General features: G+C 71.4%; 46 protein-coding genes, 3 pseudogenes and 1 riboswitch. Of the genes and pseudogenes, 28 read left to right on the top strand and 21 right to left on the bottom strand.

All coding sequences use genetic code 11. The features are described 5' to 3' along the window. Positions 1-632: 632 nt before the first annotated feature. The gene (locus ACH4N1_RS23895; RefSeq protein ID WP_398099910.1) at positions 633-800 is read right to left on the bottom strand and encodes a hypothetical protein; all 168 of its coding nucleotides are present in this window, start codon (positions 798-800) and stop codon (positions 633-635) included. A 189-nt stretch (positions 801-989) separates the two neighbouring features. Between ACH4N1_RS23895 and ACH4N1_RS23890 the strand changes: the two genes are divergently transcribed. Then, a complete protein-coding gene (locus tag ACH4N1_RS23890) occupies positions 990-4,847 on the top strand; it encodes a HEAT repeat domain-containing protein (protein ID WP_398099909.1) in 3,858 nt (1,285 codons plus the stop codon). A gap of 207 nt (positions 4,848-5,054) precedes the next feature. Here the strand turns inward: ACH4N1_RS23890 and ACH4N1_RS23885 are convergent, their stop codons facing one another. Beyond that, the gene (locus ACH4N1_RS23885; RefSeq protein ID WP_398099908.1) at positions 5,055-5,471 is read right to left on the bottom strand and encodes a hypothetical protein; all 417 of its coding nucleotides are present in this window, start codon (positions 5,469-5,471) and stop codon (positions 5,055-5,057) included. Between the two features lie 156 nt (positions 5,472-5,627). Continuing rightward, on the bottom strand, positions 5,628-6,485 hold the full coding sequence (locus ACH4N1_RS23880) for a thioesterase family protein (protein ID WP_398099907.1): 858 nt from the start codon (positions 6,483-6,485) through the stop codon (positions 5,628-5,630). Positions 6,486-6,629: 144 nt separating this feature from the next. Here ACH4N1_RS23880 and ACH4N1_RS23875 point away from each other — a divergent pair, with 144 nt between their 5' ends. Further along, entirely contained in the window at positions 6,630-7,859 is a 1,230-nt protein-coding gene (locus ACH4N1_RS23875) for an alpha/beta hydrolase (RefSeq protein ID WP_398099905.1), read from the top strand. On the opposite strand, the gene ACH4N1_RS23870 is transcribed toward ACH4N1_RS23875, so the two are convergent. The 9 genes from ACH4N1_RS23870 to ACH4N1_RS23830 all read right to left on the bottom strand — a co-directional run bounded on the left by ACH4N1_RS23870 (position 7,768) and on the right by ACH4N1_RS23830 (position 18,252). Then, on the bottom strand, positions 7,768-8,424 hold the full coding sequence (locus ACH4N1_RS23870; RefSeq protein WP_398099904.1) for a trimeric intracellular cation channel family protein: 657 nt from the start codon (positions 8,422-8,424) through the stop codon (positions 7,768-7,770). The two genes, ACH4N1_RS23875 and ACH4N1_RS23870, sit on opposite strands and share 92 nt — an antisense overlap. A 64-nt stretch (positions 8,425-8,488) precedes the next feature. After that, on the bottom strand, positions 8,489-9,901 hold the full coding sequence (locus tag ACH4N1_RS23865) for an ABC transporter ATP-binding protein (protein WP_398099903.1): 1,413 nt from the start codon (positions 9,899-9,901) through the stop codon (positions 8,489-8,491). Further along, positions 9,898-10,995, bottom strand: coding sequence for an ABC transporter ATP-binding protein (locus tag ACH4N1_RS23860; protein WP_382786791.1), 1,098 nt, complete (start codon positions 10,993-10,995; stop codon positions 9,898-9,900). The genes ACH4N1_RS23865 and ACH4N1_RS23860 overlap by 4 nt, the downstream gene beginning before the upstream one ends. Then, positions 10,992-11,990, bottom strand: a complete 999-nt coding sequence (locus ACH4N1_RS23855; RefSeq protein WP_398099901.1) for an ABC transporter permease — start codon at positions 11,988-11,990, stop codon at positions 10,992-10,994. The genes ACH4N1_RS23860 and ACH4N1_RS23855 overlap by 4 nt, the downstream gene beginning before the upstream one ends. Before the next feature lie 110 nt (positions 11,991-12,100). After that, on the bottom strand, positions 12,101-13,900 hold the full coding sequence (locus tag ACH4N1_RS23850; RefSeq protein ID WP_398099900.1) for an ABC transporter substrate-binding protein: 1,800 nt from the start codon (positions 13,898-13,900) through the stop codon (positions 12,101-12,103). 68 nt (positions 13,901-13,968) lie between these two features. Next, positions 13,969-14,976, bottom strand: a complete 1,008-nt coding sequence (locus ACH4N1_RS23845) for an ABC transporter permease (RefSeq protein WP_366058180.1) — start codon at positions 14,974-14,976, stop codon at positions 13,969-13,971. 315 nt (positions 14,977-15,291) lie between these two features. Further along, complete coding sequence (locus ACH4N1_RS23840; RefSeq protein WP_366058181.1) at positions 15,292-16,092, bottom strand: enhanced serine sensitivity protein SseB C-terminal domain-containing protein; 801 nt, start codon at positions 16,090-16,092, stop codon at positions 15,292-15,294. A gap of 179 nt (positions 16,093-16,271) precedes the next feature. Next, positions 16,272-17,066, bottom strand: coding sequence for an enhanced serine sensitivity protein SseB (locus ACH4N1_RS23835; protein WP_398099898.1), 795 nt, complete (start codon positions 17,064-17,066; stop codon positions 16,272-16,274). A 499-nt stretch (positions 17,067-17,565) separates the two neighbouring features. Next, a complete protein-coding gene (locus ACH4N1_RS23830; RefSeq protein WP_398099896.1) occupies positions 17,566-18,252 on the bottom strand; it encodes an AAA family ATPase in 687 nt (228 codons plus the stop codon). 176 nt (positions 18,253-18,428) lie between these two features. Further along, positions 18,429-18,528: riboswitch (glycine riboswitch) on the top strand. 190 nt (positions 18,529-18,718) lie between these two features. On the opposite strand from ACH4N1_RS23830, the gene gcvT reads away from it, so the two are divergent. The 7 genes from gcvT to ACH4N1_RS23795 all read left to right on the top strand — a co-directional run bounded on the left by gcvT (position 18,719) and on the right by ACH4N1_RS23795 (position 24,697). Next, positions 18,719-19,837 (top strand): glycine cleavage system aminomethyltransferase GcvT, encoded by a 1,119-nt coding sequence (gene gcvT, locus ACH4N1_RS23825; protein WP_398099895.1) that lies wholly within the window; start codon positions 18,719-18,721, stop codon positions 19,835-19,837. 133 nt (positions 19,838-19,970) lie between these two features. Next, positions 19,971-20,348: a glycine cleavage system protein GcvH gene (gcvH, locus tag ACH4N1_RS23820; protein WP_366058184.1), complete on the top strand. Its 378-nt coding sequence runs from the start codon at positions 19,971-19,973 to the stop codon at positions 20,346-20,348. Between the two features lie 15 nt (positions 20,349-20,363). Then, entirely contained in the window at positions 20,364-21,626 is a 1,263-nt protein-coding gene (glyA, locus tag ACH4N1_RS23815; RefSeq protein ID WP_398099894.1) for a serine hydroxymethyltransferase, read from the top strand. 104 nt (positions 21,627-21,730) lie between these two features. Then, positions 21,731-23,098, top strand: coding sequence for an L-serine ammonia-lyase (locus tag ACH4N1_RS23810; RefSeq protein WP_398099893.1), 1,368 nt, complete (start codon positions 21,731-21,733; stop codon positions 23,096-23,098). A 230-nt stretch (positions 23,099-23,328) separates the two neighbouring features. Further along, a complete protein-coding gene (locus ACH4N1_RS23805; RefSeq protein WP_398099891.1) occupies positions 23,329-23,601 on the top strand; it encodes a hypothetical protein in 273 nt (90 codons plus the stop codon). Further along, positions 23,598-23,990 (top strand): type II toxin-antitoxin system VapC family toxin, encoded by a 393-nt coding sequence (locus tag ACH4N1_RS23800; RefSeq protein WP_398099890.1) that lies wholly within the window; start codon positions 23,598-23,600, stop codon positions 23,988-23,990. Before ACH4N1_RS23805 ends, ACH4N1_RS23800 begins: the two co-directional genes overlap by 4 nt. Before the next feature lie 149 nt (positions 23,991-24,139). Beyond that, entirely contained in the window at positions 24,140-24,697 is a 558-nt protein-coding gene (locus ACH4N1_RS23795; RefSeq protein WP_398099889.1) for a glycoside hydrolase family 25 protein, read from the top strand. Positions 24,698-24,703: 6 nt separating this feature from the next. On the opposite strand, the gene ACH4N1_RS23790 is transcribed toward ACH4N1_RS23795, so the two are convergent. After that, positions 24,704-25,366 (bottom strand): NADPH-dependent F420 reductase, encoded by a 663-nt coding sequence (locus tag ACH4N1_RS23790; protein WP_398099887.1) that lies wholly within the window; start codon positions 25,364-25,366, stop codon positions 24,704-24,706. 166 nt (positions 25,367-25,532) lie between these two features. Further along, entirely contained in the window at positions 25,533-25,745 is a 213-nt protein-coding gene (locus ACH4N1_RS23785; protein WP_398099886.1) for an EF-hand domain-containing protein, read from the bottom strand. Between the two features lie 311 nt (positions 25,746-26,056). Between ACH4N1_RS23785 and ACH4N1_RS23780 the strand changes: the two genes are divergently transcribed. After that, complete coding sequence (locus ACH4N1_RS23780) at positions 26,057-26,692, top strand: GNAT family N-acetyltransferase (RefSeq protein ID WP_398099885.1); 636 nt, start codon at positions 26,057-26,059, stop codon at positions 26,690-26,692. Between the two features lie 20 nt (positions 26,693-26,712). Here the strand turns inward: ACH4N1_RS23780 and glgX are convergent, their stop codons facing one another. Further along, on the bottom strand, positions 26,713-28,947 hold the full coding sequence (gene glgX / locus ACH4N1_RS23775) for a glycogen debranching protein GlgX (protein ID WP_398099883.1): 2,235 nt from the start codon (positions 28,945-28,947) through the stop codon (positions 26,713-26,715). Between the two features lie 152 nt (positions 28,948-29,099). Between glgX and ACH4N1_RS23770 the strand changes: the two genes are divergently transcribed. The 11 genes from ACH4N1_RS23770 to ACH4N1_RS23720 all read left to right on the top strand — a co-directional run bounded on the left by ACH4N1_RS23770 (position 29,100) and on the right by ACH4N1_RS23720 (position 46,068). Further along, positions 29,100-30,344, top strand: coding sequence for an Ig-like domain-containing protein (locus ACH4N1_RS23770; RefSeq protein WP_398099881.1), 1,245 nt, complete (start codon positions 29,100-29,102; stop codon positions 30,342-30,344). A 167-nt stretch (positions 30,345-30,511) separates the two neighbouring features. Continuing rightward, positions 30,512-31,753: an Ig-like domain-containing protein gene (locus ACH4N1_RS23765; protein ID WP_398099879.1), complete on the top strand. Its 1,242-nt coding sequence runs from the start codon at positions 30,512-30,514 to the stop codon at positions 31,751-31,753. Positions 31,754-31,842: 89 nt separating this feature from the next. Continuing rightward, positions 31,843-32,610 carry an enoyl-CoA hydratase/isomerase family protein gene (locus ACH4N1_RS23760; protein ID WP_382787396.1) on the top strand — a complete coding sequence of 256 codons (768 nt, stop codon included), beginning with the start codon at positions 31,843-31,845 and terminating at the stop codon, positions 32,608-32,610. A 370-nt stretch (positions 32,611-32,980) separates the two neighbouring features. Next, positions 32,981-33,484, top strand: coding sequence for an ATP-binding protein (locus ACH4N1_RS23755; protein ID WP_398099878.1), 504 nt, complete (start codon positions 32,981-32,983; stop codon positions 33,482-33,484). Between the two features lie 190 nt (positions 33,485-33,674). Then, positions 33,675-35,558: an ABC transporter ATP-binding protein gene (locus ACH4N1_RS23750; RefSeq protein ID WP_398099876.1), complete on the top strand. Its 1,884-nt coding sequence runs from the start codon at positions 33,675-33,677 to the stop codon at positions 35,556-35,558. Beyond that, on the top strand, positions 35,555-37,417 hold the full coding sequence (locus tag ACH4N1_RS23745; RefSeq protein ID WP_398099875.1) for an ABC transporter ATP-binding protein: 1,863 nt from the start codon (positions 35,555-35,557) through the stop codon (positions 37,415-37,417). Before ACH4N1_RS23750 ends, ACH4N1_RS23745 begins: the two co-directional genes overlap by 4 nt. Further along, positions 37,414-39,210: an ABC transporter ATP-binding protein gene (locus ACH4N1_RS23740; RefSeq protein WP_398099873.1), complete on the top strand. Its 1,797-nt coding sequence runs from the start codon at positions 37,414-37,416 to the stop codon at positions 39,208-39,210. Before ACH4N1_RS23745 ends, ACH4N1_RS23740 begins: the two co-directional genes overlap by 4 nt. A gap of 161 nt (positions 39,211-39,371) precedes the next feature. Further along, positions 39,372-41,108, top strand: a complete 1,737-nt coding sequence (locus ACH4N1_RS23735; RefSeq protein WP_398099871.1) for an ABC transporter ATP-binding protein — start codon at positions 39,372-39,374, stop codon at positions 41,106-41,108. 330 nt (positions 41,109-41,438) lie between these two features. Continuing rightward, positions 41,439-43,484 carry a M4 family metallopeptidase gene (locus tag ACH4N1_RS23730; protein WP_398099869.1) on the top strand — a complete coding sequence of 682 codons (2,046 nt, stop codon included), beginning with the start codon at positions 41,439-41,441 and terminating at the stop codon, positions 43,482-43,484. A gap of 321 nt (positions 43,485-43,805) precedes the next feature. Continuing rightward, a complete protein-coding gene (locus tag ACH4N1_RS23725; protein ID WP_398099867.1) occupies positions 43,806-45,470 on the top strand; it encodes a M4 family metallopeptidase in 1,665 nt (554 codons plus the stop codon). An 82-nt stretch (positions 45,471-45,552) separates the two neighbouring features. Further along, entirely contained in the window at positions 45,553-46,068 is a 516-nt protein-coding gene (locus tag ACH4N1_RS23720) for a DUF1990 family protein (protein ID WP_398099865.1), read from the top strand. 78 nt (positions 46,069-46,146) lie between these two features. Here the strand turns inward: ACH4N1_RS23720 and ACH4N1_RS23715 are convergent, their stop codons facing one another. After that, on the bottom strand, positions 46,147-47,004 hold the full coding sequence (locus ACH4N1_RS23715) for a DUF2637 domain-containing protein (protein WP_398099863.1): 858 nt from the start codon (positions 47,002-47,004) through the stop codon (positions 46,147-46,149). A 669-nt stretch (positions 47,005-47,673) separates the two neighbouring features. Here ACH4N1_RS23715 and ACH4N1_RS23710 point away from each other — a divergent pair. Both ACH4N1_RS23710 and ACH4N1_RS23705 read left to right on the top strand, forming a co-directional pair. After that, complete coding sequence (locus ACH4N1_RS23710; RefSeq protein WP_398099862.1) at positions 47,674-47,901, top strand: type II toxin-antitoxin system VapB family antitoxin; 228 nt, start codon at positions 47,674-47,676, stop codon at positions 47,899-47,901. Continuing rightward, positions 47,898-48,305 (top strand): PIN domain nuclease, encoded by a 408-nt coding sequence (locus ACH4N1_RS23705; protein ID WP_398099860.1) that lies wholly within the window; start codon positions 47,898-47,900, stop codon positions 48,303-48,305. Before ACH4N1_RS23710 ends, ACH4N1_RS23705 begins: the two co-directional genes overlap by 4 nt. 129 nt (positions 48,306-48,434) lie before the next feature. On the opposite strand, the gene ACH4N1_RS23700 is transcribed toward ACH4N1_RS23705, so the two are convergent. Together ACH4N1_RS23700 and ACH4N1_RS23695 are read right to left on the bottom strand one after the other, a co-directional pair. Then, positions 48,435-50,033 (bottom strand): alpha-1,2-mannosidase, encoded by a 1,599-nt coding sequence (locus tag ACH4N1_RS23700; RefSeq protein ID WP_398099859.1) that lies wholly within the window; start codon positions 50,031-50,033, stop codon positions 48,435-48,437. Between the two features lie 165 nt (positions 50,034-50,198). Further along, on the bottom strand, positions 50,199-50,666 hold the full coding sequence (locus ACH4N1_RS23695; RefSeq protein ID WP_398099858.1) for an ATP-binding protein: 468 nt from the start codon (positions 50,664-50,666) through the stop codon (positions 50,199-50,201). A 228-nt stretch (positions 50,667-50,894) separates the two neighbouring features. Between ACH4N1_RS23695 and ACH4N1_RS23690 the strand changes: the two genes are divergently transcribed. The 5 genes and pseudogenes from ACH4N1_RS23690 to ACH4N1_RS23670 all read left to right on the top strand — a co-directional run bounded on the left by ACH4N1_RS23690 (position 50,895) and on the right by ACH4N1_RS23670 (position 53,553). Further along, positions 50,895-51,749, top strand: a complete 855-nt coding sequence (locus tag ACH4N1_RS23690; RefSeq protein WP_398100074.1) for a helix-turn-helix domain-containing protein — start codon at positions 50,895-50,897, stop codon at positions 51,747-51,749. An 11-nt stretch (positions 51,750-51,760) separates the two neighbouring features. Beyond that, the gene (locus ACH4N1_RS23685; RefSeq protein WP_398099857.1) at positions 51,761-51,952 is read left to right on the top strand and encodes a DUF397 domain-containing protein; all 192 of its coding nucleotides are present in this window, start codon (positions 51,761-51,763) and stop codon (positions 51,950-51,952) included. Continuing rightward, complete coding sequence (locus tag ACH4N1_RS23680; protein ID WP_398099856.1) at positions 51,942-52,370, top strand: hypothetical protein; 429 nt, start codon at positions 51,942-51,944, stop codon at positions 52,368-52,370. Before ACH4N1_RS23685 ends, ACH4N1_RS23680 begins: the two co-directional genes overlap by 11 nt. 98 nt (positions 52,371-52,468) lie before the next feature. Beyond that, positions 52,469-52,723, top strand: a complete 255-nt coding sequence (locus ACH4N1_RS23675) for a MafI family immunity protein (protein ID WP_398099854.1) — start codon at positions 52,469-52,471, stop codon at positions 52,721-52,723. Positions 52,724-52,762: 39 nt separating this feature from the next. Beyond that, positions 52,763-53,553: pseudogene (locus ACH4N1_RS23670) on the top strand (transposase). 22 nt (positions 53,554-53,575) lie between these two features. On the opposite strand, the pseudogene ACH4N1_RS23665 reads toward ACH4N1_RS23670, so the two are convergent. The 3 genes and pseudogenes from ACH4N1_RS23665 to ACH4N1_RS23655 form a co-directional block, all read right to left on the bottom strand. Continuing rightward, positions 53,576-55,091, bottom strand: a pseudogene (locus tag ACH4N1_RS23665) (ISL3 family transposase). 229 nt (positions 55,092-55,320) lie between these two features. Continuing rightward, positions 55,321-55,989, bottom strand: coding sequence for a hypothetical protein (locus ACH4N1_RS23660; RefSeq protein ID WP_398099853.1), 669 nt, complete (start codon positions 55,987-55,989; stop codon positions 55,321-55,323). Between the two features lie 336 nt (positions 55,990-56,325). Beyond that, positions 56,326-56,769, bottom strand: a pseudogene (locus tag ACH4N1_RS23655) (polymorphic toxin-type HINT domain-containing protein); the annotation flags it as partial. Positions 56,770-57,325 lie beyond the last annotated feature (556 nt).

Raw genomic sequence — 57,325 nt, 5'->3', positions numbered from 1 at the left:
GCTCCCCCACCCCCCCCCCCGCCCCCCCCCCCCCCCCGGGCGCGCCCCCCCCCCGCCCCCCCCGGCCGGCCCCCCCGGGGGGGGGGGGCCCCCCCCCCCCCCCGGCCCCCCCCCCCCCCCCCGCTTCCGTTCACCCCCTCCACCCCGGGTGCGGTTGACGAACGTGTCACGATCCGCAGACTCCGTCGATCGTTTACGCCTTTCGGCGGCACAGGTCCCGACCGTCCGGCAACATGCGTGTCCGTGGGACGACTTCCGGTGATTACGGATGAGTCGGCCGAGCACCGGACGGTGCTCGACCAACTACCAGGCCGCGCTGGGGACAGGCCGCGCCCAGCGCGCCTGCTTCGTACCCGCTGCCTGCGTGACCGTGACCTCCGGCGAGAGATCGAGGAGGGCCCGAACGTGGTGGAGTCCTGGAACACGGCCCACCCGGCCCACCCAGCCGACCCGACCAACACAGCCAACACAGCCAACACAGCCAACACGGCCAACACGGCCATCGACTACGGCAAGGGCGGCGAGATCCGCCTCGCCCTGGCCGCACGGCGGTCCCCCGGTGTCACCGTGTCCGGCGCGCAGTCGCGGCGTGCGTCGATGGCAGCCCCTCATCACGAACGGTCTCAACGGCGTCAACGGCGTCCGCGTGCCGCGCGGATCACCTCGGCAACGGCCTTGAGGACCGTGGCGCGGTCACGTGAGGCGGTCCCCCTCAACGCGACCGTCACGATCGACACGGCCGTGGCGGCCGTGACCAGCATGCCGGCCACGGGCACCAGCGCCCAGGCAGTGACATCCATGGCAGTCCCTCCGTCCGCGCGGCCGTCCGTCGAACCGCGCAGGGCCCATCCCACAAGACCGCCCCGGGATGAGGAACCTTTACCGGAGCGGACGGAGAGCGGCGGGGAAGGCCCAGTTCAAAGGCCTGACGCGTCGGCCGTCGGCAGGAGCCGCCGGATCCGGGGCGCACGCGCACGGGGGAGGACACGATGAGCACCACGGAGAGCCTGCGCGCCGAACGGCAGAGGCTTCGCGAGGAACTGCGGGATCTGGAGGAGGAAGCGCTCAAGGGCAGGGACCGGAAGGCCGCGGTCGACGAGGCCAGTGGCCGCCGGGAGGAGGAGGGGCTTCCGCCGCTGCGGGAGACCACCGTCGGCGGCTGGTTCGAGAAGGGCACGCCGGCCAAGGACTTCGAGGACCTGTGGGCCCTGGTCGTGGTGCTGCTGGAGTGGTCCGGGCATCGCCGGCCCGACGACCTCGGCGGTGCGGACCGCCTCAAGGCGTCGGCCTGGTGGAAAAGTACCAGGGAGGTGTGGCGGACCCGGTACCGGCAGGCCAGGGATTCCCGTCCCCCGCGCCGGGCCCGTACCGAACCGCACGGCTTCGACGCCGCGCGCCAGGCGTACTGCGCGGCGCTGCGCAGGTGGTACGCGCGGGTCGACGTCCTGGCCCCCGGGAGCGGTCCGGTCGGCCGTCCGCGCCTTCGGCTGAGTGACGTGTTCGTCGCCCCGTCGGTTCGAACGGACCCGTCGGCGGGGGCACTGCCGTACGACCTGATGCGCCGCCCGGTCGCCGCGGGCGGGACCGGCCGGGTCCCGCGGGTGCCGGCCGAGGAGTCCGCCCGGCCGGTCCTGCGGGTGCTGGCCGAGGAGTCCGCTCAGCGGACCGTGCTCCTCGGCAACCCGGGCGCGGGCAAGTCGACGCTCGCCCGGTACCTCGCGCTCGCGCTCGCGGAGGCGATGGACGCCGGCCCCGACGCCGGCCCGGACGCCGGCATCGACCCGGACCTGGCCCCGCTCGCCGGGTCGCTGCCCCTCCTGGTGGAACTGCGCGCGTACGCCGACCCGCGGTGGCGCACGCGCACCCTCCTCGATCTCGTCGCCCGGCTGCACGACACCAACGGGCGGGGCCTGCCGAGGGACCTGCTCGAGGCGTACCTGCGCGCCGGCGGCCGCGCGGTGGTGATCTTCGACGGGCTCGACGAGCTGCTGGACCCACGGCTGCGCGAGGAGGTCTCCGGCGAGATCGCCGGCTTCGCGTGGCGCCACCCGGGCGTCCGTGTCGTGGTGACGTCCCGGGTGATCGAGTACCAGCGGGCGGTGCTCGAACGTGAGGGCTTCCGCACCTGCGTGCTGCAGGACTTCGACCGCGCACGGATCGACGCGTTCGTGACCGGCTGGTACCGGCTGGCCTTCCCGGCGGACCCGGCCGGGGCGGCCCGCCTGCGCGACCGGCTGCTGGCGGCGATCGACGGTTCGCCGGCGGCGGCCGAACTGGCCGGCAACCCGATGATGCTCACCATGCTGGCCCTTCGCGGCGAGCACCAGGACCTGCCGCGGGACAGGCGCCGGGTGTACGCGCATGCCGTGGGCGCCTTCATCGCACAGTGGGATCCGAGCCGGTACTCGGACGACCAGCGGGTGGCCGAGGACGCCGGCCGCCTCCGTGAGCACGACCGGCTCGAGCTGCTGCGCCGCGTGGCCCATCGGATACAGGACGGCCAGGTCGCGACGGGCGGGACCTTTCTGCACGAACGGGAGTTGGTGGCGGAGCTCGACGGCTTCCTGCGCGAACGCTACCCACCCGATCGCGCCATGGCGCTCGCCTGCGCGATGCTCGACGAGTTCCGCGCGCGCAACAGCGTCCTGAGCCACTTCGGTGAGCGGATGTACGGCTTTCCCCACCGCGCGCTCCTCGAGTACCTCGCCGCGGCGGAGATCCAGCACCGGCTCACCGTCGAGCACAGCCTGACCTGGGACGCCCTCATCCACCAGGAGTACGGCGAGCACTGGGCCGACCCCGCCCGGCACGAGACCCTCGTCCTTGTCGCGGGAATGGTCGAACCGCGCCTCGCGGGCCGGATCGTCGACCATCTCCTCGCAGCCGATCCGCTGTGGTTCGTCCGGCGGCCCGGGTCGCCGTCGGGCGGGACGCCGCACCACATCGTGCTCGCCGCCCGGTGCCTGGGCGAGGTCCGTGACCCCGGCGAGCTGCCCGACCAGTGTTCCGCCGTCGTCAACGCGGTGATCGCGCTGATCGAGCACATGGCCGAGGAGCGGGTGTTCCCCGGTTCCCCGGTCACCCGCACGGTCGTGGAGACGCTACCGCCCGTGCTGGGCCGGCTCGGCGCGCGCGACTTTGCCGTCCGTCGGCGGTACCACGACTGGTACCTGGCGCGCGGCCAGTTCCTGAGCGTCGTACGGGAGGGGGAGAACTTCGCCTGGTCCGAGGTGCCCCCGGCCGCGCGGGTCGGCGCCGCGCTGCTGCGCGACGACGACGAGTTCCGCGAGGGCCTGGTCGCTCAGGCGGTCTTCGGCTCCGCGCCCGCCGGCAGGGAGGAGGCGCTGCGCGCGCTCATCCAGGAATGGCCCGACGATCCGCGGGTCGCCGCACTGGTGCGCGAGTTCGCCGAGACGGACCCCGACGGAAACGTGAGGCGCGGCTCGGTGCAGCTGTCCGCGACGATCGGCCGCCCGGACCGGTCCACCCGGGACTGGCTGCGGACGTGCCTCACCGACGACGACCGGTACCTCCGGCAGGGGGCGCTGGCCGCGCTCACCGACGGCTGGCGCGACGAACCCGAGACGTTCGCCGAGGTACGCCGATGCGCGAACGGTGACCGGGACCGGTGGGTCCGCCTCACCGCGGTGAGATGCGTCGCGGCCGGCTGGCCGGGCGACCCGGACGCCGCGGCCGTGGTGCGCGAGCGGGCCGCCCGCGATCCGGACCCGGACCTGCGGACCTCCGTGTTCGGCGTCCTCGTCGAGGGCTGGCCCGAGGATCCGCAGACCGTGGAGCTGTTGCGTGCGGTCGCCGCCGATCCGGGTGGCGAGACGTGGGTGCGGGAGTCCGCGCGGCGGGCGCTCGGCCGCGCCGGGACCCGCGCCGTCGGTCCCGGCGCCCCCCGGACGACGCTCCCGCCTCCCGCGGAGGACCCGCGGCACGCCGCGCTGGAACCCCTCGTCGTGGACCGGCGCACCGAGGCGAAGACCCCCATGCTGCTGCGTGAACGGGCCGAGACCCACTCCGACGACAGGGTCCGGGTGGCCGCGGTGCGGGCGCTGGCCGCGGGATGGCCCACCGATCGGCGAACGCTGCCGTGGCTGTGCGAGCTCGCCACCTCCGGGGCGAGCGAGCCGGTGCGGCAGGCCGCGCTGTGGGCCGCCTGCTCCGGCTGGCCGGGCCGTCCCGACGCCGGGGCGCTGCTCCGTGGCGTCGCCGGCGGCAAGGGTGATCCGCGGACCCGCGCGGTGGCCGTCCTGGCCCTCGCCGCCGGATGGCGCGACGCCCCGGAAACCGGGTCGCTGCTGCGCGGACTCGCCGTCGCGGTCGCCGACGACGCCGAGTTCGTACGCGCGACGACGGTACGGACGCTCGGAGCCGGCTGGCGCGACCACCCCGACACCGTCACGCTGTTGCACGACAGGGCCGAGAACGACCCCGAACCCTACGTCCGCGGGGCCGCCGTCCAGTCCCTCGTCACGAACTTCCGCACCCCGCGGACCGCCGTCCTGCTGCGCCGGCTCGCCGTCGAGGACCCCGACGAACACCTGCGCGCGGACGCCGTGCACCACCTGGCGGCGGGCTGGCGCACCGACCCGGAGACCGGTGCGCTGCTCAGGCGGATCGTCACCGGTCGGACCGACGCGATCAGCCGCAGCGCGGCGATCCGGGCCCTCGCGGGCGGCTGGCGCGACGACCCCGTCACCGAGGCGCTGCTGCGCGAGCGGGCCGCCGACGACTCCGACTGGGGCCCGCAGCAGGCGGCCGTGGAGGCACTCGCCGAACGCTGGCCCCACGACCCGGGGATCCAGGCGCTCGCCGACCGCTTCTCCGACGAGTGGTAGCGGCCGGGACCCGGCGGGCCGTCGGTCCGGCACGGTGCCGGGCAACGGGGTACCGGGTCCTCGAACGCGCCCGTACCGCCACCCGGATCCGCGGACCGGCCGAGTCGGCAGGCGCCGTTCGCGGCTCGTGACACGTTCGTCGACGGCAGCCGTGCTCACCCTGCCCGCACGGGCGCGAACACACCCACGTCCGCGCCTTCAGCCCGGTCACCGCGCCTGCTGCGCCGACTCCCCCTGGGCGCCGCCGTTCTGCGCCCCGTCCCGACCGCCGCCCGGCCCGCCGCAGTCGCCGCCCTGTCCCCCACCGGGACCGCCCTGTCCGCCCCCGCCGGGCCCGCCGCTCGGCATGCCGGAGGGAACGCCGGTCGGCACGCCCGTCGGGGTGCCGGTGGGGGCACCCGTCGGAGCCCCCGAGGCGGCGGCCCCCGTGGGCGCGCCCGACGGTGCCCCCGACGGCGCTCCGCTCGGCATCCCGCTCGGCCGCCGACACGCCTCCTGCCCGGACGTGCCGTCGCCGGAGGAGGCCGAGTCGCCCGATCCGCAGGCCACCAGGGCGAGCGGCATGAGCGCCAGCAGGGCGGCCGCGGGGAGGAGACGTACCGGCGTCGTCGGCACACGCTTCATGAGAGACAGCTCCAGAAAGGATGAGGAAGGCCTGAGACCGCCACTCAACCAACGGCGTTTGGGCCTTCCTTGGGACCCCTCTGTCCGTCTCCTGTCAATCGGGCAAAGCCCGGCTCAAGACATTCACCCCGGGTCCGTGGTCGACCGGGAGCGGCGTCACGCGAGGCGTACGCGGGCCAGTTGCCGGGACTGCGCCACCAACCGGTCCTCGCTGTCCCAGACTTCGCCGTCCTCCTCCAGGAACCCGCCCGCGAGGTTGCGGGTGGTGAGGGAGACGCGCAGGGGGCCGGGGGCCGGACGGCAGCGGACGTGGACGGTCAGCTCGATCGTCGGGACCCAGCCGGCGATGCCGAGGTCGAAGGCGGTGGGCGGCAGGGCGTCCACCGCGAGCAGCAGGGAGAGCGGGTCGGCGTCCCGGCCGTCGGCGAGCCCGAACCAGGCCCGCATCTCGCCCTTGCCGGAGGGCTGTCCGAGCGCCCAGCCGACGGTCGACGGGTCGAGCTTGAGCATCAGCCGCTCGGCGATGGGCTGCTGGTCGGCGTCGGGAGCGGGGGCGGGCCCGTCCTCGGGGCCGAAGCACTGGCCGATCGGGGGGAAGGCGGGCGGCCGGGCGGAGGTGCGGACGTCGTCGGGGAGGGCGCCGAGGTCGCCGTAGGAGGCGAGGACGCGGATCCGTTCGACTTCGCGGCCCTCCTCGTCGTACTGGAAGAGGGAGGCCTGGCCGGTGGAGACGGTGCGGCCGGCGCGGACCGTCTCGGTGCGGACGACCGCCGGGCCGGGGCGGGAGGCGCTCAGGTAGTGGGCGGTGACCGTGAACGGGTCGCCGTGCGGCAGCGCGTCGGCGAGCGCGCGGCCGAGGACGGCGAGCAGGTAGCCGCCGTTGACGGCGCCGAAGATGGTCCAGCCGGCCGAGAGTTCCGTGTCGTACACGCCGGGCTCGCGGAGGGTGACGGCGGTGTCGCGGTCGAACTCGCTGTCGCCGAGGGCGGCGGGGGCGATGGCTGCTTCAGACATGCGTGAACGGTACAACAGCCAAATACTAAGCGGTAGCTTTTCCCTTGCGCCCGCCCCGCCCCCCGTAGGCCGGGCGGGCGGTTTCCCGGCAAGTGTCCGCACTCGTCCGTAAACCTCGGGGCGCTGTTTCCCCTCTCCACAGACATGAGCCTGACCGGGACCCCGTTCCTCGCCACCCTGATCGCGCTGTCCGTCGTCGCTCTCGCCGTGCCGCTGCTGCTGTGGTCGCGGCTGCCCGGACCCCGGGTCCTGCGGGTGGCGGCGCGGACGCTGATGCTGCTGTTCGCCCAGGGCACGGCCGTCGCGCTGGTCTTCACGCTGGTCAACAACGCCAACAACCTCTACGACGACTGGGCCGACCTGCTCGGCACCGGCAGCTACGTGCAGCGGGCCGCCGACCTCGGCCCCGACGGCACCGGCGGCACCGCCGTGGAGCGGCTGCCCCGGATCCGGCAGACGTTCGCCCGGGCCGACGGGCCCGGCATGCGCGCGGCGGGCGGGGTGCGCGTCACCGAGCTGGAGGGCCGCGTCTCCGGCGTGAACGCCGAGGTCTACGTGTGGCTGCCCCCGCAGTACGACGACCCCGCCTACCGGCACCGCACGTTCCCCGTCGTGGAGCTGCTGCCGGGGTACCCGGGGTCGCCGAAGTCGTGGTTCGGGGCGCTGGGCGTGCACGAGCAGCTGCTGCCGCTGATGCGGGAGGGCGAGGTGGCGCCGTTCATCCTGGTCGCGCCGCGCACCACCCTGCTGCCCGGCGTGGACACGGGCTGCGCCAACGTGCCCGGCACGGTCAACGCCGACTCCTGGCTGAGCGTGGACGTGCCGAAGATGGTGCGGGACAACTTCCGCGCCGATCCCGCCCCGCGGGGCTGGGCGGTCGCCGGCTACTCGGCGGGGGCGCACTGCGCGGCCAAGCTGGCCGTCGCCCATCCCGACCGCTACCGGGCGGCGGTCAGCCTGTCCGGCTACAACGACCCGATCGGCGAGCGCGACTCGCTCACCGCGCAGGATCCGGCCCTGCGCCGGGCGAACGACCCCTTCCTGCTGCTGCGCGGCGCCGTCGCCCCGCCCCCGGTCGCCCTCTACGTCTCCGGCCAGCCGCACGACGGCTACGAGGCGGGCCTGGCGCTGCGGCGGGCGGCCAAGGCCCCGACGGCCGTGCACGTCGTGTACGTCCCCAGGAACGCGGGCGGTCACAACATGGCGCTGTGGCGGCCGCAGGCGGTGCCCGCCTTCCGCTGGCTGACGGCGCAGCTCGGCCGGCGGGACGTGGCCGGCGGCACTACTCCTCCCGGACCGTCGAGCGACGGTTCCACGCACGCGGCGCCCGCCAGTGGAACCGCATCGCGAGCAGCCGCAGGACGAAGGCCGTGAGCGCGGCCGTCCCGCCGGCGGCCGGGGTGAGGACGTCGTAGTGGAGGCAGACCGCCACCATGGTGGCGCCGACGATCGCCGGGACCGCGTAGAGGTCGCGGTCCCAGCGCAGCAGTGAGGGCACCTCGTTGGCGAGGACGTCGCGCAGCACACCGCCGCCGACGGCGGTGGCCAGCCCGAGAGCCGCGGACGCGGTGAGGCCCAGGCCGTGGTCGTACGCCTTCACGGTGCCCGAGACGCAGAACAGGCCGAGGCCGGCCGCGTCGAAGACGTTCACGCCGGACTGGATGCGCTCCACGTGCGGGTGCAGGAAGAAGACGAGGAGGGCCGCGAGCAACGGGGTGAGGAAGTAGCCCAGGTCCGTGAAGGCGGCGGGCGGCACCGCTCCGATGATCACGTCCCGGAAGATGCCGCCGCCGAGCGCGGTCACCTCGGCGAGCACGGCGATGCCGAAGACGTCGAAGTTCTTGCGCACGGCCAGCAGCGCGCCCGAGATCGCGAAGACGAAGATGCCGATCAGGTCGAGCGTGTGCTGGACGGATGGGCTGAAAAGTTGGTGGAGCACCCTACTATTCTCACCCAGCACAGAGACCCTGCCTTACATTGCAAGGCAGGGGCTCGTGCTCTGCTTACTTCTCCTTGGCAGGAGGCTCCTCTTCGGAGGCAGCGGCCTCGGGGGCGGCAGCCTCGGGAGCGTCCGGCTCGGGAACCTCGGCGGGCTCAGGCACCTCGGTGGGCTCAGGCGCTTCGGTGGCAGCAGCCTCGGCCTCCGCCGTGGCCTTCGCCTCCGCCGCAACCTCTGCCACGGCCGCGGCCTCCGCCACCGCCTCGGCCTCCGCCGCGGCTTCTGCCTCGACCTCCGCCGCCACGGCCGCCGACGTCAGGGCCGACTCCGCGAGCACCTCGTCGGCCACCAGCTCCGCCGCTTCCTTCGCGGCCGTCAGCAGGACGGTGTCCTGCGGCGCCTGGTCCTCGAAGTTCTCGGGGTGGTGGCAGGCCACCTGCTGGCCCGGCCGCAGCTCGACGAGCTTCGGCTCGGTCGTCCTGCAGATCTCCGTCGCCTTCCAGCACCGGGTGTGGAACCGGCAGCCGGTGGGCGGGGAGATCGGCGAGGGCACGTCGCCCTTGAGCAGGATGCGCTCGCTCTTGGTGTTCTTGCGGCTCGGGTCCGGGATCGGCACCGCCGACATGAGCGCCTTGGTGTACGGGTGCATCGGCGTCTTGTACAGCAGGTCGCGGTCCGCCAGCTCGACGATCTTGCCGAGGTACATCACCGCGATCCGGTCCGAGACGTGCCGGACGACCGAGAGGTCGTGCGCGATGATCACGTACGTCAGACCCAGTTCCTGCTGGAGGTCGTCGAGCAGGTTCACCACCTGGGCCTGGATCGACACGTCGAGCGCCGAGACCGGCTCGTCCGCCACCACGAGCTTCGGGTTCAGCGCGAGCGCGCGGGCGATGCCGATGCGCTGGCGCTGACCGCCGGAGAACTCGTGCGGGTAGCGGTTGTAGTGCTCGGGGTTGAGACCCACGACCGACAGCAGCCGCTGCACTTCCTTCTTGATGCCGCCCTCGGGCGTGACGCCCTGGAGCTTGAAGGGAGCGCCGATGATCGTGCCGATGGTGTGCCGCGGGTTCAGCGACGAGTACGGGTCCTGGAAGATCATCTGCACGTCGCGGCGCAGCGGACGCATGCCGCCGACACCGAGGTGCGTGATGTCCTTGCCCTCGAACTCGATCGTGCCGCCGGTCGGTTCGAGCAGCCGGGTGATCAGCCGGCCCATCGTCGACTTGCCGCAGCCGGACTCGCCCACCACGCCGAGGGTCTCGCCGGAGCGGACCTCGAAGTCCAGGCCGTCCACCGCGTGCACGGCGCCGACCTGCCGCTGGAGCAGGCCCTTCTTGATCGGGAAGTGCTTCTGCAGCCCCGTCACCTTCAGCAGGACCTCGCCGCGGGCGGCGTCCTCGGTGAGGGTGGCGGCGCCGCCGCTCGGCTCACCGTCGGTCTGCGCGGGGATCTTCACCGCTTTCTCGTCACTCACAGCTTCGGCGCAATCTCTTCGGTCCAGATACGCTCCCGCTGCTCCTTGCCCAGGTGGCAGGCGGCCCAGTGCCGGCTGCCGACCTCGGCCAGCTCCGGGCGGACGGTGCGGGTGACGTTGTCCTTCGGGAGGTCCGCGTACGGGCAGCGCGGGTTGAAGGCGCAGCCGGACGGGACGTTGATCAGGGAGGGCGGGGAGCCCTTGACCGGGATCAGGCGCTCCTGCTGGTCGCGGTCGAGTCGCGGCATCGAGCCGAGCAGGCCCCAGGTGTAGGGGTGGCGGGGCTCGTAGAACACCTTCTCGGCCGGGCCGCGCTCGACGCACCGGCCGCCGTACATCACCAGGAGGTCGTCGGCCAGTTCGGCGACGACGCCCAGGTCGTGGGTGATGACGATGACCGCGGAGCCGAACTCCTTCTGGAGATCGCGGATCAGGTCGAGGATCTGCGCCTGGACGGTCACGTCCAGGGCGGTCGTCGGCTCGTCCGCGATGAGCAGCTCGGGGTTGTTCACCAGCGACATCGCGATCATCGCGCGCTGGCGCATACCGCCGGAGAACTCGTGCGGGTAGTTGTCCACCCGCTTGTCCGGCTGCGGGATGCCGACCCGGTCGAGCATCTCGACCGCGCGGCGCTTGGCGGTCTTCTTGTCGACGTCGTGGTGGATGCGGTACGCCTCCACGATCTGCTGACCGATCGTGTAGTACGGGTGCAGCGCCGACAGCGGGTCCTGGAAGATCATCGCCATGTGACGGCCGCGCAGCTTGCGCACGTGGTCGGGGTCGGCGGAGAGCAGCTCGGTGCCGTCCAGCCAGATCTCGCCGGAGATCTGGGCCTTGCGCTTGCCGTACTGGCCGGCGGTGTGCAGGCCCATGATGCCCAGCGAGGTCACCGACTTGCCGGAGCCCGACTCGCCCACGATGCCGAGGGTCTTGCCCTTCTCCAGCTGGAAGCTGAGCCCGTCGACGGACTTCACCAGACCGTCGTCGGTGGGGAAGTGCACCTTCAGGTCGCGCACTTCGAGGAAGGCGCTCGGCGCGGGCGAGGCGGCGGTGGGTTCGCCCACGGCCGCTCCGCTCTTGCTGAGGTCGGTCATGTGAGCCTCACTCGGGGGTCGATCACGGCGTACAGGATGTCCACCACGAGGTTGGCGACGAGCACCGCGAGGGAAGTGATCAGGGTGACACCCAGGATGACGGGCAGGTCCTGGTTCTTGATGGCGTTGAGGACCGCCTGGCCGAGGCCGGGCAGGTTGAACGCCGTCTCGGTCAGGATCGCACCGCCGATGAGGGCGCCGAGGTCCATGCCCAGCATGGTGAGCAGCGGCGTCATCGTGGAGCGCATGGCGTGCTTGCCGATGACGACCCGCTCCTTGAGGCCCTTGGCGCGGGCGGTGCGGATGTAGTCCTCGCCGAGGATCTCCAGCATGGTGGCCCTGGTGATGCGCGCGTACATCGCCGCGTACAGGAACGCCAGGGTGACCCAGGGCAGGATCATTCCGCCGAACCAGCCGGTGAAGCTCTCGTCCAGCGGGACGAACTGGCCGTCGAACAGGTCCAGTCCGTACACGAAGATCGACAGCGCGACCATGCCGGTGAAGTAGATCGGGAGGGAGACGCCCGACAGCGCGATCACCATCGCGCCGCGGTCCCACAGGCTGCCCCGCTTGAGCGCGGAGAGCACACCCGCCGAGACGCCGAGGATCAGCCACAGCACGGCGGCGCCGAGCGCGAGGGCCAGCGTCACCGGGAAGCGGTCGGTCAGCACCGGCCACACGGCCTGCTCACTGCGGAAGGAGTAGCCGAAGCACGGCGCGGCGCAGTTGATGGAGTCGCCGCCGCCCGTGTAGGTGCGTCCGGCGAAGATCCCCTTGAAGAACTCCCAGACCTGGGCGTAGATCGGGTCGCCCAGACCCAGCTTCTCGCGCACACCCTCGACCGCGGCCGGGTCGGCCTGCTTGCCCACGAAGCTCAAGGCGATGTCGACGCCGGCCCACTTGGGGATGAGGAAGAAGATGCCGAAGACCACCATGACGATGACCACAAGCATCACTGCGGCGGCGAACAACCGCCTGATGAGGTAAGCGAGCACAGCTCTCGGCCCGCCGCGGACCGCGGGCCACCGGAGGTCTTCCGGTGGCCCGCGCTCACGCTGCGCCGGCCTTCACCTGCCTTTCGTGCCGTTCGGCGGGTGTGCCGGGACTACTTCTTCGGGTTCTTCAGACCGAGGTTCACGAAGTCGTACTGACCGCTGTAACCGTCGGTGGTGTAGACGTTCGCCAGGTTGTCCGAGCGCCAGTTGATGAACTTCTCGAAGACGAAGGGCAGGTAGTACGCGCCCTCCATCACCTTGTGGTTGATCTCCGTGGCGATCTTGGTCTTGCCGGCGTCGTCCAGGGTGGTGACGTACTGGGCGAACAGACCGTCGATGGTCTTGTCGTTGATGAGCGCGTAGTTGTTGTTACCGCTCTCCGCGATGTACTTGCTGTTCCACAGCGGCAGACCGAAGCCCTGGACGGACGGGAAGTCCGGACCCCAGCCCATGATGATGATGCCGTAGCCCTTCTTCTTCACGTTCGAGGGGCTACCGATGATGCCGGCGGTCTGCGAGCCGTCGTACTGGTCGATCTCGGCGGTGATGCCGATCTTCTTCAGCGAGGCCTGGAGGGACTGGGCCGTGGCCACCTCGACCGGCTTGTTGTTGCGGACCGCGATGGTGGTCTTGAAGCCGTTCGGCTGACCGCAGGCCTTCAGGGCCGCCTTGGCCTCGGCGACGTTGCCGCTCTTGTTGTCACCGGCGAGCTTGTACGGGTCGTACTTCTGACCCTCGGCGCCCGGGACGGACGGCGGCAGCATGTTGGTGCCGATGTCGCCACCGGCGATCGGGCCACCGCGCGCGGTCTGGAGCGACACGTGGTCGGCGCCGAGGATGACGGCCTTGCGGCACTCGAGCTTGTCGAACGGCGCGACGCTCTGCGGGAAGACCGCGTAACGGACGTAGCCGGAGACCGGGTTGTCCAGGTTGGCCTTGTGCTGCTTCAGGGCGGTGGTGCGGCCCTGCGGCGACATGCCGGTCTGGTTCAGGTCGAGGTCCAGGTCACCGCTCAGCAGACGCTGGTCGAGCTGGTTGGCGTCCGAGAAGAACTTGATGGTGATCTCGTCCGGGTAGGCCTTGCGGACCGGGTCCGAGGCCTGCTTCCAGTTGGTGTTGCGGACCAGCTTGAGGTCCTTGCCCGGGCTGTAGGACGCGAACTTGTACGGGCCCGAGGAGAACGGCTTCAGGCCGTACTTGGCCTTGGTGTCCATGTCCTGGCGGACCGGCGAGGCCGAGACCAGGGCCAGCATCTCCTCGAAGTCCGAGTTGGCCACGGGGAGCTTGAAGACGATGGTCTTGTCGTCCGGCGTCTCGATGGCCTTCAGACCGAGCTTGTCGGCGGAGGTGTCCTTGTAGGGACCCTTGTACTCGCCCTTGGGGTCGAGCACGTCCTTCAGGTACGTCGGACCGCCGGACAGGACGTCCTGCGCCCACACGCGCTCGATGCCGTACTTCACGTCCTTGGACGTGATCGGCTTGCCGTCCTCCCACGTGATGCCGTCACGCAGGGTGTACGTGTAGGTCTTGCCGTCGTCCGTGACCTTGGCGGTCGCGGTGGCGAGGTCCGGAGTGATCTCGGCGCCCGCGGCACCCGGCTCGGCCTTGTTCGTGACGAGCTGGCGGCTGTAGTAGCGCGCGAAGTTCCACATCATGCCGTAGTAGCCACGCGTGGTGTCCCACGAGTCGGCGTCCTGCGCGGCACCGAACTTCAGCGTGCCGCCCTTCTTGGCGGCGGACGCCTGGGCGACCTTGTTGTTCGCGGCGTCGAAGCCGGCGGCACCGGTCTTCGAACCGTTGTCGCCGTCGTCCGAACCGCCGCCGCACGCCGCCGTGGTCAGCAGCGCGGCGACCGCGGCAGCAGCGGCAATTGCCTGCTTCCGCCGCCCTGAGGTGCGTTGGGTAGTCACGATCTCGGATCCTCCGGATAGATGAGAGACCCCGTGTAGATGCCACGGGACAGTTGAGGTACGGCGGCTCAGCGAGAGGCCTTCGGGTCCAGCGCGTCCCGCACGCCGTCGCCGAAGAGGTTGAAGGCGAGAACAGTGATGAAGATCGCCAGGCCCGGGACCACCATGTACATGGGGTCGGACTCGTAGTAGTCGATCGCGCTCGAGAGCATCTGTCCCCATGAGGCCGTGGGCGGCTTGACGCCCACGCCCAGGAAGCTGAGTGCCGCCTCGGTGAGGATGTTGGTGGGGATCATCATCGTGGTGTAGACGACGATCGGGGCCACGAGGTTGGGCAGCAGTTCCTTGAACAGGATGTACAGCCGCCCGGCGCCCAGCGATCGGGCGGCCTCCACGTACTCGCGCTCTCGCAGGGAGAGGGTCTGACCGCGCACCACACGTCCGATGTAGGGCCAGCCGAAGAAGCCGATGACCAGGATCATGACGAAGACGCGCACGTTGGAGCCGGTGAGGCCCAGCAGGTTGCTCGGCATGACGGAGACCAGCGCGATGATGAACAGCAGCTGGGGGAAGGCGAGCAGACCGTCCATGACCCGGCTGACGACCGAGTCGACCCAGCCGCCGAAGAAGCCGGCGAGGATGCCCAGGACGGTGCCGAGGATCACGGCGACGACGGCCGACAGGAAGCCGACCAGCAGGGAGATCCGGGCGCCGTAGAGGATGCGGGCGAAGATGTCGCGGCCGTTGACCGGCTCGACGCCCAGCAGGTGGTCGCCGCTGATGCCGCCGAGGGAGCCCGTGGGGGTGCCGAACAGCGGGTCGATGAGGTTCTCGTGGTACTCGTTCGGGTCCTGGCCCAGGATCGAGGTGATCACCGGGGCCAGCAGTGCGACCACGACGAGGAGGAGCACCACGATGCCGCCGGTCAGGGCGAGCTTGTCCCGCTTCAGGCGCTCCCAGGCGATCCGACCCAGGGAACGGCCCTGTACGGCCTTCGCGTCGGCGGTGGCCACCGCCGCTTCCTCGGCCGGGCTCGGGGCCGCTTCCGCGGTCGGCTCGTGCAATGGTGCCGTCATCTGGCAGGGACCCCTCTCAACCGGCGGTAGCCGGCCCACACTTGCCGCTGTAGCGGCGTGATCAGTCCGTCGTACACAGGGGCGAAAGCACCCCTGATGCGGGAGTCTTCAACGCTTTGGCGATCTGTAGCCAGACTTGAAGGGGAAAGGATGCGTAAACGTGATGCTCTCAGGAGGATTCCGTTATCCGGACGGTGGGTAACGGGGGGCGGACACCTACGAGTTATGACAGAACCATCCATAAACGGACTTACCGCACCGATCTACGCGCGAAGATTCACTGAGCCGACTCGCGGGAGCGGACGGCGGGACGCATCAGTGGCGACCGGCCGGCGGGAAGCCGTAACCACCCGCGGGGGCCTGTGCGGCCGGCGCCGCGGGGGCGTGCGCCTCACGGTCGTAGAAGGGCCGGGCGTGCGCGCGCATCCAGAGGACCACCGGGTCGTAGTCGTCGCTCATGGTGACCGTGGACACCGGCAGGCCGTCCGGCACCGCGCCGACGGACTGCTGCATCATCGCCCGCACCGCGTCCACGGCCTGCGGGGAGGTGTCGTACACGTCGAGCCCGAGGGCGAGGTAGGGCGCGCCGAGGGCCGGCTGGACCCAGGCGCGGCGCAGGGAACGCAGGGCCGGGGTGCGGTGGGCGTTCTGCGCGAGCAGGGCGTAGAACTGCGGGATCTCGATGGCCGGCTCGGACAGGCGCAGCGGCCCGGCCGGCTGACGGTCCAGGCCGGTGGCGATCCGCCGCAGGTCGAGCCAGGGGATGCCGACGCCGCCGCCGGGGGCGTGCGGGTTCAGCCAGAGGCCGTAGTGGTCGGGGTAGAGGGTGCGGGCGGCGTCCAGCCCGTCGACCACCTCGTACGACCGGTTCCAGCCGCTCGCGGACAGTTCCTGGGCGGAGGTCACACAGGGGGCGTAGCCGTGTCCCTCGACGTCCATCGTGCCGTACTGGGCGTCGGCGGAACCGGCCTGACCCTGCCACAGCAGCATCCACACCTGGCCGGTGCCCGGGGTCGCGAGGGCGCGCAGGAGTGCCTCGTAGGCGTCGTAGCGCCCGGGGGTCACCTGGCGCAGCATGTGCTCGACCTGCCCGGCCGCGATGCCGCTGGCGCTCACCTGTACCGCCCCTTCGATAAGTTGCCCCGCTTTCGGGAGACCAGCTTAGGTGTCTTCGCCGACAACGGGTCCCCCCGAGGGGCCCGCTCGTCCGCCGCCGGCGGGACCGGGCCGGGGCGCCCGCCCGGCCCTCGCGGCACCGCCGCCCACCGGCACGGACGTCCCCGTGCGGAACGCGTTCAGTGGATCCGGGAGTAGAAGGGCCGCACGCGCTCCTTCAGCCACCGGGCCACCGGGTCCTCCGTCACGTCGAGCAGGACGAGGTTGACCGGCCAGGGCGCCCGGGCCCGGCCGAGCGCCCTGCCGAGGGCCTCCAGGGGCAGCGCCCGCAGGTCGCCCTCCCCCGGGGAGAGTTCGACGCCGACGAACAGCACGGGGTCGGCCGTCTCGATCGCGGCGAGGCAGCGGCGGGCGGTCAGGACGACGCCGGTCGCCTCGAACTCGGCGGTGGCGGCGGACAGGAAGTCCACCGGGTCGTCCTGCCAGTCGGGCTCGTAGAGACGGACCCGGCCGCCGCCGGCGGGACCGTCCAGCGGGGTGCGGCCGGCCCGGCACAGCTCGGCGACGGCCATCGGGGGCAGCGGGATGCCGACCGTGCCGTCCGGGTTCACCAGGATGCCGACCTGCGGGGGCAGTCCGCGGGCGAACTCGACGGCCGGGGCGACGGTGTACGACATGTGCGCGCCGACGACCTGCCGGAACTGCTCCTCGGAGCTGAACACGGGCACGTACGCCTGGCCCTCCAGCTCCAGGGTGGGCAGGTCCAGGGGGCCGCTGTGCGGGCCACCGCCGGCGGGCAGCGGCACCCACACGAAGCTGCGGCCGAGCACCTCCACGATCCGTCCGCCGGCCCCGGGCACGCCGAGGGAGGCGGAGAGCACCTCCTCCAGCTCGTTGCCGGGCCATCCGCCGTGGGGATGGGGGTGCGCCTGTGCCGGGAAGTCCGCGGGGAAGTCCGCCGGGGGGAAGTCCATCTGCCTACCGCCTGCTGGGAACCACTGGGTGTGGCTCGAAAGGCTATCGGGTATCGGGCCCGCCCCCGCGGCCGCCGGACGTCCCGGCGGCCGGGGGCCGGATCCGGGAGCCTGGACCCGCGCGGCGGAACCTGCGGCTCCGGGGCGGACCGGATCGGCGGCGGGGGCGGGTCCGTACGGCGACCGGGGGCCTGCACGGCAGCCCGACGGCCGAAAGCACCGAACCTTCCCGGCGAGCGGCGAGCGGCGAGCGGCGCCCCCTACGCCACCCCTGCGACCACGGGGCCCGGCCTCGTGTGCCGGTACGCCCGTGTGCCGGTACGCCCGCAGAAAGCCCGAGCCCGTGGCGGCCCGCGGCCGCACGTCCCACAGCCGTGCCACGGCCCGAAGGCCGCGCTCCCGGAGCCCGCGTGCCGGCCCGGCGACCGCGCACCCAGACCCCGTGTGCCGGCCCGACGGCCGAAGCCCCCGCCCCGGTCAGCCCGTGCCCGCGCCCCGGTCAGCCCGTGAAGGTGATGCGGCGGAGGGTGTCGGCCGCGGCGCGGTCCAGGAGGACCGTCGAGCCGCAGCCCTCGGGAAGGCGGCCCCGCTCCGCCGCGCGCAGCAGGCGGGCGGCGGCCCGGCGGTGCCGGCGGAAGGCATACCGGGAGACGCCCCGGCCGCGCTCGCGCTGGCCCTCCAGCGCGGTGTCCACGGGGACGTCGAGCAGCACCAGGTGCAGGCTGCCGCCGCGGCGGCGGGCCTCGCGGGCCAGCCAGGCCCGCACCCAGGCCTGCGTGCCGCAGTCGTGGACGACGACGCCCTCGCCGGTGCGCAGGACGCGGCGCAGACCGGCGTAGTGGGCGAGGCGGACGAGGGGGCGGTAGAGGGCGTAGGGCAGGGCGCGCGGCATGCGGGCGTCCCAGCGGTCGCGGGTGTCCTGGGAGTCGACGCGGACGCCCGTGACCGCGCGCTTCATCAGCGTGGACTTGCCGCTGCCGGGCAGTCCCGTGACCACGACCAGGTCGCGGGACGCGAACAGCAGGCCGTGCGGGCTGCGGCCGGCGCGGTCGCGCAGGTCGCGGACGACCGGGGCGGGCGGTGCGTCGGCCGCCTCCCGGGCGGAGGTCTGCGGCTGCGCGGGCAGTGCGAGCGCCGGGCCGGTCGCGAGCGCCGGGCCCGTCCCGAGTGCCGTGGTCCTGTTCACCGTGTGCGTCCTCCCCTGGGGTCAGACAAGTCTTCTCCCCGTCGAGCGTAAAGAGAAGGTAATCCGGTTCGTCTCGCGTTTTCATGCGCTTACCGCCACAGGCCGGTTACAGATGCGGCCTGCCGCGATCGGGCGGGGCGTGCGATGATGGCCGCGCCAACTGCATACCGGCCGTTTGAATCCGCGCGGGAGAGTCCCCACCGGCAGCATCGCTGGGGCGCCGAAGGAGCAAGTCCCTCCCTTGAATCTCTCAGGCACCGTTACCGCGCGGGCGAGGCACATCTGAAAAGCGGGTCGCCCTCCGGTGGCCCCACCCAAGGTGCAAGCCGTGGTCGACCCGTGCGCGGGCGGTCATGGCGAACCTCTCAGGTTCCGATGACAGATGGGGAGGAAAGCCCTCGCTTCCCCCACGCCCGGCTCCGCCCGGGTGGGAGGGACCCCCGTCGCCCTGGGAGACGAACGTCCGATGAGCAGTACCCCGCTCCGCCACACCGCCCTCGACGCCCTGCACCGTTCGCTGGGCGCGACCATGACCGACTTCGCCGGCTGGGACATGCCCCTGCGCTACGGCTCCGAGCGCGACGAGCACAACGCCGTACGGACCCGGGCCGGCCTCTTCGACCTCTCGCACATGGGCGAGATCACCGTCACCGGCCCGCAGGCGGGCGCCCTGCTGAACTTCGCGCTGGTCGGCAACATCGCGGCCGTGGGCGTGGGCCGGGCCCGCTACACCATGATCTGCGACGCCGACGGCGGCATCCTCGACGACCTCATCGTGTACCGGCTCGCCGACACCGAGTTCATGGTCGTCGCCAACGCCTCCAACGCCCAGGTCGTCCTGGACGCGCTGACCGCGCGCGCCGGCGGCTTCGACGCCGAGGTGCGCGACGACCGCGACGCCTACGCGCTGCTCGCCGTCCAGGGCCCGGAGTCCCCCGGCATCCTGAAGTCGCTCACCGACGCCGACCTCGACGGCCTGAAGTACTACGCGGGCCTGCCCGGCACCGTCGCCGGCGTCCCCGCGCTCATCGCCCGCACCGGCTACACCGGCGAGGACGGCTTCGAGCTGTTCGTGAAGCCGGAGCACGCCGTCGAGCTGTGGCAGGCCCTGACGAAGGCCGGCGAGGGCGTCGGCCTGATCCCCTGCGGCCTGTCCTGCCGGGACACGCTCCGCCTGGAGGCGGGCATGCCGCTGTACGGCCACGAGCTGTCGACCGCGCTGACCCCCTTCGACGCCGGGCTCGGCCGGGTCGTGAAGTTCGACAAGGACGGCGACTTCGTGGGCCGCGAGGCGCTCGCCGCGGCCGCCGAGCGCGCCGCGACGAACCCGCCCCGGGTCCTCGTCGGCCTGGTCGCCGAGGGCCGCCGCGTCCCGCGCGCCGGGTACGCCGTGGTCGCGGGCGGCGAGGTGGTCGGCGAGGTCACCTCCGGCGCCCCCTCCCCCACGCTGGGCAAGCCGATCGCGATGGCCTACGTCGACGCCGCGCACGCGGCACCGGGCACGCCGGGTGTCGGCGTGGACATCCGGGGCAGCCACGAACCGTACGAGGTCGTGGCGCTGCCGTTCTACAAGCGCCGGAAGTAGAGACTGGCGCACGGCCGACAGACCGGGCCCCGGCCGGCCCCGCGCGTGACCCTGCGCACATCCGCGCTGCTCACGTGCGTCTCCAGCAGTCCCCCTTCATCAGCACTCCCCCGCGTACAGGAGAATTCAGGCCATGAGCAACCCCCAGCAGCTGCGCTACAGCAAGGAGCACGAGTGGCTGTCGGGCGCCGAGGACGGCGTCTCGACGGTCGGCATCACGGAGCACGCGGCCAACGCGCTCGGCGACGTGGTCTTCGTCCAGCTCCCCGAGGTCGGTGCCACGGTGACCGCGGGCGAGTCCTGCGGCGAGCTGGAGTCGACCAAGTCGGTCAGTGAGCTGTACGCGCCGGTCACCGGCGAGATCGCCGAGGTCAACCAGGACGTCGTGGACGACCCGTCGCTGGTGAACTCCGCCCCCTTCGAGGGCGGCTGGCTGTTCAAGGTACGCGTCACGGACGAGCCGGCCGACCTGCTCTCCGCCGACGAGTACACCGCCTTCATCGCCGGCTGAGAGGTCGAAAGACGCATGTCTGTCCTGAACACGCCCCTGCACGAGCTCGACCCGGAGATCGCCGCGGCGGTCGACGGCGAGCTGCGCCGCCAGCAGTCCACGCTCGAGATGATCGCCTCGGAGAACTTCGCTCCGCTCGCCGTCATGGAGGCGCAGGGCTCGGTCCTGACCAACAAGTACGCCGAGGGCTACCCCGGCCGCCGCTACTACGGCGGCTGCGAGCACGTCGACGTCGCCGAGCAGATCGCGATCGACCGGGTCAAGGAGCTGTTCGGCGCCGAGTACGCCAACGTCCAGCCGCACTCGGGCGCCTCCGCCAACCAGGCCGCCCTGTTCGCGCTGGCCCAGCCCGGCGACACCATCCTGGGCCTGGACCTGGCGCACGGCGGTCACCTGACCCACGGGATGCGGCTGAACTTCTCCGGCAAGCAGTTCGACGTGGTCGCCTACCACGTGGACGAGGCCGGCCTGGTCGACATGGCCGAGGTCGAGCGGCTCGCCAAGGAGCACCGCCCGAAGGTGATCATCGCGGGCTGGTCGGCGTACCCGCGGCAGCTGGACTTCGCCGAGTTCCGCCGGATCGCCGACGAGGTCGAGGCGTACCTGTGGGTGGACATGGCGCACTTCGCCGGTCTGGTCGCGGCGGGCCTGCACCCGAACCCGGTGCCGTACGCGGACGTGGTCACCTCCACGACCCACAAGACGCTGGGCGGCCCGCGCGGCGGCATCATCCTCGCCAAGCAGGCCTTCGCGAAGAAGCTGAACTCGTCCGTGTTCCCGGGCTTCCAGGGCGGTCCCCTGGAGCACGTCATCGCGGCGAAGGCGGTGTCCTTCAAGGTCGCGGCCTCGGACGACTTCAAGGAGCGCCAGCGCCGTACGGTCGACGGCGCGCGGATCCTCGCCGAGCGGCTGACCGCGCCGGACGCCCGGAAGGCCGGGATCAACGTCCTGTCCGGCGGCACCGACGTGCACCTGATCCTGGTCGACCTGCGCGAGTCCGAGCTGGACGGGCAGCAGGCCGAGGACCGTCTCCACGAGGTCGGCATCACGGTCAACCGCAACGCGGTCCCGAACGACCCGCGGCCCCCGATGGTCACCTCGGGCCTGCGCATCGGCACGCCCGCCCTCGCCACCCGCGGCTTCACCGCCGAGGACTTCGCCGAGGTCGCGGACGTGATCGCGGAGGCGCTCAAGCCGGCCCACGACGCGAAGGCCCTGAAGGCCCGGGTCGTGGCCCTGGCCGAGAAGCACCCGCTCTACCCCGGTCTGAACAAGTAGTTCCCGTTTCCCGACGGGCTTTCGCAAGGGTGTCCCGCACACTGGTCAGTGGGCGGGACACCCCACCGGAAGCCTTCTGCACCACCCCGTATTGAGGAGTCCCCGTGGCCATCTCGGTCTTCGACCTGTTCTCGATCGGCATCGGCCCGTCCAGCTCCCACACGGTCGGCCCGATGCGGGCGGCGCGCATGTTCGCGCGGCGTCTGCGCAACGAGGGCCTGCTGGGCTCCGTCGCGTCCGTGCGCGCGGAGCTGTACGGCTCCCTGGGCGCGACCGGCCACGGCCACGGCACCCCCAAGGCCGTCCTGCTCGGCCTGGAGGGCGACTCGCCGCGCACGGTGGACGTGGAGACGGCGGACGCGCGGGTGGAGCGGATCAAGGACTCGGGCCGCATCCGGCTGCTCGGTGAGCACGAGATCCCGTTCTCCTTCGACGACGACCTCGTCCTGCACCGCCGCGAGACCCTCCCGTACCACGCGAACGGCATGACGCTGTGGGCGTACGGCGACGGGGGCGCGGAGCTGCTGTCGAAGACGTACTACTCGGTGGGCGGCGGGTTCGTCGTCGACGAGGACGCGGTCGGCGCGGACCGGATCAAGCTGGACGACACGGTCCTGAAGTACCCCTTCCGCACGGGTGACGAGCTGCTGCGCCTGACGCGGGAGACGGGCCTGTCGATCTCCTCGCTGATGCTGGAGAACGAGCGGGCCTGGCGCACCGAGGAGGAGATCCACGAGGGCCTGCTGGAGATCTGGCGGGTGATGCAGGCCTGTGTGGCCCGCGGCATGTCCCGCGAGGGCATCCTGCCGGGCGGTCTGCGGGTGCGCCGCCGCGCCGCCATGACGGCCCGTCAGCTCCGGGCGGACGGCGACGCGTTGGCCCACTCCATGGAGTGGATCACGCTGTACGCGATGGCGGTGAACGAGGAGAACGCGGCGGGCGGCAGGGTGGTCACCGCCCCCACGAACGGCGCGGCCGGCATCATCCCCGCCGTCCTGCACTACTACGTCAACTTCGTCCCCGGTGCCGACGAGGAGGGCGTCGTCCGCTTCCTCCTGGCCGCCGGTGCGATCGGCATGCTCTTCAAGGAGAACGCCTCCATCTCCGGTGCCGAGGTCGGCTGCCAGGGCGAGGTCGGCTCCGCCTGTTCCATGGCGGCGGGCGCGCTGGCGGAGGTCCTCGGCGGCTCTCCCGAACAGGTCGAGAACGCCGCGGAGATCGGCATGGAACACAACCTCGGCCTCACCTGCGACCCCGTGGGGGGCCTGGTCCAGATCCCCTGCATCGAGCGCAACGGCATGGCCGCGGTGAAGGCGGTCACGGCGGCCCGCATGGCCATGCGCGGCGACGGCTCGCACAAGGTGTCGCTCGACAAGGTCATCAAGACGATGAAGGACACCGGCGCCGACATGTCGGTCAAGTACAAGGAGACGGCCCGCGGCGGGCTGGCCGTCAACATCATCGAGTGCTGACGCCGTAGGCGCTGCCCCGTACGTTTCCTTCTTTCAGCGCTGTCAGGGTCCTCCCTGCCTGCACGGCGGAAAGTCCCTGATTCCCTGGGGCAAGCAGGAAAGTCTCCCGGGTCGCGCCCGTGACCTGAGAGTTTCACGGCACTCACTGCACACCACACCACCGCCGTTCGAGCGGCACCCACGGGCAGAATCACCCAGCGCAATAACAAGAGTTTTGTTAAAATCGCCGCATGACCACCTCCCCGGCCCCCGGCGAGGGTCCGATCCGGCCGGTTTCCGTTTCCCTCCACGAGGGCACCATCGCAGCCCTCAAGGCGCGTACCGGCAAACGCGGCATGTCCGCCTACGTCGAGGCCCTCATCCAGCGCCAACTGGAGCGCGACCGGCTGCGCGAACTCATCGAGAAGGCCGAAGCCGAACACGGCCCCGTGGACCGAGCCGCGGTCGAAGCCAAGCGCGCCCTCCTGCGTGGTGGTACGGCCGGCTCGGCGGACGCGGCGTGAGCGGCACTCTTGTCCTGGACTGCGAGGGCCTGTCCGCACTCGTGAGACGCACACCCGAGCTCACCGAGTGGCTCTCTGCCGCAGAGGCCGAGGACGTCCGCGTCGTCACCAGCTCCGTCACCCTCGTCGAAGCCCGCGACCCGAAGACCCACCAGGCCCGATTCGACTACGCGGTCTCCCGCGTCAACGTCGTACCGCCCGACGAGACCATCGCCCGCCACGCCAGCAAACTCCTCGCCTCAGCCGGCCTCCACGGCCACAAGTACGCCCTCGACTCGATCGTGGCTGCCACCGCGCTGGCCTCCCCCGTCCCCGTCACCATCCTGACCTCGGATCCGGAGGATCTGCAGGTCCTGTGCGGCTCCGGCATCCGCATCGTCAAGATCTAGGGAAACGGCCCGCGGTCGGCCGGCGGTGGACGTCATCGCGTGCTGCACCCCCGCCGCCGCGCCGGGGGACGGAAGCGGAGGTTCCGGCCTCGGCGTGTCGGGGCATAAGACAACTCCCCTCCGTTCTGCTGCACTTCCGGGAGTTGCCCATGCTCCGTGGTGTCGACGTCAGCGCCTACCAGTCCTCCACCTACCCGACGGAAGGCCTCTCCTTCGTCTTCGTCAAGGCGACGGAGGGCCGTACCTACGTCAACTCGAAGCTCGCCGCCCAGACGAAGCGGGCGCGGGACGCCGGCCTGGTCGTCGGCTTCTACCACTTCCTCTGGCCGGGCAACCTCGGCGCCCAGGCGGAACACTTCCTGGCGAAGGCGCCGGAGCGCCCCGGCGACATCCTCGCCGTCGACTGGGAGACGACGGGCGAGGGCACCCACGCGAGCAACGCCGAGAAGGACCGTTTCATCAGGAAGCTCAAGAAGCTACGGCCGCGCAACCGGGTCGTCCTGTACTGCAACAGGACCTACTGGCTGAACGTCGACGACACCTCGTACGCCGGCGACGGCCTCTGGATAGCCGACTACGTCACCGCGGGCAAGCCCCGCATCAAGGCGAAGTGGCGCTTCCACCAGTACACGGACGAGCCCCTCGACACGAACGTGGCGAAGTTCGCCGACAAGGCGGCGCTGCGGGCGTGGGCGACCGTGGGGTGAGCCGGCTCAGCCCCGGAAGGCCGCCGGGCGCTCCGGGGACGCCGCCGCCAGGGCCCGGGTGACCTCGTCGACCCCGCCGCGCAGGCCGTACACCGGGGTGTCGGGCTGCTGGCGCCAGGAGTCGTCGATGCCGCCCGCGTCGACGGTGTCGAAGCCGAGTTCGTCGATGAGGGCCCGCACCTTCGCCTTGGCGGCCTCGTCGTCGCCCGCGACGGGCAGGGCGATGCGGCCGGGGGCGCCGGCCGGGAGGGGGCGGTCCAGGATGTCCTGGGCGTAGGTGCCGTTGAACGCCTTGACCACCGGGTGGCCGATCCGGCTCTCCGTCCAGCGGCTCTCGGTGATGCCCTCGTCCTCGATGGCGTCGATCCGGCCGTCGCGCTGCTGCGGGTAGTAGTTGCCCGTGTCGATGACGGCGACGCCCTCGGCCGCGCCGTCGAGGATGCCGGAGGGCAGGTCGGGGATTGCCTTGAGCGGGATCGTGACGACGACGACCTCGGCGCCGCGCGCCGCCTCGGTGACCTCGACGGGGGTCGCGCCCGTCTCCTTCGCCAGCTCCGTGAGCGTCTGCGGGCCGCGGGAGTTGGCCACGGAGACGTCGTGGCCGAGGGCGGTGAGACGCCGGGTGAGATTGCCGCCGATGTTGCCCGCGCCGATGATGCCGATCTTCATGTCAGGCCCTTCCCGAACGATCCATGCGCATGCATGCTTTCGAGGGCCTCAACCGCGGGCGGTCGCCGGCTATTCCGCTCCGCCGCCACACGGACGACGGACGGACGGCGGACGGACGGCGGACGGATGCCCCGCGGCTCGCCCGGGACATCCCTCCGCCCGCGCGTCACTTGTCCAGGTAGGCCCAGAACTCGTCGAACGACAGGACCTTGTCGCCGTCCAGGTCGCGGGTCTTGATGACGGCCTCGGCGACCGTGTCGGTGACGTGCCAGTCGCCCCCCTGGGCCAGGGCGGTCTTGAACTCGGCCGCGGTGATGAATCCGTCACCGTCCGTGTCGATCCGCTGGAACTGCTTGCGTGCTTCTTCGATGTCCGCCACCGGTCCGCCCCTCTTCGTCATACCTTGCGGTGCTGTGTTGCCGTCGTTCTGACGCAGGTCAGATTAACGGTCCGGGTGAGCGCGCAGTGCGGCCACCACCCAGCCGGACTCCCGCACCGCGGGTGACCGGGGTCAGGACGCCCTCGTCCGGCCGGTGGCGGGCGGTGGCGGACGGTGCGCACGGGCGGGCCGGTGGCCCCGGCCGGCTCGCCGACGGCGAAAAGGCCGGTGCCGTCGTCGGTCACGTGTGTGAGTCCGGGCCTCCCGGCGGGCAGGGAGTCGAGCAGCGGGAAGGAACGGGGAGGAGCGCGGTGGAGACCTTGCGGGACATCCTGGACGCGGCGGCGCGGGGCGTGTTCCCGCCCGCGGACGGCCGGACGACGGTCGTGCCCCAGTCCTGCCGGCGGGACGCGGGCGTGCTGTCCTTCACCGCGCACTCGGTGGTGTTCACCGACGAGGACCCGGAGTGGGTGCACGCGGCCTTGCGCGCGGCCGACTGCGACGCGCTGGCCGCGACGCTGAACGCCCGCTTCCTGGTGGCGTTCATGGACCGCACGGGCCGCCGGACCGACACGGTCGACGCGATGGTGGTGGGTTCCCCGCTCACGGGCGGGCCGCCCGTGGAACTGACGCGGATCGACGATCCGGACCATCCCCGGGTGGTCCGCTCGCGCGAGCGGCGCGACGACGTGCGGGTGTGGGCCGCGGACGGCGGGGTGCTGGTCCTGGGCCGCGGGATCGGCGGGCGGCTGGAGGTCGCGGTCGAGGTCGACGAGGACGTACGGCACCGGGGGCTGGGGCGGGCCCTGGTGACGGCGGCCCGGCACCTGAGCGGGGGCGAGCCGGTGTGGGCGCAGATCTCCCCGGGGAACGCCCGCAGCATGCGGGCGTTCCAGGCGGCGGGCTATGTGCCGGTGGGGGCGGAGGCGCTGCTCACCGCCCGGTAGCGCGGGTGCGGGAGCCGTCCTCAGGAGGACACCCGCAGCAGCAGTACCGACCGGGCCGCAAGCGTCACCCCCGTCCCCGCCCGGTGGGTGACGGCCGGGGCGGTGTCCTGGTCCTCGCCGGAGGTGTCGACCACGACCTCGTAGCGCTGCGCCCAGGGCGGGCCCGGCAGGACGAAGTGGGCGGGGCGGTCGCCGGCGTGCAGGAGGGCGAGGAAACTGTCGTCCGTGATCGGGGCGCCCCGCTCGTCGCGGCCGGGGATGTCCCGGCCGGAGAGGTACATGCCGAGCGTCGCCGCGGGCGCGTACCAGTCCCCTTCCGTCATCTCCGTGCCGCGGGCGGTGAACCAGGCCAGGTCGCGCAGCCCGTCCGCGGAGTGGGCCCGGCCGGAGAAGAACGCCCGGCGGCGCAGCACGGGATGGCGGTGGCGCAGGGCGATCAGGCGGGCGGTCAGGTCGTGCAGGGCCTTCCAGCCGGGGTCCTCCAGCAGGCTCCAGTCCAGCCAGCTGGTCTCGTTGTCCTGGCAGTACGCGTTGTTGTTGCCGTGCTGGGTGCGGCCCAGTTCGTCGCCCGCGACCAGCATCGGCACGCCGGTCGACAGCAGCAGCGTGGTGAGGAGGTTGCGCAGCTGCCGCCGCCGCAGCGCGCGCGTGCGCTCGTCGTCCGTCTCCCCCTCGGTCCCGCAGTTCCAGGAGCGGTTGTCGTCCGTGCCGTCCCGGTTGCCCTCGCCGTTGGCCTCGTTGTGCTTGCGCTCGTAGGACACGAGGTCGCGCAGGGTGAACCCGTCGTGGGCGGTGATGAAGTTGACGGAGGCGTAGGGGCGCCGGCCGCCCCAGGCGTACAGGTCGCTGGAACCGGACAGGCGGTAGCCCATCTCGCGGACGTCCGGCAGGGCGTGCCGCCAGAAGTCGCGTACGGCGTCGCGGTAGCGGTCGTTCCACTCCGTCCACAGCGGGGGGAAGGCGCCCACCTGGTAGCCGCCCGATCCCACGTCCCAGGGTTCCGCGATCAGCTTGACCCGCCGCAGCACCGGGTCCTGCGCGATCACCGCGAGGAACGGCGACAGCATGTCCACGTCGTGCATGGAGCGGGCGAGGGCGGCGGCCAGGTCGAAACGGAAGCCGTCGACGCCCATCTCCGTGACCCAGTAGCGCAGCGAGTCCGTGATCAGGCGCAGCACGTGCGGCTGGACGACGTGCAGGGTGTTGCCGCAGCCCGTGTAGTCGGCGTACCGGCGGGCGTCCGGCTGCAAGCGGTAGTAGCCGCGGTTGTCGACGCCCTTCAGGGACAGCGTCGGGCCCAGCTCGCCCGCTTCCGCGGTGTGGTTGTAGACCACGTCGAGGATGACCTCGATGCCCGCCGCGTGCAGCGCGCGCACCATCCGTTTGAACTCGCCGACCTGTCCGCCCGTCGTCCCGGCGGAGGCGTATCCGGCGTGCGGGGCGAAGTAGCCGATGGAGTTGTAGCCCCAGTAGTTGCGCAGTCCCCTGCGCAGCAGGTGGTCCTCGTGGGCGAACTGGTGGACCGGGAGCAGTTCGACGGCCGTGACGCCCAGGCCGGTCAGGTGCTCGATCGCGGCCGGGTGCGCCAGGCCGGCGTAGGTGCCGCGCAGTTCCTCGGGGACGCCGGGGTGGCGCATGGTGAAGCCGCGGACGTGCAGCTCGTAGATGACCGAGTCCGCCCAGGGGGTCTTGGGGCGGCGGTCGTCGGCCCAGTCGTCGTCGTCGTGGACGACGACGCCCTTGGGGACGTGCGGCGCGGAGTCCCGTTCGTCGCGGACGGTGTCGGCGAACTGCTGCTGGGGCCAGTCGCGGACGTGTCCGTACACCTCGGGCGGCAGGCCGAACTCGCCGTCCACGGCACGGGCGTACGGGTCGAGGAGCAGTTTCGCCGGGTTCCAGCGGGCGCCGGTCCACGGGTCCCAGCGGCCGTGCACCCGGTAGCCGTAGCGCTGGCCGGGCATCACACCGGGCACGAAGCCGTGCCAGATCTCGTGCGTGAGTTCCGTCAGCCGGGCGCGGGTCTCCCGGCCCCGGTCGTCGAAGAGGCACAGGTCGACGGCCTCCGCGCCGCCCGCCCACAGGGCGAAGTTGGTGCCGGCGACCCCGTCGGGGCCGACCCGGAAGCGGGCGCCGAGCGGCGTGGACGCGCCGGGCCGCACGGGCACGCCGGGCGTCCTGCGCGGTGCCCTGTTCACGATGGCGGAAGCGGCGGGGCGCTCCTCCGCCACCTCCTCCTGTTCGGCTGCGCTGGACACCGTTCAGCCTCCCGCGGCTCGTGGCACGACGCGGGCCCGGGGCGTACGGCGTCCCGGCCGCTGCTCCCTCGGCGTCGTCCTCCCCCCTGTTCTGCCCAGCGCGTGCCTCGCACTCACGTTTCCCCGGAGCGTGCCCCGTCGTTGTCCAGCGCGTGAGGCACGTAACTGGGCGCGCACGGCGCGCGGGGGTCGCACTGACCGCCGTACTGACATGGGCAGGACTGCTGGCGGGAGCCGCCGGATGCAGCGGGGACGGCAGGAGCGGGCTCGACGGTCTGCTGGGCAGACCCCCGGCGTCCGAGGACACCATCCGGGTCACCCCGCGGGACGGCACCCGGGAGGTGCGTCCCGGCCAGGCGCTGCGGGTCCGGGTGCCCGACGGGCGGCTGGAGTCGGTGCGGGTCGTCGCGTCGCAGGACGCGCAGGAGAGGGAGGTGCCGGGCCGGATCTCCGCGGACGGCCGCAGCTGGCGTCCGGCGGATGACCGGCTCGCGCTCGCCGCCCGCTACACGGTCGACGCGGTCGCCGTGGACGGCGGCGGACACCGCTCGGCCCGGCACACCACGTTCACGACGCACGTCCCCGAGGAGCGGTTCGTCGGGTACGTCACGCCGGAGGACCGCTCGACGGTCGGCACCGGGATGATCGTGTCGCTGGAGTTCAGCCGGGAGATCGAGAACCGTGCCGCCGTCGAGCGCGCCGTCCGCGTGAGCGCCGAGCCGGCCGTCGAGGTCCGGCCGCACTGGTTCGGCACCTCCCGGCTCGACTTCCGCCCCGAGCACTACTGGAAGCCCGGCACCCGCGTCACCGTCTCCCTGCGCCTGCGTGACGTCGAGGGGGCGCCCGGCGTCTACGGGCTCCAGCACCGGACGTTCTCCTTCAGCGTCGGCCGCCACCAGGTCTCCCTCGTCGACGCCGCCGACCACACCATGCAGGTGCGGCGCGAGGGCGAGCTGCTCGCCACCGTGCCCATCACCGCCGGGGCCCCGAGGACGACGACGTACAACGGCAAGATGGTGGTCACGGAGATGCTGGAGCTGACCCGGATGAACGGCGCCACCGTCGGCTTCAAGAAGAAGAACGGCAAGGGCGAGTACGACATCCCGGACGTGCCGCACGCGATGCGGCTCACCGAGTCGGGCACCTTCCTGCACGGCAACTACTGGGCGGCACCGGAGTCCTTCGGGCGGGTCAACCTCAGTCACGGGTGCGTGGGCCTCAGGGACGTGAAGGGCGGCGGCGCGGACACTCCCGCGGGCTGGTTCTTCGACCGCAGTCTGGTCGGGGACGTCGTCGAGGTGGTCCGCAGCAAGGACAGGACGGTCGCCCCGGACAACGGGCTCGGCGGCTGGAACATGAACTGGAGGCGGTGGAGCGCCGGCAGCGCGGTGAACTGACGTCCGGGCGTCGCTTCCCTCCTCCCTCTGCTCCCATGGTCCAAGTTGGGACGGAACGGTGACATTCCGAGGTCACCGGGGCCGCTGACCATGTGGTTAATATGCGCGCAGCGCAGGGGACGTGCCTGCGTGCGGGCCCGACCGGCCCGGGGGAGGGGAGAACGGACGTGAACGTGCGACCGATATCGGGGGCATCGGTTGGAGGGCGCTCGCGCGGCCGCGACAGGCGGCTGGCGCTGCTCGTCGGAGGACTGCTGCTGACCGTCACGGCCTGCGGGGGCGGGGCTTCCGGGGCGGAGAAGACGCAGGACGGCAAGGGCTCGGGCGCCGCGGCCGCGGCGAGCGGGCAGTCGGAGGCGGTCGTCTCGATCGCCCCGAAGGACGGCGCGAAGTCCGTCGACACCAGCGGCGCCCTGAAGGTGACGGCCGCCAAGGGCAAGCTGACCGAGGTCGTCGTCAAGGACGCCGAGGGCGCGAAGGTCGACGGGGAGATCTCCGCGGACGGCGCCGGCTGGACGCCGAGCACCCATCTGGCCGCCGCCACCAAGTACCAGGTGCACGCGGTCGCCAAGGACGCCGAGGGCCGTACGGCCGCCGAGGACGCGTCCTTCACCACGCTGACGCCCGAGAACACCTTCGTCGGCACCTTCACGCCCGAGGACGGCTCCACCGTCGGCGTCGGCATGCCGTTCTCGGTCCGCTTCACGCGGGGCATCACCGCGCCGGACGACGTCGAGAAGGCCATCAGGATCAAGACGGTCCCGGCCGTCGACGTGCAGGGGCACTGGTTCGGCAACGACCGCCTCGACTTCCGGCCCGAGAAGTACTGGAAGGCCGGCACCAAGGTGACGGTCGAGCTGAACCTCGACGGCGTCGAGGGCCGCAAGGGCGTCTACGGCAAGCAGTCCAAGACGGTCTCCTTCACCATCGGCCGCGACCAGGTGTCCGTCGTGGACGCCAAGAAGCACACGATGAAGGTCATGCAGGAGGGCAAGGTCGTCAAGACCCTCCCGGTCACCACCGGCAAGGCCGGCTACGCCACCTGGAACGGCCAGATGGTCATCAGTGAGAAGTTCACGGTGACCCGCATGAACGGCGACACGGTCGGCTACGACGGCGAGTACGACATCAAGGACGTCCCGCATGCCATGCGGCTGACCGACTCCGGCACCTTCGTGCACGGCAACTACTGGGGCGGCGACGCCTTCGGCAACTACAACGCCAGCCACGGCTGCATCGGCCTGCGGGACGTGCGCGGCGGCTACGACAGCGGCGTGCCGGCCGCCTGGTTCTTCAACCACTCGATGACCGGCGACGTGGTGGTCGTGAAGAACTCCACCGACCCGGTGGTCTCCCCGTCCAACGGCCTCAACGGCTGGAACATCCCGTGGGCGGAGTGGACGAAGTAGCTCTCCCGCGGTTCTCCCGCGGCGGCGGGCCCGGTGCTGTGATCCACGGCACCGGGCCCGCTCCCGTTAGTCGCCGTTAACCTGCTGGCATGACCGTGAATCTCGAAGTCGCCGAGGGCGTCGGCACGCTGCGCCTGGACCGCCCGCCCATGAACGCGCTGAACGTCGCCACCCAGGACCGGCTGAAGGAACTCGCCGAGGAGGCGGGCCGCCGTGACGACGTGCGGGCCGTCGTCGTGTACGGCGGCGAGAAGGTGTTCGCGGCGGGCGCGGACATCAAGGAGATGCAGCTCATGGACCACACGGCCATGGTGCTGCGCGCCCGCGCCCTCCAGGACGCCTTCACGGCGGTGGCCCGCATCCCCAAGCCGGTGGTCGCGGCCGTGACCGGATACGCGCTGGGCGGCGGCTGCGAGCTGGCGCTGTGCGCGGACTTCCGGATCGCCGCGGACAACGCGAAGCTGGGCCAGCCGGAGATCCTGCTCGGCCTGATCCCGGGCGCGGGGGGCACCCAGCGGCTGTCCCGGCTGATCGGCCCGTCCAGGGCGAAGGACCTGATCTTCACCGGCCGCACGGTGAAGGCGGACGAGGCGCTGACGCTGGGGCTGGTGGACCGGGTGGTCCCGGCCGACGAGGTGTACGCGCAGGCGCACGCGTGGGCGGCGAAGCTGGCGCAGGGTCCGGCGCTCGCGCTGCGGGCCGCCAAGGAGTCGGTCGACACCGGTCTGGAGACGGACATCGAGACGGGTCTCGCGGTGGAGCGGAACTGGTTCGCGGGCCTGTTCGCCACCCCGGACCGGGAGACCGGCATGCGCAGCTTCGTGGAGGAGGGGCCGGGCAAGGCGAAGTTCCGGTGAGGCCGTTCCGGCGGCCTCCGGGACGGGACCGATGTGAGACTCGTCTCGCCGAAAGCCCGCCGGAGCCCTTGCAATTGACGGAGTGTCTCATCCGGGGTGCGGCCGGGTCCTCGCCCCCGGGTCCCGGCCGGGCCCCGTGCGGGGGCCCCGACGGGGCGCTTCGCCGCAACTGTGCGGCGCTCGGGGCCGCCTCGCCGAGGAAGCCCGGCAGTCGCCCCTCGACGAGGCGTCTTAGCAGGTCAGAGGGGTTGCGTCCGGCATCCGAGCGCCTCCGGAACATGCCGGTCGATTCGGGCGGAACGGGGCCTTCCGGGGGGCGTATTCCCCCGGAACGGCCCCGCGCGGGGCCCCGGGCCGCCATGATGGGGGCATGGCGGGGCTGGAGGGTATCGAACAGCCGCGGGGGCACGGGCGTGTGGCCGCGGCACGCTGGTCGCCCGCGGTCGAGGACGAACAGGGACTCAAGGCACTGGAGTTGTTCGGTGACCCCTCGGACGCGGAGGTCCAGCTGCCGTCCCGCCCCGAATCCGCCGCCACGGCCCGGCGCCTCACCCAGGTCGTCGTCCTCCGCCGCTGGCAGCTCACCCCCAAGATGACCGAGGACGCCGTCCTGCTCGTCTCGGAACTCGTCGGCAACGCCGTACGCCACACCGGTGCCCGTGCCTTCGGGCTGCGCCTGCGCAGGCGGCGGGGCTGGATCCGCGTCGAGGTCCGGGACCCCTCACGGGGGCTGCCCTGTCTGATGCCGGTCCAGGAGCTGGACGTCAGCGGCCGGGGGCTGTTCCTCGTCGACAAGCTGTCCGACCGCTGGGGCGTCGACCTGCTGCCGCGCGGCAAGACGACCTGGTTCGAGATGCGCGTCGCCGACCGCTGACCGGCCGGTCCCGGCCGGGCCGGGTCCGGCTCGAAACCGGATCGGCCGACCGGGTGACATCCGCCTGCCGCCGGACCCGGGCCCGACCCGTTCGAGGACCCGAACGCGCAGGTCGTAGGTCCGAGGACCGAGCCCGGACCGGCCGAAACTCGGTGGGCGTCGTCAGTGGTGATTTGTAGGCTCGCTCCTGATGCTCACGACACCCGCACCCGCCAAGGATCGTTCCGCCGTACGGACGTTGCTGCGCCTGTGGCCGTACGTGCGGCCCGTCCGGGCGCGGTTGTCCACCGCCGCGGCCATCGCGGTCGTCGCCTCCTGCACGGGGCTGGTGATCCCGCTCGTCCTCAAGTGGATGGTGGACGGGCCGGTCGCGGACCGGGACCCGGCGGGCGTCTGGCTGGGCGCGCTGTACCTGCTGCTGCTCGGGATCGCCGAGGCGCTCCTGTTCGGGCTGCGGCGCTGGCTGGTGGCACGGCCGCTGTCGCACGTCGAGGCGGAGATGCGGGCCGACCTGTACCGGCACCTGCAGCGGCTGCCGGTGGCCTTCCACGACCGGTGGGCGTCGGGGCAGCTGCTCTCCCGAGGCACCACCGATCTGATGCTGCTGCGCATGTTCCTCGCCTTCCCGCTGACGTTCCTCCTGGTCAACGGGGTGACGATCCTCGTCGGCGTGACCATCATGCTGCTTCAGGACTGGACGCTCGGACTGGTCATCCTCGGGCCCGCGATCCCCGTGATCGTCATGTGCGTGGTCTTCGAGAACCGGTACGCGCGCGTGGCGCGACGCGCCCAGGACCAGGTCGGCGACCTGACGACGGTCGTCGAGGAGAGCGTCCTCGGCATCCGGGTCGTCAAGGGCTTCGGCCGGCACCGCAGCCAGGCGCGGGCCTTCCACGAACTGTCGTCGACACTGCGCGGGACGGAACTGCGCAAGGCGCGGCTGCTGGCGACGATCTGGGCGGTCATCGTGACCCTGCCCGAGCTGGCTATCGGCGCGGCGCTGGTGCTGGGGACGGTGCAGGTCGCGGACGGCGAACTGTCCGCGGGCACCCTGGTCGCCTTCCTCTCCACGGCCCTCGCCCTGCGCTGGCCGGTGGACTCCATCGGCTTCCTGCTGGCGATGAGCCAGGAGGCGGCGACGGCCACGGAACGGTACTTCGAGGTGATGGACGCGGAGCCGGAGGACGACGGGGTCCCCGCCGGACGGCCGTCGGCCCCGGCCCCGGCGCCGACGCCCGTCGCGGAGCGCTCGGCTCCGGCGGCCCCCGTCCCGGAGGACCCGGCTCCGGCTCCGGCGGCCCCCGGCGGGTACGCGTCGCCCCCTGAAGGGGGCCTGCGGTTCCACGGGGTCACCTTCCGCTACCCCGACGCCGAGCCCGGTTCCCCGCCCGTCCTCGACCGGGTCGACCTGCACGTCCGGCCCGGCGAGTCCATGGCGCTGGTGGGCGCCACCGGCAGCGGGAAGACCACGCTCACCGCGCTCGTGCCGCGGCTGCACGAGGTGACCTCCGGGTGGATCACGCTCGACGGCGAGGACATCACCGCGATGTCCCGCGAGGAGCTGCGCGCGAAGGTGGCCGTCGCCTTCGAGGAGCCGACGCTGTTCTCCGCGAGCGTCGGGGAGAACGTGCTGATGGGCGCCGGCGGCGACGCGGACGACGGCGACCTGGAGCGGGCGCTGGCCGTCGCCCGGGCCGAGTTCGTGCACGCGCTGCCGCAGGGCACCCGCACCCAGGTCGGCGAGCAGGGGCTGAGCCTGTCCGGCGGGCAGCGGCAGCGCCTCGCGCTGGCGCGGGCGGTGGTGGGCCGGCCCCGGTTCCTCGTGCTCGACGACCCGCTGTCCGCGCTGGACGTCCACACGGAGGCCGCCGTGGAGGCCGCCCTGCGCCGCGTCCTCGCCGACACGACCGCGCTGATCGTCGCGCACCGGCCGTCCACCGTGCTGCTCGCCGACCGGGTCGCCCTGCTGTCGGGCGGCCGGATCACCGCCGTGGGCACCCACCACGAACTGCTCCGCACCCACGCCGAGTACGCCCGTCTGATGTCCGGGGACCAGGAGGCCGACCGCCGATGACCGCGCCCACGACCGCCGCCTCCTCCACCGCCGACGACGAGCGGGACCCGACGGCCGCCCGGGAGGACGCCGACGCCTTCGACCGGGACGTCCTGCCCACCCCGCCGGGCGCCACCGGCGCCCTGCTGCGCTCGCTGCTCGCCCCGATGAGGGCGCGCGTCGCCCTCACCACGTTCCTGCTGCTGCTCCAGCAGGCGGCCGTGCAGGCGGGTCCGCTGCTGGTGGCGTACGCCATCGACCGTGCCGTGCCGGCGTTCCGGGAGGACGACCTGGGGCCGCTGGTCGCGGTGGGCGTCGGCTACCTGGGGTGCGCGCTGGCCGGCGGCGGGCTCCAGTACGCGTTCCTGATCGCCTCCGCGCGCGTCAACCAGGACGTGCTGCTGGATCTGCGCGGCCGGATCTTCCGGCACGCGCAGGCGCTGAGCGTCGACTTCCACGAGCGCTACACCTCGGGCCGGCTCATCTCCCGCTCCACCACCGATGTGGAGTCGCTGCGCGAACTGCTCAGCGAGGGCCTCCAGGAGCTGGTGACGGTCGTCCTGTCCTTCCTCTACATCTCGGCGATGCTGCTCTGGCTGGACCTGGGCCTCGGTGCGGTGGCGGTGGCGTCGTTCGGGCCGCTGTACCTCCTCGTCCGGGTCTACCAGCGGCGCGCGGGCCGGGTGTTCACCGCCCGGTCCACGGCCATCGCCGCCGTGATCGTGAAGTTCGTGGAGACGGTCAACGGCATCCGGCCGGTGCGCGCGTTCCGCCGCGAGGCCGTCAACGAGGCCGACTTCCGGGTCCTGAACCAGCGGCACGAGCGGACCAACGGCGACGCCCTGCTGGAGATGGCCCGGTACGTCGTCGGTTCCCGGCTGGTCGCCAACACCGCCGTCGCGCTGATCGTGCTGTGGGGCGCCCAGCGGGTGGCCGACGGTTCGCTGGCGCTGGGCGTGCTGGCCGCGGCGGTGCTGTACCTGCGGCGGCTGTACGACCCGATCGACCGGCTCGGCATGTTCCTCAACTCCTACCAGTCGGCGGCAGCCTCCCTGGAGAAGATCGCGGGGCTGCTGGCCCAGGAGCCGTCCGTGCCCGAGCCGGCCGCGCCCCGGGAGCTGCCGGCCCGCCGGCCGGGCATGCCCGGCCGCGAGGTCGTCTTCGACGGCGTCGGCTTCGGCTACCGCACCGGTGGCGAGGTCCTCCCCCGCTTCGACCTCACCCTGCCCGCCGGGCAGACGGTCGCGGTGGTCGGCTCGACCGGCGCCGGGAAGTCCACCCTGGCCAAGCTCCTCGCCCGCTTCTACGACCCGACGGCGGGCCGGGTGCTGCTCGACGGCGTCGATCTGCGCGAGCTGGCGACGGCCGAGCTGCGGCGCGGGGTGGTCATGGTGACGCAGGAGGCGTTCCTGTTCTCCGGGACGGTCGCCGACAACATCGCGCTCGGACGGCCGGACGCGAGCCGGGAGGACATCGAGCGGGCGGCGAAGGCCATCGGCGCGCACGAGTTCATCAGCGCGCTGCCCGACGGCTACGACACGGACGTTCGCAGGCGCGGCGGCCGCATCTCCGCCGGCCAGCGCCAACTCGTCTCTTTCGCGAGGGCGTTGCTCGCGGACCCGGCGGTGCTGATCCTCGACGAGGCGACCAGTTCGCTCGACGTGCCCGGCGAGCGGGCCGTGCAGGCGGCGATGGCGACGGTCCTGAGGGGCCGTACGGCGGTGGTGATCGCGCACCGGCTGTCGACGGTCGAGATCGCCGACCGGGTGCTCGTCATGGAGCACGGCCGGATCGTCGAGGACGGCACCCCGGACGAACTCGTCGCGGGCACCGGCCGGTTCGCGGACCTGCACCGCGCCTGGCGGGACAGCCTCGCGTGAGGGCCCGGCGCACGGGACGGCAGCCGATCGACGCCTACGCCGACCCCGGCACGCCCGACTGCCGGGGCGGCTGGTCGTACCTGTGGTGGCTGACCTGCCGCCAGCCGGGGCGGGCGGTGGCGGGAGCGGTGCTGTCCAGCGTCTGGATGGTGCTGATGGCGCTCGTGCCGTACCTGATGGCGAGGGCGGTCGACGACGGTCTCGAGGGTGGTGACACGGCCGCGCTGGCGGGCTGGACGGCCGCGCTGTTGCTGGTGGAGGCGTTCAACGCCTGGGTGAGCATCACGCGGCACCGCACCATGACCCGGGTGCGCATGGACGCCAACTTCCGCACGGTGAAGCTGGTCGTCGGGCACACGGTCCGGCTCGGCGCCGCGCTGCCGCGCCGGATCGGGGCCGGTGAGGTCGTCACGATCGGCGTCGGCGACGTGCAGACCATCGCCACGTCCCTGACCATGATCGGGCCGGGTGTCGGCGCGGTCGTCGTCTACGTCGTCGTCGCCGGGGTGCTGCTGTCGGTCTCGCCGCTGCTCGCGGCGGTCGTGCTGCTGGGGATGCCGGTGATCGCCGTGCTGGTCGGCCCGCTGATGGGGCGGCTCCAGGGCGCCGAGGGCGAGTACCGGGAGCGGCAGGGGGTGCTCACCGCGCGGATCGGCGACCTCGCGGGCGGGCTGCGGGTGCTCAACGGCCTCGGCGGCAAGAGGCTGATCGCGGACGCCTTCCACCGCGACTCGCAGCGGCTGCGCGCCCAGGGCTACCGGGTCGGCGCGGTCACCAGCTGGATGCAGGCCCTCGGTACGGGCCTGCCGACGGTGTTCCTCGCCGTGGTGACGTGGCTGGCGGCCCGGCTCGCGGCCCGGGGCGAGCTGACCGTCGGCGAGCTGGTGGCGGTGTACGGCTACGTGGCCGTACTGGTCGGCCCGGTCGCGTTCATCGTGGACATGGGCTACCAGCTCAGCCGGGGCGTGGTCGCCGCCCGCCGGGTCGTACGGCTGCTGCGGCTGGAGCCGGACGACCCGGCCACCGGTACCGCCGACGCGCCCGCCGGGCCGGCGGTGCTGTACGACCCCGTCTCCGGTGTGCGGGTCGCGCCGGGTCTGCTGACGGCGCTGGCCGGTGCGCGGCCCGCCGACACGGCCGCCGTGATCGACCGGCTGGGCCGGTACGGGCCGACCGACGTCACCTGGGGCGGCGTGCGCGTCGACGAGGTGGGCCTGGCACAGGTCAGGGAGCGGATCCTGGTCGCCGACAACGAGGCGGACCTGTTCGCCGGCAGCCTGCGCGAGCTGGTGGGCGGGCGGCGCGACGCGTCCGCCGCGGAGATCGACCGGGCGCTGCGGGCGGCTGCCGCCGAGGACATCGTGCAGGCTCTGCCGGACGGGCTCGACTCCCCCGTGGCGGCGCGGGGCCGCAGCCTGTCCGGCGGTCAGCGGCAGCGGGTACGGCTGGTGCGGGCGCTGCTCGCCGACCCCGAGGTGCTGCTCGCCGTCGAGCCGACGTCGGCGCTCGACGCGCACACCGAGGCGGCGATCGCGCGGCGGCTGCGCGAAGCGCGCGCCGACCGGACGACCGTCGTGACGAGCACCTCCCCGCTGCTGCTCGACCACGCGGACCGGGTGCTGTACCTGGTCGACGGGAAGGTCGCGGCGAGCGGCCGGCACCGGGAGCTGCTGGAGACGGAGCCGGGGTACCGGGCGCTGGTGGCGCGGGACGCGGAGGACACTCAGGACCCGCGAGACCCGCAGGGCAGCGGCGGGGCAGGGGACGGGACCGTAGAGGGGGCTGTGCGATGACGGCGGGTGGCTCGGGCGGGTCGGGCGGGAAGGGGCCGGCCGGGTCGGGCGGGAAGGGGTCGGACGGGAAAGGGCCGGCCGGGGCAGGAGGGAAGGTTCCGGCCGGGTCGGGAGGGAAGGTTCCGGCCGGGGTCGGCGAGGGGGTGTCGGGGCGGCTTCCGGTGGCCTCGCAGGCCGAGGTGCGGCGGGCCACCGGCCGTCTGGTGCGGGCCGACGGGCGGGCCTTCGCCGCCGTCCTGACGCTCAACGTGCTGGCCGCCGCGGCCGGTCTGGCCGGGCCCTGGCTGCTCGGCAGGATCATCGACGAGGTGCGCTCCGGCGGCGGCGTCGCGGCGGTGGACCGGCTGGCTCCGGCCATCCTGGGGTGCGCGCTGGCGCAGTTGCTGCTGGCCCGCTGGGCCCGGTACGCGGGGCACCGGTTCGGGGAGCGGACGCTGGCGCGGGTGCGGGAGGGCTTCGTCGAGCGGACGCTGGCGCTGCCCGCGTCGGTCGTGGAGCGGGCCGGCACCGGCGACCTCACCACCCGCGGCACCGCCGACGTGGCGGCGGTGGGCACGACGCTGCGGGACGCCGGGCCCGAGCTGCTGGTCTGCACCGTGCAGGCGTCGTTGCTGCTGGGCGCGGTGTTCGTGATCGACCCGCTGCTGGGCGCGGTCGGGGTGCTCGGGCTGACGCCGATCTGGTGGGCGCTGCGCTGGTACCTGCGGCGGGCGCGGGCCGGGTACCTCGCCGAGGGCGCGGCCACCTCGGAGGTCGCCGACGTCCTCGCGGAGACCGCGGGCGGGGCCCGCACGGTGGAGGCGTTCCGGCTCCAGGCGCGGCGGACGGCGGCGAGCCGGGACGCGCTGGAGGTCTCGCGCCGCACGCGGTTCCACACGCTGTTCCTGCGGAGCGTGTTCTTCCCGGTGGTGGAGGTGTCGTACTCGCTGCCCGTCGCGGGGGTCCTGCTGGTGGGCGGGATGCTGCACGCGCGGGGGGCGCTGAGTCTCGGGGCGGTGGTGGCGGCGGCCCTGTACCTGCGGCAGTTCACCGGGCCGCTCGACGAGATCCTGATGCGCGTCGAGCAGCTCCAGGGCAGCGGCGCCTCGTTCGCGCGGGTGGAGGGGCTGGCACGGGCCCCGCGGTCCGGCCCGGAGGGGGGCGCGCCGGCTCCGGCGGACGACCGGATCGACGTGACGGGCGTGCGGTACGCCTACGACCGCGGCGGCGAGGTGCTGCGCGGGGTGGACCTGACGGTGCGGCCCGGGGAGCGGCTCGCGGTGGTGGGCCCGTCGGGTGCGGGCAAGACGACGCTGAGCCGGCTGCTGGCGGGCGTGGACGCGCCGACGGCGGGTTCGGTCACGGTGGGCGGGGTGCCGGTCGCGGACCTGGCTCCGGAGGCGCTGCGCCGGCAGGTCGTCCTGGTGACCCAGGAGCACCACGTCTTCCTCGGCACGGTCCGCGAGAATCTCCTGATCGCCGAACCGGCCGCGACGGAGGAGGAGTTGTGGGCGGCGCTGGCCGCGGTCGGTGCCGCCGACTGGGTGCGGGAGCTGCCCGGAGGTCTCGACGCGGAGGTGGGCGCGGACCGGCGCCGCACCGACGGTTCGCAGGCGCAGCAGCTCGCCCTGGCGCGGGTGGTGCTGGCGGACCCGCACACGCTGATCCTGGACGAGGCGACGGCCCTGCTGGACCCGGCGACCGCCCGGCACACCGAGCGCGCCCTGGCCGCCGTGCTGCGCGGGCGTACGGTCATCGCCATCGCCCACCGGCTGCACACCGCGCACGACGCGGACCGGGTCGCCGTGATGGAGAACGGCCGGCTGACCGAACTCGGCACGCACGACGAGCTGGTGCGGGCGGGCGGGGCGTACGCGGCGCTGTGGGGGACGTGGCACGGGGAGCGGCGGCACGCGTAGGACGCGGCACGCGTAGGACGCCGTACGCGTGGGACGCCGTACGGGGGGCGGCGCGCGTGGGACGCCGTGCGGCGGCAGGGGCCATGGGCGATCCGTGGTGATCTCTCCGTATATCGAACATGAACTCCCGGACAACGAACCGTTTCCAGCCAACTTCCTGACGCGCTCCTGACAGATAGCGCTGTCGGCTGCCACTCTTCCCACTGCTACTGCACAGCAACCCCACAGCTTCACCCGTTCTGCGTACGGCCCTAGTTGTGCCCGCGCGGCCTACCCGCCGTGCGGTCTCCCCCGGCCGCGTGACCCGCGGCCGCGCAGAAGGAGTCAGTGTTGAGCAGCAGTCCCTCTCGCAGACGCACATCCCCCACCCCCTCCCGCAGAGCCGCGGCCCTCGCCCTCGTCGGCGTCTCCGCGCTCATCGCCGCCGCCGTGCAGTCCGGTGCCGCGACGGCCGCCCCCGGCCAGTCGCCGCGGGCGGCCGGCCAGGCGATACCGGGCTCCGAGTCGGTCCGCCTCACCCCCGCCCAGCGCGCCGAGCTGATCCGCGACGCGAACGCCGGCAAGGCGCAGCAGGCCAAGGAACTGGGCCTCGGCGCCCAGGAGGCGCTCGTCGTCCGGGACGTCGTCAAGGACGCCGACGGCACGGTCCACACCCGCTACGAGCGCACCTACGCGGGCCTGCCGGTCCTCGGCGGCGACCTGGTCGTCGAGTCCACCCCGGCCGGCGCCACGCAGTCGGTCGTCAAGGCGACCCGCGCCGCCATCAAGCCGGCCACCACCACGGCCAAGGTGCCCGCGGCCAAGGCCGAGGCGCAGGCGCTGTCGGCGGCGAAGGCGGAGGACGCCAAGAGCCCCGACGTCAACCGCGAGCCCCGCAAGGTGATCTGGGCCGCGAACGGCACGCCGACCCTGGCCTACGAGACGGTCGTGGGCGGCTTCCAGCACGACGGCACCCCGCAGGAACTGCACGTCGTCACGGACGCCACCACGGGCGCCAAGCTGTACGAGTGGGAGGCCATCGAGACCGGCACCGGCAACACGGTGTACAGCGGTCAGGTCACCATCGGCAGCACGCAGTCCGGGTCGACGTACAACCTGACCGACGGCGCCCGCGGCGGCCACAAGACGTACAACCTCAACCGCGGCACCTCCGGCACCGGCACGCTCTTCTCCGGCCCCGACGACGTCTGGGGCAACGGCAGCGCGTCGAACCTGGAGTCGGCCGGCGCCGACGCCGCCTACGGCGCCCAGCTGACCTGGGACTACTACAAGAACGTGCACGGGCGTTCCGGCATCCGCGGCGACGGGGTCGGGGCGTACTCCCGCGTCCACTACGGCAACAACTACGTGAACGCGTTCTGGTCGGACAGCTGCTTCTGCATGACGTACGGCGACGGCTCCGGCAACGCCAACCCGCTGACGGCGATCGACGTGGCCGCGCACGAGATGACCCACGGGCTCACCTCCAACACGGCCGGCCTCAACTACAGCGGCGAGTCCGGCGGGCTGAACGAGGCGACCTCGGACATCTTCGGCTCGACCGTCGAGTTCTACGCGGCGAACTCCTCCGACGTCGGTGACTACCTCATCGGCGAGGAGATCAACATCAACGGCGACGGCACGCCGCTGCGTTACATGGACAAGCCGAGCAAGGACGGCTCGTCGAAGGACAGCTGGTACTCCGGCATCGGCTCGATCGACGTCCACTACTCCTCGGGCCCGGCGAACCACTTCTTCTACCTGCTGAGCGAGGGCAGCGGCGCGAAGACGATCAACGGGGTCAGCTACAACTCGCCCACCTCGGACGGGCTGCCGGTCACCGGCATCGGCCGGGCGAAGGCGGAGAAGATCTGGTTCCGCGCGCTGACCACGAAGTTCACCTCGACCACCAACTACGCGGGCGCCCGCACCGGCACCCTCGCGGCGGCCGGTGAGCTGTACGGCACGACGAGCGCCGAGTACACGGCGGTGCAGAACGCGTGGGCGGGCATCGCGGTCGGCTCGCGGCCCGGTGGCGGCGGTGGCGGCACCTCCTTCGAGTCCACCACCGACGTATCGATTCCGGACAACGGCGCGGCGGTCACCTCGCCGATCACCGTCTCCGGCCGGACGGGCAACGCGCCGTCCAACCTCGCGGTGGCGGTCGACATCGTCCACACCTACATCGGTGACCTCCAGGTGCAGCTGCTCGCCCCCGACGGCACGGCGTACACGCTGAAGGCGTACGGCACCGGCGGCAGCGCGGACAACATCAACACCACCTACACGGTGAACGCGTCCTCCGAAGTCGCGAACGGTGTCTGGACGTTGCGCGTCCAGGACAACGCGGCCGCGGACACGGGCTACATCAACGGCTGGTCGCTGACCTTCCCGTAGGTCTCCGCCGCACCGTGACAGGGGGCCGCACGCCGGCCCACCCCCCACCCGCAGGACGCCGCTCCGGAGCTTCGGCTCCCGGGGCGGCGTCCTCTTTTTGCCATCCGATTGCCCGCCTCCTGTTGGCCTTTGACCCAGCTCACGCCTGTTTACAGAACGGCAATGTTCATCGGTTGGTCGATTTTCGGCCAACATCACTTCAGGGTCATGACATGTACGCGACTTGGATGCCAATCTTCCTGTCACCCGCCGCACAACTTCACAGCCGTCACGGCCGGCCACCCCACGCCGTCCGGGCACCCCCACACCCAAGGAGCTTGTGTGTCCTCCCTCTACGCGCGTCGCAAGCGCACCACCCTGGCCATCGCCACCGCTGTCGCGGCCGGGGCCCTCCTCACCACCGGACTCACCACCGGCAGCGCCGTCGCCCAGACCTCCGCGGACGTGACGGCCGCCAAGCCCCTCGCCGTCCCCACCGCGCTGGCCCCGGCCGCCCGCACCGCCCTCATCCAGGACAAGCAGGCCGACGCGGCCTCCACCGCGCAGGAGATAGGCCTCGGCGCCCAGGAGAAGCTCGTCGTCAGAGACGTCGTCAAGGACGCCGACGGCACGGTCCACACCCGCTACGAGCGCACCTACGCGGGCCTGCCGGTCCTCGGCGGCGACCTGGTCGTCCACGAGTCGGCGGCCGGCGCGAACAAGGGCGTCACCAAGGCGACGACGGCCACCATCAAGGTCGCCTCGACCACCCCGGCCGTGGGCGCCGCCAAGGCCGAGAGCCAGGCGCTGTCGCTGGCGAAGGCGGCGGGCTCCGAGGACACCGAGGCCTCGCAGGCGCCCCGCAAGGTGATCTGGGCGGGCAACGGCAGCAAGCCGGTCCTGGCCTACGAGACCGTCGTCGGCGGCTTCCAGGACGACGGCACCCCCAACGAGCTGCACGTCATCACCGACGCGGCGACCGGGGCGAAGCTGTACGAGTACCAGGGCGTCGAGACCGGCACCGGCAAGAGCCTCTACTCCGGCACGGTCACCCTCGGCACGACGCTGTCCGGCTCGACGTACCAGCTGTACGACACCTCGCGCGGCGGCCACAAGACGTACAACAAGGCGCGCAGCACCACCAGTTCCGCGGGCACGCTGTTCACCGACGCGGACGACACCTGGGGCACCGGCGCGGCCTCCAGCTCCTCCACGGACCAGACGGCCGCCGTCGACGCGGCCTACGGCGCCCAGACCACCTGGGACTTCTACAAGAACACCTTCGGCCGCAACGGCATCAAGAACAACGGCGTCGCCGCCTACTCCCGCGTCCACTACGGCAACGCGTACGTCAACGCGTTCTGGGACGACAGCTGCTTCTGCATGACGTACGGCGACGGCTCCGGCAACACCAAGCCGCTCACCTCGCTGGACGTGGCCGGCCACGAGATGAGCCACGGCGTCACCTCCAACACCGCGGGCCTGAACTACTCGGGCGAGTCCGGCGGCCTGAACGAGGCGACCTCCGACATCTTCGGCACGGCGGTCGAGTTCTACGCGGCGAACTCCTCCGACGTCGGTGACTACCTCATCGGCGAGAAGATCAACATCAACGGCAACGGCACCCCGCTGCGCTACATGGACCAGCCGAGCAAGGACGGCGCCTCGGCCAACTACTGGTCGTCGACGCTGAAGAACCTGGACGTGCACTACTCGTCCGGCCCGGCCAACCACTTCTTCTACCTCCTCTCCGAGGGCAGCGGGTCGAAGACGATCAACGGGGTCAGCTACAACTCCCCCACCTACAACGGCTCCACGGTCACCGGCATCGGCCGCGCCAAGGCCGCCCAGATCTGGTATAAGGCGCTCACCACGTACATGACGTCGACCACGAACTACGCGGGCGCCCGTACGGCGACCCTGAGCGCGGCGTCGGCCCTGTACGGCTCCACCAGCGCGGAGTACAAGGCGGTCGCGGCCGCCTGGACGGCGGTCAACGTCGCCTGACGCGAGTCACCGGTGTGAGTGAATGAGACGGGGCGGCACCCGGGAGGAGGACTCCCCGGGTGCCGCCCTACTCTTGGGTCCCATGTCAGTTGGGGACTTCACGTACGAGGACGTCGGCGCCACCCGCGAGCCCGGCTTCTGCCCGCCCGGCTTCCACGCCCTGCACGTGCGCACGCGCCTCGGGGAGGGCGAGGAGGTCTTCCGCCGCGCCGCCGAGGCCGTCCTCACCTGGGAGATGCACCGCGCCCTCGGCGTCGGCGTCGAGACGAGCGCCGACCGCGCGGCCCGGGGCGTGGACGTCACGGTGACCCTGGCGGGCGTCGTCAAGGCCCCCTGCCGCGTCGTCTGGACGGTCGAGGAACGCCGCCGCGCCGGCTGGGCCTACGGCACCCTGCCCGGTCACCCGGAGTCCGGCGAGGAGTCCTTCGTCGTCGACCGCACGGGCGACGGCACGGTCTGGCTGACGGTCGCGGCCTTCAGCCGCCCTGCGAAGTGGTACGCCCGCGCGGGCGGCCCGGCGACCCGCCAACTGCAGCAGGCCTACGCCCGCAGGTGCGGAGCGGTACTGCGCCGCCTGTCGGGCGGCGAGGACGCCTGACGGCGGCCTCCCGTCCGCCCGCCGCCCCGCCCCCACCGGTCCCGTAGCGCGGCAGCCGGCCGGGCGGACGGCGGTTCCTCACGTCCCGGTACTCCGCTGCGCGTGCGCCCCCTGCCGGGTGGCCCCCTGCCTGGAGGAGACCTGGCCGATGAGTTCCCAGAAGCACACCAGCGCGGTGACGGGCGGCATTCCGAACATCACGAACGCCATGAGCGAGCGGGAGGAGTGACCGACGCACAGGGCCACGGCCACCGCCGAGGCCGTGAGGAGGACGCTCCACGAACGGTGCGCGCGCCGGTGCTGCACGGTGGCCCGCAGGATCGACAGGGCCGCCACGAACCACGGCCCGTACACCGCGAGCGGCCACCACTGCGCCACCGCGTCGGGCAGCATGCCCTCGGCGATCACGCGGAGCTGCCCGTAGGTGTAGGAGACCGACCAGCCCAGCAGGCATGCCGCGCACACGAAGATCGCGGCGATCAGGACCGTGGCGTGGGTGACGCGTCGACCGGCCGGGAGGTCCGGCTCCTGACGCGTCCGCCGCCGGTCGCCCCTGTGGTGGGGCCGGTCCAGGGGCAGGGGCGGGAGCTCGGGAGGGGGCTGCTGGGCCTGCGCCGGCGCCAGCATCGCGGCCAGCTCCTCGTCCGGGTCCCAGCCGTCCAGTACGGCGGTGTGCGGTGCGCCCTCCCAGGCGGTGGCGTGCGGTGCGCCGTCCCAGGCGGCGGGGTGCGGCACGCCGTCCCACACGGTGGCGTGCGACGAGCTGTCCCAGACGGTGGCGTGCGGTGCGCCGTCCCGGGCGGCGGGGTGGGGTGCGCTGTCCCAGGACTGCTGGACCGGGAAGGGAATGCTGTCGTACGGCCCCCTCGGCTCGTCCCCCGCCCTCGGGACATAAGGCTGGTTGTAGAAATGGCCGTTATTACTGGACCTGTCCATCTGAAATTTCTCCGTGCCCTCTTTCAGGACGTCATGTCGAGTGCACGAGACCGCGACGGAAGGTACATCGCGGAAGCTTCCCCTCCGTAAATCCTCCGAGTCGCCCTCAGATATTCCCTCTCGATACCGTCGATGGCGTCATGGAAGTCGTCCAGCAGGTCCGAGAAGGTACGGAGCTGCACTCCGGCGCCGGTGAAAACACGGCCGCCGATCGTCAGAGACAGGATCGCCTCTCCACTTTTTTCTTGCTCTGTCACTCCCACATAACGAGCGCCGCGCGAGAGGTGATGTGCTGCATTCGGGGGGAACAGGTCGCCCGAACGGGGCACCCGGAGTCGGAATAAAAACTTGCCCGACAAAAGCATGAAGCAACGGATCGGGGCCGCGGAAGCGCGACGCCCGCCCGGCGACCGAAGGGTCGCACCCCTTCCCGGAATACGCCGACGCCACCCGCCACGGCCTTCGGCCGCCCGGCCGAGCGGTACACCCGCGCGGGCGGCCCGATGATCCGGCAGTCGCGGCAGGCATACGCGCGCAGGTGCGGGACGGCGCTGCGGGGACCGGCAACGGCCGGACCGAAGGAGTGGCCGGGACGGGCGTCCAGCGACCCACCCGTATACATTCGATCAGATACATTGATACACATCTGCGTATACATGGAGGAGAGTCATGAGCCGTACGGTGATCGACCTCGACGACGAAGCGCTGGAAGCGGCCGCCAAGGAACTGGGGACCACGACCAAGCGCGACACGATCAACACGGCCCTGCGCGAAGTAGTGGCACGCAACCGTCGCCTGCGCGCCCTCCATGACCTGCAGGATCTGGCGGCGGACGGCGGCCTCGACGCCGAAGCACTTCTGGACAAGCGCACGTACCGTGGTGGTGCCGCCCGTTGAGCGTGGCCGACTACCTCATCGACACCTCGGCCCTCGCCCGCGTGCTGCTGCGCCAGGCGACCGAGGACTGGGAGCGTCGCATCGGTGCCGGACTGATCGCCCTGTGCGACATCACCGAGCTGGAGGTGCAGTACTCGGCACGCTCCACGAACGACCGCGAGATCATCGCCGCGCGACTGAACGAGCTGACCTGGTGCCCGATGCCCGACGGGGTCTTCCGGCGCGCTCGCGTCGTCCAGGAGCAGCTCACCTCCAAGGGCGAACACCGCAGCGCGGGACCGGTCGACCTGCTGATCGCGGCCGTCGCGGAGGAGGCGGGACTGACACTGCTCCACTACGACCGCGACTTCGAGACGATCGCCCGCACGACCGGACAGCCCGTCCGGATGATCGACCTCAAGTAGCGGCGGAGGCGGACGGAGCCGCCTCGAGCCCACGACACCTGGGGCGGCTCGGCGAAGGGCGCGGGGACGTGCGGACGGCCGTCCCGCACGCCGCCCCCGACCCGCCCGTCACGACGGGCCGCCGTGGCGTCAGGAACTCTTCAGGTACGCCGCCAGCTTGCCGATGAGCCGGGCGGCGTCGTCCAGGCCGCGGGCCGTCTCGCCCAGGTCGCCGGCGAGCAGCTTCTGCAGGGCCTGCCCCGCTTCCTTCCCCTCCTCCTGGCCGGGGGTGTCGGACCAGGGGCCGGGGACGCTCGTGCCCCGGTATCCGACGGGGTCGCCCCCGCGCGGCGCCCGGTAGCCGGTGAAGTCGGCGGCACCGTGCGTCGGCCCGGTGGCCGGGGTTTCGCCCGCGAGGAACTGGACCCGGGAGAGCTGGGTCTGGTCGGAGCCGTGGTTGCAGGTGATGTTCAGGCGGTAGCGGGCGTAGGAGGCGGGTGAGGCGACGGAGTACTCCTTCGTCTCGTGGCGCTGGCGGAACCGCTCTCCGGTGCGGGAGTCCACGGTCGTCCAGTGGCCGCCGTCGTGCGATCCCTGGAGCTCCCAGTCCTGCGGGTCCCGCTCGGGTGCGTCGTTCGCCGAGGTCAGCCGGTACGCGGCGACGGCGGAGGGGCGTTCGAGGGTGAAGTCCAGCTCGGCGGTCTCGTCGTTGGCCAGCCACTTGCTCCAGGACTTGGTGAGCAGGTTGTCCGCGACCTCGCCCACCAGGTCGAACTCGTCGCTCGCCTCGACGTCGACGACCGTACGGGTGATGTCCCGCAGCTCACCGACGGGTTCCGCCGCGACGCACTTGTGGGCGGAGCTGAGAACGACCGAGGCGGTGGTGCCCCGCCGGTCGGTCCAGGACACGCGCTCCACGGCCGCCCCGCCGTCGTCGAGCAGCAGCCGCAGCTCGCCGGAGGGGGACCAGGCGCCGTCGTGCCCCTCCTCGGTGGAGAACCGGTGCAGCGGGGCTCCGGCCGTGCCCTCGGGGTAGGCCCGGCGGTCGGCGAGGGTGCCGCGGTACTCGACGACCGCGCCGTCGGCGGTCGTCCGGTACCCCTGGAAACCGGACAGGTCCGCGCGCAGCCCGATCGCCGCCTCCGAGCCGTCCGCCCCGCGCCAGGCGAGGTGCGCGGGCACGGCCCGCTCGCCGCCGTGGCCGCTGTGGATGCTGTCGATGTGGAAGAGAAGCCGGGGGCCGGTCTGCCAGGCGGTGGAGCCGGGGGCACGGACCTCGGTGGTGAAGGCGACGACGGACCGCCCGGCCGTCCGGACCGCCCTGGCGCGCTCCGACCGCTCCCGGTCGTGCGCGGGATCCACGGTCACGGCCCGCAGCCGCAGCAGCCCTTGCGCGCCCTCGGGGTTGCGTATCTCGAGCAGGTTGTCGCCCGCGGCCAGGAGCTCCCCCGGCACACTGAGGACGGTGACCTGCGGGTCGCCGTGCCCTCCGTCCCCCGGTACGGCCAACTCTTCGGCGAGGGCCTTGCCGTTGAGCAGGACGTCCATCGGAGCACCCGCACCGACGACGGTCACCACGACGACGGCCTCGGCGATCTCCTCCCGCTCCCCGACGGTGAAGTCCAGCCTGATGTATCCGCCGGCGCCCAGCGCGAGGTGCGAGGGGGCGATCCCGCAACGGTGGTGGGCGACCACGGCGTTCGACAGCTGTGCCGGGTCGGTGGAGAAGTCGGCGAATACGGGTTCCATGGGTGTCCCTACGTCGTCCGGGGCATGCCGGTCGTACCGGCCACGAGGTGCGCGGCGCGGCTGCGCGAGCCGCGACGCACGCAGAACGTATCGGGGCCCACTGACAACGGGACGCTCAAGTCACTTCACTTGCAGGGCAGTTGCTTTTCCCGTCACCGAAGACGTTCAGCCTTCGAGACCGTCGCCGCGCCCTCCCCCGACCTCGAACCACAACAACTTCCCCCCGCCCCGCCCGAGCCGGCCGCCCTCCAGCGGCCACCCGCCCCACCAGTCCGCGTACTCCTGCACGAGGTACAGCCCGCGCCCGCCCTCCCGGTCAACGTCGGCGGGCGGCACCCGGTCCCCGGGCGGTTTGGCGAAGGGCGCGGGGATGTACGGGTGGCTGTCCCACACGCCGACCCTGATCCGCCCGTCACTGAGGGCGGTCATCCGCAGGGAGGCGGGCCCCCTGGTGTGCAGGTAGGCGTTGGTGGCCAGCTCGGAGGCCAACAGCTCGACGGCTTCGAGCACTTCCTCCCTCCCGTGCCCGCGCAGCACAGCCCGCACGGTCATACGTGCGACCCGTGCGGCGCGGGGGTCGTGCGGCAGCCGAAGGGCGTACACCCAGGTGTCGGGCGGGGCTACGGTGACCACGAGAACTCCTCCGAGGAAAAGGGGAATCGGACTACTCGCTCACGGTCCACGCCGGGCGGTGGCAGTGCCTGGTGGGTGCGCTTCCGGCTTATGGGCGAGGGCTGTTGAGCGGGCACAAGACCACCGTAGGACAGGTGGTTAGATAGATCTAACGAACTGAACAGTAAGCCTCTAACCTTCACTCGTGTGAGGGATGAAGCGCCGTCCTGCGGCCAGGAAGGGGACTCCGTGCCGCCCACCAACAGCCCCACGCTCCGTCAGCGGAGGCTGGGTGCGGAACTGCGCAAACTCCGTGAGCACACCGGGCTCTCGACCACAGGTGCCGCCCAGCTCCTCGGCGTCAACCAAGCGCGCATCAGCATGATCGAGACAGGGCGCACGCCGGTGAGCGCCGACCGGGTCCGCTCGATGGCCCACAGCTACGACTGCTCCGACGAGCGGCTGATCGACGCCCTTGCCGCCATGACGGGCCGTCGCACCCGCGGCTGGTGGGAGGAGTACCGCGACCACGTGCCGGTCGCACTCGTCGACCTGGCCGAACTGGAGCACCACGCCACCGCACTCCGCGTGGCCCTCCTCTTCCACATCCCGGCGCTGCTCCAGACCACCGACCACGCCCGAGCCCTTTTCCAAGCCGTGGTCCCACCCATGCGGCAGTACGAGATCGAACACCGCCTCACCCACCGCATGAAGCGTCAGGGTGTCCTGCACAGGGACAACCCGGCCCCGTACACAGCTGTCATCCATGAGGCGGCCTTGCGCATGGGCTTCGGCGGCCCCGTCGTCACTCGCGGGCAGCTGAAGCACCTGATCGACATGAGCGAACTGCCCCACGTCACGATCAGAGTGATCCCCTTCGAGACGAACGATTTCCCCACGACCGGCCAGTCCTTCGACTACGCGGAGGGCCCGGTCCCCCAACTCGACACCGTCCAGCTGGACTCACACCACGGCGCCTGCGAGTTCCTCGACGCGGCAGCGCAGTTGGACAAGTATCGAGCCGTGCTCGACCGCATGGAGTCCTGCGCCCTGACAGCCACCGAGTCACGCGATTTCATCCACCACCGCATCCAGTCCCTGTGAAAGGAACAGCCGTGCAGGACCTCAACTGGCAGAAGTCCTCCTTCAGCGGAGACGGCTCGAACTGCGTTAACGTCGCCGCCTCCCCCACCGGAACCGTCCACCTCCGCGAGAGCGACGCCCCGGACACCGTCCTCACCACGACGTCACCCGGCCTGCGCGCCCTGATATCCGGCCTCAAGGAACGGCAACGAAATGACGCGTGACGCCGAAGACGCCGTAGCCAAAGTCCTCGGGCCCGCAGGACCTGCGTCGTCGCCGGTCGCAGACTGGTTCACGTTGGAGCGCGAGCTGGGGGTGCCCCTTCCCGGCGACTACAAGAAGATCGTGACCGGGTATGCGCCGGCCCAGGTGAACGTGCATCTCTTTCTGCGCCGGCCCTCCGCGGAGCGGTGGAACCTCGGGCAATGGATGAAGGAGACGACCGCCGCCTTCACGCGCAGCGACCTGAAGTCCGCCAAGTGTCCCGGCTTCCCCGAGGGCCCACTGTTCAGCGGACCCGCCGGCCTGATTGATGGCGAGGTAGGCACTTGCCATGTGTCTCGCGAAGTGAAATCTCCTGACTCAGCTATTGCAGCCCGGTCGACTACGAACGGCAGCACGCCGGCAGCATCGATAATCTAAAGGCTGTCCCGTAACTGATCAGGTGAGTCGACAGCCCTTCGCTGAACAGCAAGGATGTGGGGTCATCGATCCGCTCGTCCATGGAGTGGAGACAGCCCGTGAGCCTGTCGTGTCGAGCGCGGGTGGCGGCGCTGCTTGAGGACTCGCCGCTCGCCTCAGAGGCGGTCATCACGGATGTGCGCCATCTGCTGTCACACGGTGAGGAGGCGTTGGCGTTCGACACCATGTGCTCGTGGATCTACGAGGATGCTCTCCCCATCACCCGGCAGTACTACGCGACCCTGGTAGCTATGGCTGATGAGATGGACACGCCGGGTTCTGTCCGGGGCCTTGACGAGCTACTGATGGACTGAACTCCGTCACGAGCGACTTGACGAGGGATCATTCTTGCCGTGGCTGGTGTGATTACGGCGTCGGAGCCGTCTTGGATAGCCTCGTTCGCCGGGCTGAGCCCGCGACAGTTCAGAAAGTTGATCACCGCGTTGCGGCGCGAGGGCGCGGATCCCGTCCGTAAGGGCCGGCCGTGGAGGCTGCCGCTGGAGGATCGGGTCCTGCTGGTGGTTGCGTACTGGCGAACCAACCTGACGTTGCGGCAGCTAGCCCGCTGTTCGGGGTGTCCAAGTCGGCAGCTGACCGCATCATCGTCCACCTCGGTCCGTTGCTCGCGTTCCAGCAGCGCAGGCGGTTCCGCAAGGACGCCGTGCTGATCGTGGATGGCACCCTGGTCCCCACCCGCGATCACACCGTCGCCGAGCAGTCGAAGAACTACCGGTACTCGACCAACCACCAGGTCATCATCGACGCCGAGACTCAACTCGTCGTCGCAGTCGGCCGGCCGCTGCCCGGCAACCGCAACGACTGCAAGGCGTGGGAACTGTCCGGCGCCAAGGGTGCCGTCGGGAAGACCACGGTGATCGCGGACGGCGGTTACCGGGGCACCGGCCTACTCATCCCGCACCGCCGCGAGAAGGGCCAGACCGAACTCCCCGACTGGAAAGAGGAACACAACGCTTCCCATCGCAAGATCCGGGCACGCGTCGAGCATGCCTTCGCCCGCATGAAGACCTGGAAGATCCTGCGCGACTGCCGCCTCAAGGGCGACGGCGTCCACCACGCCATGCTCGGAATTGTTCGACTGCACAACCTGATCCGGGACTGTAAATCGTTCGGGTCTGTTCCGTAGTCGGTGGTGACGGAGGGTGTCGTCAGCCCAGGAGGATGCGGTGGCGGAGGAGAGGGAAGCTCGCGCGGCCGTACATCTGGCGCTTGATCAGCTTGGTTTTGTTGTTGACGCCTTCGGTGCCGCCGTTGTGGTGCGGCAGGGTGAGGGCGGCGTCGACTGCGGCGCGGTCCTTCTCGAGGCCCCGGGTGAAGGCATGCAGGTGGGGCAGGTCCTCGGCCTGGACCGAGGTGATCCAGGTGCTCAGCAGGGTGGCATTGCCATCGGCGGGATCCAACAGCACGGCGAAGTGGTGGATGAGGTCGGCCAGAGCGGTCATCTCGTGGCAGGCGGTGCGGGCGGCCTCGATGCGTTCCCGCTGGTGGTCCTTGAGGCGGTCGGGTCGGGTGAGCAGGTAGCGGGCGAGGCGCCGGGGCGAGAGTGCGGGCCGGTCGGCCTCGACTCGGCCCTGGTTGATGTAGCGGACGAGCAGGTTCGAGCTGCCGGTGTAGCCCAGTTCCCTGATCTCCTGGAGGAGATGGGTGACGGGGACGGCCGGGTTCTCCAGCCGGCGTCGGCGCAGGTGATCGCGGTAGGGATCCACGAGGGTGGGCCGGTACTTGGGGGGCGCGGATGAGGCGCTCGGGCTCGGCGACGCGGTCGTAGCGCTTGACGGTGTTGAGAGCCAGGTTCAGGCGGCGCGCGCACTCCAGAAGTCCGACTCCGCGCTCGCGCAGGGCGTGGACCTGCTGCCGGCGCTCGCGGGTGGTGGCGGCCTGTCTCCCCTCGGCCGGGGGCGGGCCCGCTTTCGCCCAGCAGGTGCTGTGCGCGGCGACCTCCTTGCGGACGGCCTCGGCGAGGTTGTGCCACAGGTGCCGGCGGTCGCTGATCTGGACCGCGTCGGGCAGGGCTCGGCGGACCGCCTCGGCATAGGTGGCCGATCCGTCCCGGCACACGGCCTCGATGCCCGGATGCCCGCGCAGCCAGGCTTCCAGAGTGGCGGCTTCGCGGCCGGGCAGTACCTCGATTCGCTCACCGGTCTCGGCGTTGATGATGATCGTGGCGTAGCTGTGCCGGCGCCGCAGTGCGAAGTCGTCGACCCCGATCACCCGCGGGATCCGCACCTCCGGCACGGGCACCCGCCGCAGCAGCCGCAGCAGCCGCAGGGCGGAGGCGTACGACACGGGCACGGCCAGAGATCGGGCGAGTCTGGCGGACGCCCGGCCGCATAACTCCTTGACCAGCTCGGAGAGCTGGCCGGTCAGACGTGTGGTGCGGCGCTGATGGCGCTCCAGGAGCCCGGGGACCTGCTCTCGGAAGGTCTGCCGCCTGCAGCCCAGGGCCGGACAGACCAGCCGTCGTATCCTCACCCGGACCACGACCTGCCGGCCGTCGACCGGCACATCCCGCACCGTCCGGCCGTGATACCCGTGGACCCTCCCCGTCACCACGCCGCACACCGGACAGGGAACGGGAACATCCCGGGTCCGAGCCGAAACCCGGACTACCTCCCCACCGTCCGCCACATCCTCGATGACCAACGCCGACAACCCCGAAAACACCGTTCCCACAAGCGTGTTCGCATCATGCACGCTCAATGATCACAGGCGAGCACTCACCGTCACCACCGACTACGGAACAGACCCGCTCGTTTGACAGACCCACGAACCGCTGCCTTGCGCAGCCCCCGTCCGCTGACGTTGCCGTCAACTACTGCCGTCAGAAGCCACTGGAGCCCCATCAGCGACAGCTGATGGGGCTCCCGTTTCGCTACCGCGAACGCACATGATGTCAAGAACTGCCCGGCTGTGCGCCGCACAGCTCACGTTCAGCGCGTGAGACCAACTCGCCGAAAGACAGCCGCCGTCCCGCTACATCGGAAATCAGCCGCTCACGCTGCGCAGTGTTCATGCGGCGACCCACAACTCGTTCCGCTTGGCGAAAAGCGGATGACTGCCTCTCGCCAACGCGTTCCTCCCACGGGATATCGGCCAGCAAGGAGTCGACCGGATCGTGCAGAAGCTTCTTCCAACTACGTTCGATCAGGGCCCGCTCTGCGGGAAAGTGAGCTGAGAGCTCGCTAAAGAAATCCGAGCCGCGCGAACGCAGAGCCTGAAGAAACTCGGACTCATTAGCAATGGCCCTTCTAGTCTCTCCGTCCCCAGAGACAGTTATCTGTAGCACCCCCTTAGATGCTCGATCAAATTCAATCTGGATGGGCTGGTCCGGGAATCTGAAGGAGCCTGCCCCCGTCGCCCGTAGCGTCGAAACAGAATCTGCCAGATAGGCCCACAAGGGGTACAGGTAGTCCCAGAGTCGAGTATCGACCAGAACACAGTCGCCAATAGTAATCTCGACCGCGCCTTCAATCAGGTCAATCTCTGTCGAGGTATCCTGCACCGACTCAAATCGAATGAACTCGTGGGGGCGGATCATCGCGTAGCTCTCGACAACGATCATCGGTCATCAGTGCGGGTAGAACTGGCCAATTCTGCCATTGCTAATTCCCATCGTGTAGGTCACCCCTCCGTAAACGCCTTCCACCTGATAGCTGTCGCTGACTCCTCGACTCGAAATGAGTCCACGATTCTGTTGAGTAACGCTGCTAATCGCATCCTCGACGTCTTGGATCGACATGTTCTTCCTGAAGTTCGTCTGCGTCGCCTTGTCCGGCCCCTTGCGGTACGAAGGGTGGTGACGCTCCAGTATGTGCTGCATCCGCTCTTTGGTCAGGCGCAGATGCTGGTCACCCATCTGGAAGTAGCGCGTTTGCCAGCCCTTTAGGGCGTCACCCACACCGCAGTTGCTGTTGTGAACGAGTACCGGCGTGGTCCCGGCCAGCACATAGTACGTGTGGAGGTCGTCGACGGTGAGGTTGTAAGTGCGAGCATGCCTAGCGAAGGGGCGATTGTCAGTCACGACAACCGTGTCACCGTCGTCGGTGAGCAGGGTCATGCCTGATGTGAGAGCCCCAGCCTTCATCCACTTGCGCTCGGACGGCGACCAGAAGGGGTGTTCGTGGGTCGCCGTGAGATGTTCAATTCCATCTGCGGTAGCGATGGAGAGTTCGCTGAAGTTCTTGTCGTCATCTGTGACGATCAGGCGGGTCACGGTACGCGGCCCAGTCTTGCCGGTTTCGGGGTCGGTCGCCAGAACCTTGTCGCCGACCTCAACGTTCTCGATGCGCTTCGTAGTTCCGTCGCCCATGAGAACGTCGGTACCTGCTGGGAAGCACTTACAGAGGCGCGCGAGTCCTTTGACGCCCGCGATACCCTTACCGCCGCCGACTAGGGCGCCAACGAAGCTTTCAATTAGCTTTCCGCGATCATACGCCTCAGCGTCTTCCACGCATTCATTCAAGTTATCGATGCAGTAGTTAGCCGCTATACGTTTGGCTTCTTCCAGGTCGTCACTACGCAGGAGGAAGCGAAGCGCCTTGGCGCAGGCAAGCCGGCCAAAGCAAGCCTGGCTCGGTCCACTATCCTGCATGAAAGGCGTGTTCCAGTAGTCGCCGTCCGGACAGAGATTACTGTTCGGGCTGCAATTGGAAAAACCTCTCATCAGGTCATCGATATCATTGCCGGTCGGAGAATGATCAGATACCCAGGTGCTATCCGAAGAAGCAGTGCCGCAGCTAGTGCAGGGTGCACCCGGCTTGGAATAGTCAACCGCCTCCATCGGGCGCCCGTTGCCAGCAGTTCGGGAGTGTTCAATGATCGGCGGATCCGATGATCAAGGAGACGCCTGATGAGCGACACCACCATCGAGCAGATAGCGGGCGCGGATGTCGAGCCGG

The organism is Streptomyces sp. NPDC017202 (genome assembly GCF_044331705.1).
Lineage (GTDB): Bacteria > Actinomycetota > Actinomycetes > Streptomycetales > Streptomycetaceae > Streptomyces.
This window is presented reverse-complemented; position numbering and strand designations above follow the sequence as displayed.

Excerpts from the sequence above, each read along its gene's own strand:
- gcvT (WP_398099895.1), top strand. The coding sequence starts at position 18,719 with ATGAGCAGTACCCCGCTCCGCCACACCGCCCTCGACGCCCTGCACCGT.
- ACH4N1_RS23750 (WP_398099876.1), top strand. The coding sequence starts at position 33,675 with ATGCTCACGACACCCGCACCCGCCAAGGATCGTTCCGCCGTACGGACG.
- ACH4N1_RS23835 (WP_398099898.1), bottom strand. The coding sequence starts at position 17,066 with ATGGACTTCCCCCCGGCGGACTTCCCCGCGGACTTCCCGGCACAGGCG.
- ACH4N1_RS23895 (WP_398099910.1), bottom strand. The coding sequence starts at position 800 with ATGGATGTCACTGCCTGGGCGCTGGTGCCCGTGGCCGGCATGCTGGTC.
- ACH4N1_RS23795 (WP_398099889.1), top strand. The coding sequence starts at position 24,140 with ATGCTCCGTGGTGTCGACGTCAGCGCCTACCAGTCCTCCACCTACCCG.
- ACH4N1_RS23860 (WP_382786791.1), bottom strand. The coding sequence starts at position 10,995 with ATGACCGACCTCAGCAAGAGCGGAGCGGCCGTGGGCGAACCCACCGCC.
- ACH4N1_RS23845 (WP_366058180.1), bottom strand. The coding sequence starts at position 14,976 with ATGACGGCACCATTGCACGAGCCGACCGCGGAAGCGGCCCCGAGCCCG.
- ACH4N1_RS23880 (WP_398099907.1), bottom strand. The coding sequence starts at position 6,485 with ATGTCTGAAGCAGCCATCGCCCCCGCCGCCCTCGGCGACAGCGAGTTC.
- ACH4N1_RS23710 (WP_398099862.1), top strand. The coding sequence starts at position 47,674 with ATGAGCCGTACGGTGATCGACCTCGACGACGAAGCGCTGGAAGCGGCC.
- gcvH (WP_366058184.1), top strand. The coding sequence starts at position 19,971 with ATGAGCAACCCCCAGCAGCTGCGCTACAGCAAGGAGCACGAGTGGCTG.
- ACH4N1_RS23875 (WP_398099905.1), top strand. The coding sequence starts at position 6,630 with ATGAGCCTGACCGGGACCCCGTTCCTCGCCACCCTGATCGCGCTGTCC.
- ACH4N1_RS23715 (WP_398099863.1), bottom strand. The coding sequence starts at position 47,004 with ATGGACAGGTCCAGTAATAACGGCCATTTCTACAACCAGCCTTATGTC.
- ACH4N1_RS23885 (WP_398099908.1), bottom strand. The coding sequence starts at position 5,471 with ATGAAGCGTGTGCCGACGACGCCGGTACGTCTCCTCCCCGCGGCCGCC.
- ACH4N1_RS23890 (WP_398099909.1), top strand. The coding sequence starts at position 990 with ATGAGCACCACGGAGAGCCTGCGCGCCGAACGGCAGAGGCTTCGCGAG.
- ACH4N1_RS23790 (WP_398099887.1), bottom strand. The coding sequence starts at position 25,366 with ATGAAGATCGGCATCATCGGCGCGGGCAACATCGGCGGCAATCTCACC.
- ACH4N1_RS23700 (WP_398099859.1), bottom strand. The coding sequence starts at position 50,033 with ATGGAACCCGTATTCGCCGACTTCTCCACCGACCCGGCACAGCTGTCG.
- ACH4N1_RS23760 (WP_382787396.1), top strand. The coding sequence starts at position 31,843 with ATGACCGTGAATCTCGAAGTCGCCGAGGGCGTCGGCACGCTGCGCCTG.
- ACH4N1_RS23680 (WP_398099856.1), top strand. The coding sequence starts at position 51,942 with ATGACGCGTGACGCCGAAGACGCCGTAGCCAAAGTCCTCGGGCCCGCA.
- ACH4N1_RS23805 (WP_398099891.1), top strand. The coding sequence starts at position 23,329 with ATGACCACCTCCCCGGCCCCCGGCGAGGGTCCGATCCGGCCGGTTTCC.
- ACH4N1_RS23745 (WP_398099875.1), top strand. The coding sequence starts at position 35,555 with ATGACCGCGCCCACGACCGCCGCCTCCTCCACCGCCGACGACGAGCGG.
- ACH4N1_RS23660 (WP_398099853.1), bottom strand. The coding sequence starts at position 55,989 with ATGATCGTTGTCGAGAGCTACGCGATGATCCGCCCCCACGAGTTCATT.
- ACH4N1_RS23755 (WP_398099878.1), top strand. The coding sequence starts at position 32,981 with ATGGCGGGGCTGGAGGGTATCGAACAGCCGCGGGGGCACGGGCGTGTG.
- glyA (WP_398099894.1), top strand. The coding sequence starts at position 20,364 with ATGTCTGTCCTGAACACGCCCCTGCACGAGCTCGACCCGGAGATCGCC.
- ACH4N1_RS23720 (WP_398099865.1), top strand. The coding sequence starts at position 45,553 with ATGTCAGTTGGGGACTTCACGTACGAGGACGTCGGCGCCACCCGCGAG.